We start from the raw sequence: 51075 nt of genomic DNA, 5'->3' as shown, positions 1-51075 counted from the left end.
CAACGGTTCCAGCTTCGGGCCCCGACGGGGAACTGACGCACCAGCAGCAGAAGTCACACACCTACTAACGATCAACTACTGGCGCAGGACACTAGGCCATCGCCGCCCAACGCGGCATTCTCGGCCGTGCGTGGAGTGTCCCGGCCCGGCTCAGACTGGTGCGTTCTTGAGCCAAGCGACCAGGACCGTAGAGCCTCTTGCGGCGCCGACTGAGCCGGAGGATCGGTCAATGGTGAACTCGAAGTCCCGATGGGTCTTGTCGCCGGGAGCCAGCGGCAGCTGGATGCGACCGTCCGCGACCATGCGTCGTACCGCGGTACGGCTGACGCCGAGCCCGAGCGTGAGCAGTCGTTCGACGCGAACCGGAGCGGGCAGTTCGAAGCTGATCAGCACCGTGACCGGGGCCGGCGCGTCGAGTTCGTACTCAGGCCTGCCGGTGTGGAGTTGCCACGTACCGGTCCAGTCGAGGCGGTATCCGTTCTTCGCGGCGAGTGACGCGCTCATCGCCCATTCCCCCACCACGGCAGGGTTGTTGGACTCGTACGCCACCAGGCGAGCGGGCTCCAGCGACGACACGTGGGTGCGTTCGTGGAGGGGCACCTTCGAAGTGCGGTCGCACACGGCGCAGTTCAGGAGCAGCCAGACGTCGAGGAGCTTGCCGCTCGCGTTGACGCGGAACTTGCCCGAGGGGCGGTGACGCGTGCCGGTGCAGTTCAGGCAGGGTTTCACGACGGTGGGCAGGGCGGACTGACGCACGGCCCACTGGGCCTTGCGGGTGGTATTCATGAATGTGGTTGATTTCTGCGCTCAGCAGGAGCCCACGCGGGCCAGGCCGCGGCTCCTGGGATCTGACGGATGCACACGAGGGCGCGGGTGCCGCCTCGGGGCCGGGTCGTCAGGCTCCGAGGTCGATCGCGCGACAGGTCGACCGTGGGTACGTGGCAGCAGTTACAGATCCATGCGGGCGATCCTGATCGAACCCGCGGCCCGCGGGCAACTCCTTTTCCACGGGCTCACCGACGGGCCGCACCTCGACTGCCCCGCCGACCGGGTCCGGCTTGCGGCAACCGCGGCCCCACTTGGCATAGTTGACCCGCCACTTGGGGCCGGCGAGAGACGGGGCAGATGGACGCGAAACACGAACGGTTCCGGGTCGAGTTCGCCAGCGGTACGGCCGCCTCGGTGGCCAGGCGGCGCTCGTTCCGCGACCACGAGCGCAACGACATAGAAGCGGACCTGACGGGCTGGCCCGCTGGACAGCCCTTCGCGGTACGAGGGTTCTTCGGCAAGCTCGGCCGGCACACCCAAACCGTGGTCGGCGGGCTGCTGATGCTGCCGCTGTACGTCATCGCCGGCCTCTTCAACAGCCCCGCGTCACCCGACAGACGCGGAAAACTGGAGGAGCGCGAGAACGAGGTCGACGACTTCCCCGTGATGTGCGCGGCCACGGGCGAGACGGCTCGCACCCTGCCCTGGCAACTCGATCCCTCCCGGCGGTCCTGGCGAACCGTCACCGAGCTCGAACTCGCCGACTCCGACGGGGTCGTACGCATCACGTCCTACGAGGACACGGCGCGCGGCAACCGCTTCGTCGAATGGGGTGGCGGCGGGAAGGTGCCGGGATCGGAGGCCGTCCTCTGGGAGTTGCCGCGGCAGGAGATAGCCGGCGCGGAGGTCAAGCCCTTCAGCATGAACGAGTCCGACGCCAGGATCCGCTTCCGTGACGGGTCATGGGCCCGGCTGACGACCACCGGGTCAGCAGCCGCGCGGAAGCTCGTGGCCCTTCTCAACTAACCGTTCATCGCTGCCCTGGGCCGGCCCACTTGAGACCGCCGGTCTGGGACCAATGCCGGAAAAGGGGGCGCCGCGCCCACGAGCCGGCCGGTTTCGGCGGCGCAGAGCTCAAGGTCGATCAGCCCGACGCCGCCTTCCACCCCTAGGTCGCAGAGGTACGGCGGCTCCCGCCGCGACGGTCGGAGCCGCGGCCCCCACCCTTGACGGTGCCGCTGGTGCTTCCGCCTGCTGCCGGGCGTCGGGCGGACCCACGGCCGGTCTTGCCGGCGGCGCTGCCGGTCGGCGCACCCCCGGTGGACGTGGACTGGCGGTCGGCGCTGCGGCCGCGCGCTTCGGTGGCGCCGTTCTTGGCCCCACCGGACCCTGCCCGGCGGGCAGAGCCGCGTGTACCGGGTGCGGAGGTGCCGCCGGTGGCCGCGCCGGCCGCAGTGCGTCGGCCCGATCCGCGGCTCTCCGTACCGGTGGCGGCGCCGGCCCCGGCCCCGCCGCCTCGGCGACGGCTGGACCGCCTGCTCGCCCCGCTGCCCGTCTTCCGGTCCGGGCGGGACGCCTTCGGTGCCGGCGGCTCGGGGACCTCGATGGTGACGGCCACACCGGAGGGCTCGCGGGCGCCGGTGATGGTGGTCAGTTCGGTGTCGCTCGACGTGATGCGCGCCGTTCGGGGGCGGATGTTCGCGTCCGACATGAGCCGGGTGACGTCCCGCTTCTGTTCGGGCAGGACGAGCGTGACCACGCTGCCGGAACCGCCGGCGCGGGCCGTGCGGCCGCCCCGGTGGACGTAGTCCTTGTGGTCGGTGGGGGGATCGACGTTCACGACGAGGTCGAGGTCGTCGACGTGTATGCCCCGGGCCGCGACGTTCGTCGCCACCAGGGCGGTGACCTGCCCGTTCTTGAACTGCTCCAGGGTGCGGTTGCGCTGCGGCTGGGAGCGGCCTCCATGCAGGGCCGCCGCGCGGACACCGACGGCCAGCAGCCGCTTGGCCAGCCGGTCGGCGGATCTCTTGGTGTCGAGGAAGAGGATGACCCGGCCGTCACGGGCCGCGATGCGCGTGGTGACGGCCTTCTTGTCGGTCTCGTCCTGCACATGGAGCACGTGGTGCTCCATGGTCGTCACCGCTCCCGCGGACGGGTCCACGGAATGCACCACGGGGTCGGTGATGAACTGCTTCACCAGCCGGTCGATGTTGCGGTCCAGGGTGGCCGAGAAGAGCATCCGCTGTCCGTCGGGCCTTACCAGCCGCAGCAGCTTGGTGATCTGCGGCAGGAAGCCGATGTCGGTCATCTGGTCGGCTTCGTCCAGGACGGTGATGCGCACCTGGTCGAGCACGCAGTCTCCGCGTTCCACCAGGTCGTTCAGCCTGCCGGGACTCGCCACGACCACCTCCGCGCCGCGCCGGAGTGCACCGGCCTGCTTGGTGATGGAGAGTCCGCCGACCACGGTGGTCATCCGCAGGTTCACGGCCGTCGCGTACGGGGTCAGCGCGTCCGTCACCTGCTGGGCCAGTTCCCGGGTGGGCACCAGCACGAGGGCGAGGGGGGCCTTGGGCTCCGCACGCATTCCGGCAGTGCGGGCCAGGAGCGCCAGCCCGAACGCGAGCGTCTTGCCGGAGCCGGTGCGTCCACGTCCCAGCAGGTCGCGTCCGGCCAGCGAATTGGGCAGGGTGGCGGCCTGAATGGGGAAGGGGGTGGTCACGCCCTGCGCTGCGAGGGTCTTCAGCAGCGCCGCGGGCATGTCCATACCGGCGAAGTCCTCGACGGCGGGAAGTGCGGGGGTCGTGTTTTCGGGCAGCCGGAATTCCCGCGGCGACTGCGCGGACGGTGCGGATGACGCGGCGCGCCGGTTCGGCTTCTGGTACCTGCGGGACATTCGGTTGTCTGCCTTCCTGGGAACAGCACAAACCGGGGTCCGCACCTCAAAGGTGCGGACCCCGGTGAGCGGATACGCGTCCTGCGATCAGGCGGGGACGATGTTCTCCGCCTGCGGGCCCTTCTGGCCCTGCGTGACGTCGAACGAGACCCGCTGGCCGTCCTGGAGCTCACGGAAGCCCTGGGTCGCGATGTTCGAGTAGTGGGCGAAGACGTCCGGACCGCCGCCGTCCTGCTCGATGAAGCCGAAACCCTTTTCGGCGTTGAACCACTTCACGGTTCCCTGTGCCATGACTTTCTCCTTCTCTAGGCAGAGGGCCCACCCGGAAATCCCGGAAAACAAATAATGCGCCTGAAGGAGAAACATTCCCGTCAGGCGCACATAGGTTCATGGGTACCACAACTGCAACACGGAAACCGTAGCACAAGCCGACGGCCCGTGGCGGATCAACCAGGCGTGTCGGAGCTCTCAGACCCCCTCGGCGCTGCTGGCGCCCGCCTGCCACGGCCCACCCGCAGTCAGCCGGCACCCCCCTATGGACCCGCCCCACTCCAGGAACCGGTCTTCCTCGCTCTCGGCCGGCTCAGGTCCGTCCCGCCGCCCTCGGCACCGCATCCACCGCTGGCGACCAACGGCTCATCCCGGGTCCGGGCTTCTCGCGTGCCGGTGGGGCACCTCCCAGTGGTGTGCCAGTGAGCTGATTCGAAGAAAAGTCCACATCGTTCCGTGGCCACTCATGAAGTAGATCGCCGAGTAGGTTTCCAGCCGCTCGCTTGCCCGGGTATCTGCGAGAAAACCTGCGTGAGTTGGGGTGGGCTCACCATGCCTTGGCTGTGGTGAGTAAGTGGTTGTGGAACCGTGCGATCGACGGGTTGTCGAGGGTTCCCGAGCGTGTGGCCAGATGGAAAGTGGTGATGGGGGGTATCTCGGGATCCATCAGGAGAACCAGGCCGTCGCGGGAAAGCTCTTCAGTGCATAGGAAAGAAGGCAGGACAGCGATCCCGACCGAGGCGACGGCTGCTGATTTCACAGCTCGCATATCGGAGACGACGAGGGCCGGCCGCGCCGGTGGCGGTGCGTCGAACACCGTCTGCCAGTAGTGGCGTGTGATGGGCTCCGATTCGCCGTTCGTCACCACGGGGAGTTTCTCGAGAGCTCGTGCCCCGTCCACCTCGAGGATTCCCGGCGGCAGGTCGTTGGCTATCTCCGGTGCGGCGACCAGTACGAGGTCCTCATCGTTGAGCGGTGTGCTGTTGATTCCGCGGCACCTGGGCTGAATGGAAGAGATGGCCATGTCCACCGTGCTGGCCTTCAGGTCTTCCAGGACGTTGCTCGACGTGTCGAGGCTGATGTCGATGTCCATGCCGGAGGCGGTGAACTGCGCCAGGGAGGGCAGGACTCGTTCTGACATGAGTGCGGCAGGCCCACCCAGTCGGAGTGGCCTGTCGCTGTGGCCGGTGCCGAGCCGCCGTGAGATGGTCCGATTCAAATCGGAAATTGCCTCTTTGGTCTCGCTGGCGAGAATTTGGCCTTCTTCGGTCGGATCTGCCCCCTGCGGAGTGCGTTCGAACAGTGCTTGTCCCAGGGTTTTCTCAAGGCCCCTGATGTGCTGAGTCACAGCGGGCTGAGTTATTCCGAGTTTTTGTGCCGCTTTCGTGAATGATCCGCATTCGTAGACCGCTATGAACGTCTGAAGCCAACCGAGCTGCATATTCTGCCCCCGTGGATCGGTCAAATACGGGGAGAGTACATACCTCTACCAACTACCCCGTAGGCGTAACGTTAGCGAACGAGGTTCCTGGAGTCGAGCGATCTTTGGCCTGCCGGTGCTAAAAGCGGGTCAAAAAACCGGCGATTGGTTCCATCCGCCCAGTCGCACCCGGATGGAACCAACCACCGGTGGTTGTCAGACCAGTTCGGCAATGACCATTTCAGCCACCTTCGCGGCACTGGCTGGATTCTGCCCGGTCACCAGACGGCTGTCGGCCACCGCGAACTCTTGAAAGTTGTCCGTCTTCACGAACTTGGCCCCCTGCTCGATGAGGGCTGACTCAAGTGCGAAAGGAACCACATTCGTGAGTCCGACAGCCTCCTCTTCCTCGTTGGTGAAGGCCGAGACCTGCTTTCCCCGGACCAGGGGAGTCCCGTCGGGCAAGGTGATGTTGACCAGGCCGGCCGGCCCATGGCAGACGCCGGCGACGATGCCGCCCCGCTCATGGATACGGGCCGCGAGCCGGGCGAGCGCGGTTGCCTGGGGGAAGTCCCACATCGTGCCGTGGCCGCCGGCGTAGAAGATCGCGTCGTAGTCCGCCGGGTCGAGGGCGTCGGCGGTGGGGGTGTTGGCGAGCTGGTCCTCGTGGGAGGCAAGGAACGCCTCGGTGATGGTGTCGTCCTTCTTGACGCCGTCGCGCGGTGACTTGCCGCCGGCCACGGAGACGAATGCGATGTCCCATCCGTGTGCGCGGAAGACCGCTGCCGGGTGCGCCACTTCGGGCACGTAGAAGCCGGTGGCCCGGCCGGTGTCGCCGAGCCGGCCGTGGGAGGTGAGGGCGAACAGTACCTTCGGCATGGTGGTTCTCCTTGCGTTGCGGGGCGCTGGTGATCAGGCGCTGAGCTGGGCGAGTTCGGGCAGGTAGATGCGTCGTTGCCTGCGTGTGACGGCGCGCTCGATGTGGTCGGCCGTGTGGTATCCCCACCAGGCCCACAGCGAGTTGGCTCCGGTGTCACGGACGGCGAGCGCATTGGTGACGTGGTCGTCGATGAAGGTCACCGCCGAGGCGGGTAACCCGTCGCCCTCCGCGAGCAGTTGGACCGCGGTGCGCTTGTCGGAGCACTCGCCGATGACCTCGGTGACCGTGGTCTCGAGCTGGTGGTGCGCCAGGATGTCCCAGACACTCGGCTCGTCCTTGGCGGTCACGATGGAGGTGCCGCGCCCCCGGTGACGGTGCAGCAGATCGGCGATGCCCGGGTAGAGGGTGTGCATGCTCAGCCATTCATCGCGCCGCTGTTCGCGCAGTACGGTGCGCACCGCGATGGCACCGTCGACGAGACTGCTGAGCCTTTTCGGCGCGATGCGATCGCGGAGTGCCTCGTAGTCCTCCACGGTGCGGATGGATTCGGCGGCACTGTCGCGGGCGAGCATGAAGTCGTCAAGGACCCGCGCGAAGGTACGTACCCGCCTGAACCGCTCCATGAAGGGTGCCGGCATGGCCTCGGCCAGTTCGGAGATGGGCTTGCCGGCGAGGGTGATCGGATCGTGGTCGGCGTAGTAGGTGACGACGGCACATTCGGTGAAGGCATCCGCGATGACGCCGTCGAAGTCGAGTATCAGCACGAGAAGGCTCTCCGTTGGGGACGCGAGGGGCGGGCATCGAACCGGGGAAGGTGGCCGCCCGCCCCTCGCGTGTCTGGGCAGGCGCGCAGGTCAGACGGTTACGTGCTGCTTCTGGGCGACGGTTTCGAAGACCTGCTGCATGAAGCGGCCGACGTAGGCGTAGTAGGAGCAGGTGATGATGTGGCCGTCCACGATGACGTCGGAGTCCACGACGTCCGCCCCGGCGTTGACGACGTCGTCACGCAGGCCGATGTAGGCGCAGGCGCGGCGCCCCTTGAGGACACCGGCACTGACCATGATCCAGGGACCGTGGCACAGACCCGCCACGACCTTCTGCGCCGCGTCCATGGCCCTGACGAAGTCCAGCACGTGCGCGTCCTGCCGCACGCGGTCCGGCGCCTCGTGCCCACCGGTGAGGATCACCGCGTCGTAGTGGGCGGCATCCAGTTGGTCGAACGGTGTCAGGGGCCGTGCGGTCTTGTCCATGGGCAGCGGTATGCCGTACTTCCCTGTGACGTCGGCACCGTTCCTCGTGGCGATGTCGACGTTCCAACCTTCCTCGATGAGCCGGTAGTAGGCGTAGACGACGTCGTGGTCCTGGAATCCGGGACCGGTGATGATGACGGCGCTGGGCATGCAGATCTCCTTAGTCGAGTGCCAGGGACAGGTAGTACTGGTCCAGTGCGGGGCGGCGGGTGTCGGCCTGCGCGGGCGCGAGGATGTCGAGTTCGCCGGTGACCACACCGGTCAGGCCGAGCGGGATGTGGAAGAGGTCCTGCGGCTGGCGCCGGTAGAAGATGTCGGCGCCGGCGCGGATGGCGAAGGCGAACTCACCGCCGGGAGAACGGTCACGAAGCCGGGCCTGCGGCAGGAACGAGATCGGGCGGGCGGGCAGATCCGGAACCTCGGTGTGCTCCTGCTCGTACCCGGTGCCCTGCCGGTCGTAGTTGTCGCGGAGCCTGATCAGGTCGAACTTGTTGCGCGGGGCTTCCACTTCGACCAGCCACAACGGGCCCGGCCCGATGCTCTTGCTGGAGTGGAAGGCGCCGCCGCCGATCCGCAGAATCGTCCCCGCGCCTACGGGGAACTGGCCCGACAGGGTATCGGTCACGCCCTGGCCGGCCAGGCACAGCAGGTAGGTCAGTTTGCGCGGATGCACATGCATCGAGGTGCATTCACCCTCGTTGATTTTCAGGTTCCACACGTCGATGAAGTCGTCGACGTAAATGCGGTACTCCATTCCCCATGGCTTGGGAATTACTTCGTTGAGGTGATGGTCCGTCTCCGGGTTCTCATTGCCGATACGAGAACCCTTACGGACCGCTTCGCTGAGTGCGGAGAAATCACGTGGGCCGGGGTTGATCCTCACCATCAGATCAGACGCGTTCTGGACGGTTGGCGCCATCTCGGACATGACTGATCCCCCTCTCTTGGCTGGTTGCGGTTCCCCGGTCCCGGCAGGACATTAGACAGGCGGTGCCGCGCTTTCCAAATAGCAGCCGCTATGGCGGTCATAAAGACCCGCCGGGGGCTGTGCGACGTGATGGCCGCCTGCGTTTCTGCTTATTTGATACGCCGATCGTCTGTTGGCAGGGTGCCTTCAGGAACCCATCCGCACCGCACCGGTAGCGACTGGTTCCCCGTTATCGCCCCCCAATTGAGGAGACGTACTGTGAGCACTCCCATGCCGGCTCGAAACCGTCGGAGTCAGGTGGCGGACAGCGTGACGCCGCAGATCAACTCCATCGGCGTGCTGGGCTACGAGGCCTGCTCCGAGCAGGACACCATCACCCCTCTCGAGGTGTTCAAGGGGGCCGGGATGGTCACTGCCGGCCAGATCGCGCCGTGGCAGCGCGAGGCGGCCGACCGGGATCTGGATGTGCGCCTGGTCGCCCTGGAGCCGGGCGTCATCAAGATGCAGATGGGCACCAACGTCGTCGCCGATTCCGTCCTCAACGACGACGAGCTCTTCGACATCCTCTACATCCCTGGCGGCGTCGGCTCCGGGGCGCTGCTGACCAACGATCGACTGCACAAGGTCATCCGCCGGCACCACGAGGCCGGCAAGGTCATCGCGGCGAACTGTTCGGGCGTCGGCGTCCTGGCCCGGTCGGGCATCGTCAACGACGAACCGCTGACCTGCGTCGCCGCCGTGGCGCGGGGACTGCGCGGCGAAGGCTTCAACGTGCCGGAGGCCCGGCGGATGTGGGTCGCCAACACCGCCTCGCGGATCTGGACGTTCACCGGCTCGTACGGCGTCAACGGCGGAGCCGTCGCCCTGGTCGCCCACTACTTCGGCCGTGAGGTCGGCACGATCGTCTCGATGATGTTCGACACGCTCAGCGGCATAGGCGACGTCATCTTCGAGGAGACCGGTCCGGAGTTCTACCAGCACCCCGACCTGGAGGAGTCCTTCCAGAACCTCTTCCAGCCCATGCTCTACCCCCCGCTGGACGAGAACGCGACCGCCTGAGCGCCACGATTCCCCTGGAGCCGTCACATGCCCACGCCCATCCCTTTGCGGGACATCGACTGGATCCGCGGCGCTCTGCAGACCGCAGTGGCGCTGGAACACTCCACGATGCCGCTGTACTGCGCCGCCATGTACTCGCTCGAGGTGCAGAACTACCCCTCCTACAACACCATCCGCAGCGTGCTGATGGAGGAGATGGTCCACATGGCCATCGCCGCCAACATGGTTGCCGCACTCGGTGGCAGCCCGGACATCAACGGTCTTGCACCCTCGTATCCCGGTGCCGGCGGCCTGCCCGGCGGCGTAGCCCCGGACCTGCGGCTGCGCCTGGCCAAGCTGTCGAACGCGAGCCTGGAGGCGTTCATGCGCCTGGAGGCCCCGGAGTTCATGCTCAACGCGCGCCAGCGCGGATCGGCCTACCCGACCATCGGTGCTTTTTACGACGCCGTCCGGGAAGCGATCATCCGCAATGCGGGAGCCGTGGAACGCGCCGTGCGCCAAGGTGGGCCGGCGAACCAGGTAGGCGGGAATCTCGGCTACCTGACCTTCGAGCCGGACGATGTCGATCCGGTCGGCAAGCTGCTCCAGGGAATCGACATCATCACCGAACAAGGGGAGGGCCAGGGCGAGGGAACCGTCGAGACGACCCGGGAGAACTTCCAGAAGGAGGGATCTCACTACGCGCGCTTCGCCGAACTGCGTTACGGCCGGCGCTATCTCGCCCCCGAAGATGCGGTCATCTCCCGGGAAACGGAACGCGACTTCTTCGCCGGGGAGGATATCGCGTGGCCTGTTGTCATCAACACCCTCGCCGTCCCGGACGACGGCTACGCGGCACTTCTCGCGCTCGACCCTCAGGCACCCGAAATCCGCAAGGAACTCGAGGGATTCGACGACGCCTACACCCAGATGATGGTGGCCCTGGACACCGCCTGGAACGGCCCGGTGGAAACGTGGTGGCCTTCGCTGGGCGGCGCGGTGACCCAGATGGACCAGATGCGCGTGCGGTCCTGTTTCAACATCATGCGCAATCAGGTTCCCGAGTCCGCGGTCGCCCGGTTGCGCGATCTCTACCCGCGCGAGTACCGGGCGCTGGAGCGGTACACGGACCTGGACCGCCCCGTGTTCTACGGCCCGCGCTTCGCCAACAACGCCGCCTGACACCGGTGTGGTGGCCCCCCGCCGGCGGGTCACCACACCGGTGCGTACTCGTGATGCCTGTTCGGCAGCGTCTTCGTCGGCCACTGACCGGCACTGGCGGGACAGCATCGGCGGACACGTCGAAGTGGTGGGAAGCGCCCGGCAGTTGTCCCTCTCGCACACCTGGAACCCGGCGGGTTTCGATGCCGCCATCGACGAATCGAGTGCCATGTGAAGCCCGTTAGCCTCATCACCGGCGGCAGCACCGGTATCGGTGCCGCCACTGCGGCCGGCTTGCTCAAGCAGGGACACCGGGTCGCCTTGACCGGCCGCGACGCCGACAAGCTCGCGAAGTTCGCCACCGCGCAGGACGCCGGGGACGACATCATCACGCTGGCGGGAGACACCGCCGACCCCGCGGACGTCCGCGGGGCGGCACGGTGCGTGCTCCAGTGGTGGAAACGGCTCGACAACGTCGTCGTGAACGCGGGGTTCTCGCTGCCCGGAACGCTGATGGACCACACACCCGAGGCCATGCGTGCCATGGTGCTGACCAATGTGCTGGGGCCCGCACTCGTCGTCCGCGAATGTGTCCCCCACCTGAAGGAGAGCCGCGGCCGGCTGGTCCTGGTGGGCGGCGTCGCGGGGGCCGAGCACACTCCCGACGACCTGTATTCGGTCACCAAATGGGCGGTGCACGCGCTGGCCGAGAACACGCGGCTCGCGGTCGCCGCCGACGGGGTCGGCGTGACGCTGGTGGCGCCCGGCACGGTCGACACACCTTTCTGGGACAGCAGGGGAGGCTTGCCGGGCGGCCCCGCGATGGCCGCCCAGGACATCGCGGACTGCATCTTGTTCGCCTTGAACCAGCCCCGCGGCCTGGACCTCAACCACCTCCAGATACGGCCTCTCGGACAGATCGGCTGAAGGTCCGCTCGGTGGACGCTCGGGCCGGCTGCCTGCTACGTCGGCTGCCGTCAGGCGTCCTTGGGGACGTCGTGGCGTGTCGCCTGGCCGAACTCGTCCTCCAGGCGGCCCAGCAGTCGGCCGAGCAGCTGGTTCAACTCCTCGAGATCCACGGGAGAGAGCGCCTCGGCGAACAGCCGGTGTTCCCGGGCGGTCCTCTGCTGGGTGGCGGCACGCCAGCGTTCCTGGCCGAGAGGCGTGAGCTGGACGGGTTTGCCGCGGCCGTCGGCGGAAGCGACGGACTCGATCAGTCCCGCCTGGGAGAGGCGGGCCAGGCGCACGCTCATCGTGCCCGACGTGAGGCCCAACTGCTGGTACAGCGCGGTGGGTGAAGCCTGGTAGGGCGGCCCGGAGCGCTGCAGGGCCGACAGGGTCGCCCAGTCCCCGGCGGTGAGTTCGTTGTCGGCTGCGACCTGTGTGAGGAGGCGGTCAAAAAGCCTGGCCATGCGCCCGATGCGCTGGCGGGCGGCCTCGGTCGGCGCGTCGACGCCCGGCATGTCGGCGGTCCACCGCGACAGTTCGGCCTCCACTGAGTCCTGCGGACCTGGCGGCTGCTCGGATACAGGCACCTTTGACACTCCCTTGAGTCTCAAGATAAATTACCTTGGCACTCAAGATAATCACATCAGGAGGGCTCGTGACAGACATGTCCACCAACGAGGACACACGCTTACCCTGGGCCGGCCTCCTCGCCCTTGCCGTCGCCGGATTCGTCACCGTGCTCACCGAAACGGTTCCCGCAGGCCTGCTGCCCCAGATCAGCGACGGCCTCGACGTCTCCCAGGCCACCGCGGGACAGCTGGTGACGGTCTATGCCGCTGGATCGATGCTCGCCGCGATTCCGCTCACCGCACTCACCCGCCGCTGGCCACGGCGGCCCGTACTGCTCGCCACCGTCCTGTCCGTGGTCGCCGCCAATGCCGTCACGGCCGCCTCACCGTGGTTCGCGCTCACCTTCACCGGCCGCCTGATCGCCGGGCTGGGAGCGGGCCTGCAGTGGGCGATGATCGCCGGATACGCCATGCGCATGGTCCCTGAAGCCAGCAAGGGCAGGGCGTTGGCCGTCTCCATGGGCGGCGTGCCGGTCGCCCTGGCCATCGGTGTCCCGGTGGGCACCGCGCTGGGTACCGGCATCGGCTGGCGTTCCACCTTCGCCGTCATGGCAGCCATCGGCTTCGTCGTCATCGCATGGGCGCGTGCCGCTCTGCCGCCGATCGGTGCGGATGCCGCCCACGAACGTGTGCCGGTCAAGAGCGTCCTCATGCAGCCCGGTATCGCGATGCTCATGCTGATCGCCTTCGCCTTCGAAGTCGGTCACATGAACATGTACACATACATCGCTTCGTTCCTGTCCTCCTCCGGCCTGGAGGATCGCGTCGACGTCGTCCTGTTCGTCTTCGGTATCGCCGCCATCACCGGCCTGTGGCTGACCGGCCTGTTCATCGACCGCCACCTGCGCGCGGTGGTCCTGACCGCCTTCGCCGCCTTCGTCGGCGCCATGACGCTGCTCGCCACCCTCGGCTCCAGCCCGGTGACCACCTTCCTCGCCGTCGCCGTATGGGGAATGGCGTTGGGCGCGGCCCCGACCATGCTGCAGGCGGCATCGGCCCGATCCGCCGGCTCGGCCATGGAGATCGCCCAGTCGATGCTCGTCACGATGCTCAACGCCGGCATGGCCGCAGGCCCCCTGCTCGGCGGTGCCCTCTACGCCGCCCACGGCACCGGCCCACTGCCCTGGGTCAGCCTGGGCGTGTTCGCCGCCGTCCTGGTGCTCGCCGTCGTCAGCGGCCGTTCCGCCTTCCCCGTCGACGCCACCGGCGCGGCGCCCGAGAACACCCCCGCACCACAGGACCAGCACACCGACGCCCTGACCACCCCGAGCCGCGCCTCCGGCTGAGCACCCTCAGCCGAAGACACGCCCATCACCAGATGGCGGGCAGCGGCTCAACCTCAAGTGCATGCCACGTAAGGAGTCATGATGCCGTCACAGCACGCAGACGACACCCCAGCCAAGGTGTGGTTCATCACCGGCACCAGCACCGGCCTCGGCCGTGCGCTGGCCGAGGAGGTCATCGCCGACGGCCACCGCCTCGTCGCGACGGCCCGCGACACCAGCACCCTCGACGACCTGGTCGCCCAAGCACCCGACCGCGTCCGTGCGTTGCCCCTCGACGTGACCGACCCGGCCGCGGTCCGCCTCGCCGTGGACACCGCCGTCAAGGAGTTCGGCGGCATCGACGTACTGGTCAACAACGCCGGCTACGCCCTGCGCGGGGCCCTCGAGGAAGTCTCCGACACCGAACTGCGCCGCCAGTTCGACACCAACGTCTTCGGAGCGCTGGACGTGACACGGGCGGTCCTGCCCACGCTGCGCGCTCAACGCTCGGGCTGCATCGTGCAGATCTCATCGGTCGGAGGCGTCATGGCCACCTTGGGCGGAACCGCCTATGCGGGAACCAAGTTCGCCCTCGAAGGGCTCTCCGAGGGACTGGCCGCCGAAGTCGCCCCCTTCGGCATTCACGTCCTCATCGTGGAACCCGGCCCGTTCCGTACGGACTTCACCGGCAGGTCCGTACGCTGGGCCGACCCGATCGACGACTACCGATCCGCCCTCGACCCCGCCAAGAAGCAGTTCCAGGCCATGCACGGCACCCAGCCGGGCGACCCCGCCCGTGCGGCCCGCGCCGTCATCACTGCCACGCAGATGGAAAAGCCCCCGCTGCGCCTGCCGTTGGGCGCCAACGCCGTGGACCGTATCCGCGAACGGCTCCAACAGCGGCTGCAGGAAGTCGACACCGTCGAATCACTGGGGCGACCGACCGACTTCGACTCCTGAATCCCCGACGCATCAACCCTGAGGCGATGTCACGCTTCTGCGTGCCGTTGCGCCCACAGACGGCGCCCCACCGATCATCCCCCGCATCGGTGGGGCGCCTTGGGCACTCTCCTGAAGAGCGAGGCACGGCCCGCGCCCGTACCGCGGCCACAATTCGGCACGGTGCAGCCGTCACGCCAGTCAGAAGAAGCACGCCTCCGGGTGGCGACTCGACGGCCCGTCCAGCAGCCCGTGATCGCCCCGGCCGCGCAGCCAGCGGTCGAAGAAGGCGGCGACGTAGGCCCGTTCGGCGCTGATGGCGTGGCTCGGTGCGATGGTGCCGATGTTCTTCACGACGGTCTGGCGGGGCAGGTCCAGTTGACGAGCGATCTGCGGGACGAGGGCCACTGCGTCGGTGTACGTGGCGTGTTCCGCGCCGCGCAGGTTCAGGCCTCGGTGCCAGCCGTGGCTGTGCCGCCACACGGCTTTCCAGGACGGTACGGTCCGCAGGTCGTTGCCATCCTTGCCGATCAGCAGGAAGGGGCGGTCGACGCCGTCGGCGGCCACGGTGGAGAGGTGACCGGGCGTGCTGTCCTCCTGCTGGTGTGCCAGGAGGCCGTCCAGGTCGGCGGCGGCCGCGATGCGCGGATCGTCGTGCATCGTCTGCATGGCGGTGAAGCCGCCCGCCGACTGCCCGAACATGCCGAGGCGCCCGAAGTCCAGCATGTCGCGCAGGGCCCGGGGGAGGGCACTCGGCAGTTCGTCCAGCACGAAGCGGGTGTCGGCCACCCGCACGTCGATCGTCTTCTTCAGCAGCGCCCTGATGCGATCTTGGTCGGGTGACGCCTTGGCGTACTCGGCGGGCAGCACGGAGTCCTCGACACGGCCACCGGGAAACTCGACGGCCGAGGCGTCGTAGGTGTGGTCCACCGTCACCACCGCATAGCCGCGCGAGGCGAGGTCGTCGCAGAGGGTCGTGCCCAGGGTGCGGGGGTCGCCGGCCCCCGGCGAGTAGAGGACGACCGGGAACGGGCCGCTGCCGCGCTCGATCGGGGCGCCTTCGTGGGCATGGGTGCGGGTGGCCGACCAGTCGACCTTGTCGGCGGGCACGTCGGAGAAACTGTTCAGGGCGGCGAAGCCGGCTGCCGCGCCGGGCAGCATCTGCGGCGCGCGCCGGTATCCGGCGATCGTGCGGGCCGGGTAGCGGACGTCGACCATGAGTTCCCGGTACGGCTGCGACGCGATCCAGGGATCGGAGCGGGAGCTGTCGACGAGGTGCAGCGAGACCGTCCCCACCGGATACGGGCCGCTGAGACCGGGCAACGTCAGCCGCACCAGGCCGTTCTTGCGCGAAGTGGTGGACGTGGGAAACGCGAGAGACGTGGGCGCGGCGGACGCGGACGCGCCGCGTGCCGAAAGCGCGGACACGGCGAAGGCGGCGGCGGACGACATCAAGACGGCACGGCGGGTCTGCATGGCTGGTCCCCTTGGTCGATACGAGTCGGTCGATACGAGGTGGTCGATACGAGCGCAGCTGCCGGTCGGTGTGCAGCTGCCGGTACGCGATCGGTGATCACGCCGTGTGGAGAGATCACGTCGTGTGGATCGATCACGTACAGCGTCCCGGCTCGGCCGGATCGTCACCATCCGGCGGGCCCGCCGCTGGGCCTGGGGGATTTCCTCCATCCCTGGGTGGAGACGTGTCCATCGACCCGTGGGTGGTGGTGATCGGCTGGCTGCTCGGAGCACCCTTGAGGCATGAGTCCTCTGCACTCGGCACTCGTCGCTCTGATCGGCGTCTGCTTCGTGATCTTCGTCGCGGCCTGGCTCGCAGGCGCCGTCTACTTCGGCGTGAAGAGCCAGGACGGCCTGCACGGCTGGATGCGCGGACTGCGCCGCGAGCTGCCTCGCCGGATACTGCTGGTGGCAGGCGTCTGGATCTTCGCCACGCTGGTCAGACACTCGCAGGGCTTCTGGCACCACCTGCGGTACTGGCAGCCCGAAGTCGCGCTCCTGGGCGGCCTGTTGGCTGTGGCTTCCACCGCTCTGCTGCTGTGGGCCCGTTGGGTCCTCGGCACGATGTGGGCCAGCGTCCCCATGGTCCAGGAGCACCACGAGCTGCGCACCGACGGCCCCTACCGGCTGGTCCGGCACCCGATATACACCGGCCTCCTCGGCCTGGTCGTCGGCGCCATGCTGGCTTGCGGATTCGGCGTGTGGACGGCGTGCGTGGCGGTCGCCGTGCCGTGGCTGCTGCGCCGGGTACGAATAGAGGACGGGCTGATGGCCGATCAGTTCGGCGCCTCCTACGACGCCTACCGCGCCCGCGTCCCGGCGCTGCTGCCACGGCTGCGCCCCGCCCCCGTCGGGCCTCGCCATGTCGGCGGAGAGCAGCACTGACGGGAAGCGGGGCGAGAGACGCCAACCGGAAGCGGGGCGAGCGGCACTGACCAGGATCAGGGCGAGCAGCCGCGGCCCCGATCGATCAGAAGGGGCGGAACCGGGGCCCGTAATTGCCCGGCGCGTCGGGGATCGAGCGCTCCATCAGCTCCACTGCAGGGTGCTCCAGGCCGCGCATCGTGTGGATGGCCGTGTGCAGGGTGCGGTGGCCGCCGCCCGCCCAGGCCGTCTCCAGGTTCTGCAGGACGGCGTGGTAGGTGGCGTCGAAGCCGTCCAGGAGCCGCTGTACGTCGCCCGGCGCGTCGGACCAGCCGTCGGCCGGGACCGTGACCATGGGGCGCGCGTCGGGGAAGGGGACGGGCGCGCCGGAGAACTCCCAGTCGCCGTCGCTCTCGCGCAGCCGCCGGCCGTGGTAGATCTCGCCGAAGGCGTAGTAGTGCGCCGGGTAGTCGTCGTCGAAGGCCGTGGCGGGAGAGCTGGTGGTGCCCTCGCCCTGCTCCTTGATGATCTCGATGGCGCGCATGACGTCGTCCGGAGTCCTCACCGGCTCCAGCACGTCGGAGCCGATGCGCGCGGACAGTTGTCCTCGCTCCTGGAGGTCCGGTGCCACACTGCGGAAGGCCTGCAGGATGTCGCCGTAGAAGTTGCCGATGCTGGGTTCGGTCTTGAGGCTGCGGGCCAGGGGGCGGTCGGGGGCTTCGATGGCCATCATGACGTCGTGCACGAAGGACCGGGTCAGCCCCGACAGATAGACGGTGACTCCGGGGCGCACGCCGCCGGGCAAGGGGCCGGGGTAGGTGGACGCCGCTGCCTTGATCTGTGGCCGACCGCCCACGGAGACCAGGAGGTTGCAGACCACGCCGAGGTGGAACATCTCGTCGCCGACGATGCGCCGGATCAGCCGGGCGGCCTCACTGCCGCGGTCCTTGATGGACCACCAGCCGCACAAGTAGGGGGGAATGGTGGCGAGTTCGAGGGCGACCGCGACCTGGAGGGCGTTGCGGAGCCAGCTCTTTCCGCGGCCGTCCTCGGGTACGGCCAGCAGACGTGCCACGGAGTGGTGGCCGGGCGCGATGTGCGTCGCGCTTGCCCGTTGGGCGGCGGCCTGCGCAGGACCGGTGGCCGCGACCGGGGCGCCGGCCGCCAGCGCGGCCGTCGCCAGGAAACTTCTGCGCTTGAAGGGGGCAACTGCCGGGCTGTCCGAATTTTCTGTCGTACCAGTCAATTTCGCCTCAGCTCATAGCAATGGCCCCGCCTCTGCACGAGATGGACGGGACCCTCCGACAGCTCTGGAAGCTAGCAGCCGGCACCGCGCTTCCCTGGGCGCACGGGCCGGGGCGACGCGTCCACCACCCTGACAGTCCAACGCATCACGGCCCGGGTGTGGACTGCGCCTCCGGGGTCCGGTCGAAGTCCCCGGAGGCGCGCGATCGGATTTACATCGGGACCGGCATGAGGGCGCAGCGCACCGGTTCGGCGTGCGCGGGGTCGAGGGCGTTGAGCACCAGACGGTTGATGTTCGGGTCGTAGATACCGCCCGCGTGACCGGTGAGATCCAGCGGGCACTTGTTCTGCAGAAGGATGTTGTGGACGGTCGCGCCGGTCCCGGCCTTGAGGAACTGGTTGGTGTACGGGGTCACCACCACGTCGGTGCGGGTGACGAGGGTGGTGTACGTGACGCCGGGCTCGGTGTCGCCCTTGGCGTAGAGCTGCTGAAGCACGGGGGAGCCGGTCGTCTGGTCCCTGGCCGCGGGGCTGTCCAGGCCGAGCGGTTTGCCGGCCCGGCCCGCCACGTCCAGCACCGCGTCGAGGACGTTGGCCAGGCCGGATGCGTTGGTGCCGTGGTTGCTGGGGTTGATGCCCACGAGCTGGTGCACCTTTGCGGCCCCGCCGTCGAAGCGCAGATACCACTCGGGCGTCACGCCGCCGCCTTGAGAGTGGCCCACGAGGTCGACCTTCGAAGCGCCGGTGGCGGCCAGGACCTTGTCGACGTATGAGGCCAGTTGCCTGGCCGAGTCGGGTACGTGGGCGGTCGCCTTCATCAGGGCGTGGGGTTTGCTCTCGCCGTAGTTGAGGGCGAAGACGCAGTAGCCGGCGTTCTTCAGCACCGGGGCGAGACCGCTCCAGCTGTCGAAGGCGTTGGCGAAGGTGCCGTGGACCAGCACCACCGGATAGGGGTGGGCGGTCGAGGGCTTGCACCCGAAATCGTTGGTTCCGGCCGGGGAGCGGTCCGGGTCCGGCAGCGAGGCGACCGCGGCCAGGCCGGTGCTGACCGCTCCGAGGTATCCGAATTGGTTGGCGGACACGGTGGACGGGGCCCAGGCGGCAACGGGGCGGGGTCTCGGCGGGGCGGCAGCGGCCGAAGCGGCGGGGGCGGCGGCGGTCAGGCAGACCGCTGCGGCCAGGGCGGTTCCTGCGGCCTTGAGGATGCGGCGCATCAAGGTGCGCACCTCCTGGTGACGGGGCGTCAGTGGGGCTCGGGGCGGCCCCAGCTTCGACACCCCGCCACGCCCTGCCCGGGCACGGCGCGCCACGTGCGCCCGTCTGGCGCACGCGCCTTCAGCCAGACGGTCAGGAAGGGGTGATGAGGTTCAGGGAGGAGGCGATGACGGTGACATCAGGGAGAGGAGGGCGATCGCGTGCCGCACCGCACGCGAACTCGCCCGACCCCGCTCACGTTTGACGGGCGGGGCGTCGACGCACCCCGCCCGTCGTCACGTGCTACGTCGTCGCCGGCAGCACATGGTCGCCGATCTTGTCCGTGCTCAGGCACAGCGAGCAGACCAGCGCGTCATGGGTGGCGCAGGAGGCCAGGTCGGGCCGCTCGTAGGGCTGGTGGCAGACGTGGCAGCCGTACGTCGTCGCACTCGGGTTGCCCTCGGCGTCGAACAGGGGCTCCTCGATGCCGTCGTCGGTGCGGCGCAGGTAGTACCGGCCCTTGGTGACGGCGGCCATCAGCGGGGTGAGGACGAAGGCGATGACGGCCGCGGCGACGGGGGAGTAGGGCTGGAGGGTGTCGCCGAGGAGATGGAAGTACATGGCGATCGACAGTCCTGAGGCGGCGACGAAGGCCACGACGCCGACCGGGTTGACGGCGAAGAGCATGCCGCGGCGGAACTCCGGCCGGAGCGGGGAGAGTTTGAGCAGGTACTTGTTGACGGCGATGTCGGTGGCGACGGTGACCACCCAGGCGATGGCGCAGTTGGAGTAGAAGCCGAGGATGCTGTTGAGGAAGCTGAACATGTCGGCCTCCATCAGGGCCAGCGCGAAGCCCAGGTTGACCAGGACGAACACCATGCGGCCGGGGTAGTGCCTGGTGACGCGGGTGAAGGAGTTGGTCCACGCCAGCGAACCGGAGTACGCGTTCGTCACGTTGATCTTGATCTGGCTGATCACGACGAGAGCCACGGCCAGCGGGACGACCAACCAGGACGGCATCATCGCGTCGAAGGCGCCGCGGAACTGCTGGATCGGCTCGGGCGCCGCCGCCGCTCCGACCTCGGCGAGGATGTAGACGGCGAGGAAGACGCCGATTGCCTGCTTCAGCGCGCCGAGTACCACCCAGCCGGGGCCCGCCATGACCACGGCCGTCCACCAAGCGCGCTTGTTGGTCTCGGTCTTGGGCGGCATGAAGCGCAGGTAGTCGATCTGCTCACCGATCTGCGCGATGAGGGACAGACAGACGCCTGCGCCGAGCAGGACGGGCGCGATGCCGACGCCGCCGTCGCCGTCCGTGCCCGCGTAGGAGAGGAAGCGGTCCACCGTGCCCGGGTCGGTGGCGATCAGGTAGATCAGCGGGCCGACCATCAGCAGCAGCCAGATCGGAGTGGTCCACACCTGGAGCTTGCTGAGCGCCTTCATGCCGTAGATGACCAGGGGGATCACCATGAGGGTGGAGACGGCGTAGCCCAGCCACAGCGGCAGGCCGAGGCCGAGCTTGAGGCCCTGGGCCATGATCGAGCCCTCGAGGGCGAAGAAGATGAAGGTGAAGCTGGCGAAGATGACGCTGGTGAGGACGGAGCCGTAGTAGCCGAAGCCGGAGCCGCGGGTGATCAGGTCCAGGTCGATGTTGTAGCGGGCGCCGTAGTAGGCGAGCGGGAAGCCCGTGACGAAGATGACGACCGCGGCGACGGCGATCGCGACGAGCGCGTTGCCCGTGCCGTGCGCGAGGCCGATGCCGGCGCCTATCGAGAAATCGGCCATGTAGGCGATGCCGCCGAGCGCGGTCGTCGCCACGACCATGGGGGTCCAGCGGCGATAACTGCGCGGCGCGAAGCGGAGGGTGTAGTCCTCCAGGGTCTCCTTGGCCGCCTGGCCGGGTGGGGATTCCGGTGCCGTGGCCGTCTGCGGGGACTGGGTTGCACTCATGGTCGGCCCTTCGGGGTGGACTGGTGCTCCGGTGGGGGGCGGGGCGTTGAGCGGTGGGTCGTCCCGGGGTGGCGTCGTCGGCAGCCGGGGAGTTGAGAAAGGGGAAGCCCCTTGATGGGGGAACCCCTTGATGAGGGGAAGTGTTCTGATTTCAGGGCCGGTTGACGCGAGGCCGCATCGCGGGGCGGACGCGCTCGGTCACCACCGCAGTCGAGCCGACGGCGTGGGCGGGCAGGGCCCGGTGATGCTCGGGACATCGACGAGTGGCCGGGCCGTATACGACTCTGAATCCATGGGCGGACACGTTAGAAACCGCTTGTTTCCCGCAGGTTGATCGCGTCGTGAACGGGCCGTTTCCGGGATCTCACCGACCGGCGCGGAGCAGGGAACCCGTCGTCGGCGCCGTCCGGCTCACTCCGGCCTTTGCATCTCCAGCGAGTTGGCGGCCGAGAGCACGGCGTCCAGGACGGTGAGGACTTCCTTGCGGGGCTCGGAACGGGTCGTGCGGTGGGGTGCGATGAGCCGCCGGGTACCGAGCCCGGGCAGCGAGACGGCTGTGAGGCCCTCGGGTTGCGAGCCCAGCACCGCCAGACAGGGCACGACGGCGATTCCCAGGCCGCCCGCGACCATGGACAGTGCGAAATTGTAGTCGGAGTAGCTGTGCGCGGCCGTCTGAGCGGCGGAAAGGCTGTTGCGTACCTGGGAGTTGGCGTTGTGGGCCGCTTCCGCGCGCCGCGCGCACTTGGATCGCAGACCGTATGTCGAGGCGTCGCACGGCCGATCACATGGTGGACGGCCACGCCCATGTCGTTCAGAACGAGGGCTTTTAGAACTACTGGCTCTCACGCCGGCGCGGTGCTGCCGCCCGGAGGCCGGCGGAGCAGGTGCAGACAGACGATCGAGGCGATGACGGTCCGCCGTTCGGGGGCGTCCAGACGAGGGCCCATGTCGACGACGTACTGCTGCAACCCGATCCACGAGTCGATGGTGCTCACCGTGGCCCGGCCAAGAATCTCCGGCGCCGGGTCCCTTTCCGGATCGGTCTCCGTGAGATGCCATTCGGTGTTCAGGAGACCCGGCCGGGTGAGGAGGAGTTGGCGTCCTTGCTCCGTCTGGAGTGTGAGCTGCCGGGTCTTGACGAGTCCGCGGGCGTCGGCGGCCCCGATCTCCTGGTCCACGGCGTTGGTGAAGCGGAACTCCGCCGGCCCGAACTGCTCGATAAGAACGAGGAGTTCGCCGTACGAATCGGTGAGGACGGAGTGGGTGTCGTCGGTGTACGCGACACAGGCGAGCGGGGTCCCCTTCGCGGTGGACAGGGCCAGCGCGGGTCCCACGTATCTGCGCCATCGTGAACGCTTCGGCTGTCCGACTACTACCGTTTCCAGCTCGAACAGACCAGGTTCCGTCATCGGCATTCCTTCCCCCGCCACTGCTGCCCCTCGAGCGATCACCGTCACTGTGACCGAGAACGTGCTCGGTTCCCATCCCGCGGGCGAATCTAGGTGCCACGCGATGTCGTGGCGGCATGCGCCACCGCGTCCGAACCGGTGCGCGACGAACTCGTAGACGGGCTACAGGGATTCGAGCTTCGGCGGTGGCGTGCGAGCAGAGCCGTCGCCCTCCGAGCAACCTCCGCGCGCCGTGCGTAACTCCGGCGAATGAAGCCTTCCGCTTCCGTCACTCCAATGGCCGCACGCGGCTCGGCGTCCGTTTGCGGTGCGCCGTGTCTTCTCCCTTCACTGGCGTGCATTGCCACGCCCGAACCGGCCCGCGCCCGTAGCGCCCGTATCCCGGCAGGAGTACGACACCGCATCCATGACAGAGCCCCGCTACAGTACGATCCGCCGGGTCGCCGTCCATGTGCCCCCGGACCGCCAGACCGGTGCGGAGATCGAGGACGAGGTCCGCTCCCGAAGCTCCGAACTCCGCTTGTTGCCAGGCCTGTTGAGGCAGATGTACGGCTTCGAGGAGCGTCGCGTCGCACCGGCCGGCGCCTTGCCCTCCGACCTGGCGGCGGCAGCCGCGAGAAGTCTCCTCGACGAAGGCGGTCTCGGCCCCGAGGCCGTGGATCTCCTGATCTTCGCCTCCGCGAGCGAGGACCTGGAGGAACCCGCCACCGCGCACGTCGTCGCCGCCCAACTCGGTCTCGCAGCACCGGTGTTCGATGTACAGAACGCCTGCAACGGCGTCCTGAACGCCCTGGAGATCGCCGACGCCCTGATCCAGGCGAGGCGTTACCGCCGCGTGCTCATCGTCACCGGCGAGCGGGGCAGCAGGCTCTCCCAGCTCCCGGCGCGCGACCGCGACGAACTCGCCCTGCTCCTGCCCGCCCTCACCCTCGGTGACATGGGAGCCGCGCTGCTGCTGGAAGCGAGCGAGCGTCCCGGGCTGCTGGGCATCCACTGGAGCACCAACTCCTCAGGCTGGCGTGCGGCCACGGTCACCAACCCGTACTTCTCACCGGGCACGCCGAGGACCTCCGTCCGCTTCGACTCCCAGGCGCTGGCCGCGTCCTTCGCGGGGATGGAGAAGGACGTGACGGGCGCGCTGCGCGCGTGGGGCCGTAAACCTGACGACCTCGACCTCGTCTGCGTACACCAGGCATCCGTCCCCTTCACCCGCACCATCCTCGAGTCCGCCGGCCTCGCACCCGACAAGGCGGTGCCCACCTTCGCGCGCTACGGCAACGTCGCCACCGCGAGCCTTCCTCTCCAACTCGTCGAAGCCGCACGGGAGAACCGGCTGTGTCCCGGCGCCCTCGTGGCCTTCCTCGGTCTCGCCAGCGGCGCCTCCGCCGGAGTGCTTCTCATGGAGTGGCATCCCGACCCCGCCTGACGGCCCAGTCCCCGCACCGCACCACGACCTGGCAAGGAACGCGCATGAACGACGCCACCGACAGCTACGACCACGTCCGCGCCACGCTCATCTCCACCTTCCGCATCCCCGAGGATCAGCTGTCGCCGGACGTGACCCTGGAGCAGCTCGAACTGGACTCCCTCGCGCTGGCCGAGTTCGTCCTCGTTCTCGAAGAGCGCCTGCGGGTGCAGGCCGACAGCGGTCGCGCCACGCGGTCGACCACGCTGGCCGAGGTGGCGGCTCACCTCGACGAGCTGCGCGCGGCCGGGGCGACGGCCTGATGTGCGCGTCGAAGGCGCCGATCGCCGTCACCGGGCTCGGGCTGATCACGCCGGGCGGCCAGGGGACGGAGGCGACGTGGGAGGCGGTCTGCGCGGGGCGTTCCCTCGCGACCCGCGACCCCGCGCTGGGCGGGCTGCCCGTCGACTTCACCTGCCGACTGCCGTTCCCCGAGGAGGACTTCGACCGCGCCATCGGCCGTAAGTCCTGGCGTATGGGCCGGTTCACCAAGCTCGGCGTCCTCGCCGCGCGGGAGGCGGTACGTGACGCGGGACTGGATCCGGCGGCCTGGCAGGGGGCGCGCGTGGCCACGGTGATCGGCTGCGGCATGGGTGGCACCGACAAGTGGGAGGAGCAGTACCAGCGCCTCGAACGGCGAGGCCCCGCCCGGGTCTCGCCCCTCGCCATCCCCATGATCGTGCCGAACCTGGCCGCCGGTGAGGTCACCATCGACCTGCATGCCCGTGGCATCAGCATCGCGCCGGCCACGGCCTGCGCCTCCGGAGCCACCGCGATCGCCCTGGCCCGCGACCTGCTCGCCGCCGATCTGTGCGACGTGGTGGTCGCGGGCGGCACCGAGGCCGCCATCAGCCGCCTGAGCGTGACGTCGTTCTGGCGCATGGGTGCCCTGTCCGTGCGCACCGGCGCCGTCGCCGAGGCGTCGCGCCCGTTCGCGCCCGACCGCGACGGTTTCGTCATGGCCGAGGGGGCGGGCGTGCTCGTGCTGGAGCGCGTCGCGGACGCCGTCGCCCGAGGTGCCCGGCCCCACGCCCTGCTCGCCGGGTGCGGCAGCACCTCCGACGCCCACCATCCCACCGCTCCGCCGGAGTTGGCCGACGGAGCGGAGGCGGCGCTGCGAACTGCCCTCGAAGAAGCGGGCGTTGACCCGGACGACGTCAACCATGTCAACGCCCACGGCACGTCCACCCCGCTCAACGACGCCACCGAGGCCGCGCTGATCGCCCGTGCCCTGCCGCACGGTCCCAGCGTCACCGCCGCCAAGGGCGTACTCGGCCACACCCTCGGCGCCGCCGGTGCCATCGAGGCCGCTCTCACCATCCTCGCCATCCAGCACCACCGCGTGCCGCCGATCGCCAACCTCCAGGCCCCCGCACCGGAGTTCGACATCGACTGCGTCACCAAAGAGCCCCGCCGGCAGCAGATCCGCACAGCGGTCAGCCACTCCTTCGGCTTCGGCGGGCACAACGTGGTGCTGGCCTTCACAGCCGCGTGATCGCCGCTCGCGCCACAGTTCTCGCTACAGCCGCGTGATCGCCGCCCCGCCCGACTGCTTCTGCATGAGCCGCGGGGCGGCGGTCAGTCCGTTCGCCCTGCCGCCGCCTTGATCAGCCGTCGGATGTCGTCCAGGTCGGCCTCGAACTCTGCCGTGAGGTCGACAGGCAGGTCGAGCCACGGTGTGAGCGTGCTGTGTCCGGGGAGTTCACTGTCCGGGAGCCGGCCGCGTCGGCTGCGCGGGTCGAGGCTGCCGGGGGCGAAGCGGCCCGACGCCTCGGAGGCGGCGAACCCGATCACGAAGGTGCTGATCATGCGCTCCAGCCGGGGCACTTGGGGCTCGGGGACCCCGGCCTCGATGAGCGCGAGGAAGATGATGTCCACCGCGCGTACGGCGTCCGCCGTGATCGCCGGCCGCGAGAACAGCAGGTGCGCCGCCCAGGGGTGACGCTGCGTCACTTCGCGGAATGCGTGCGCGAGTGCGTTGAGCCGTTCTTCCCAGGTCTGCTCCGTGGACGGCTCCGTGGGCAGTACGGCGGCCAGCAGGCGTCCGACCATGCCGTCCAGCAGCGCCGCCTTGTCCTTGACGTGCCGGTACAGCGCCATCGGTGTGACGCCGACGCGGTCGGCGAGCGCTCGCATCGACACCGCGTCGAGCCCTTGCTCGTCGGCGATGTCCAGCGCCGCGTCCAGAATCTCTTCCCGTCTGCCGCTCATGGGTCTACAGTGTAGACGTATACGGTGTAGACGTCATGGAGGCGGGGATGCTCGACGCCCAGGAACTGGTCAAGCGCTACGGCCGGCATCGTGCCCTCGACGGCTTCGATCTCACGGTCGCGCCCGGCGAGATCGTCGGCCTCATCGGCCACAACGGCGCGGGCAAGACCACGTTCGTCGAGATCGTCACCGGTCTGGTACGGCCGGACGCGGGCCGGATCCGCATCGGCCCGCATGACGCCCTGCGCGACGGGCGGGCCGCCCGAGGACTGCTGGGTGTGGCTCCCCAGGAACTGGCCCTCTACGGCAGCGCCACCGCACGGGAGAACCTGAAGCTGCTCGCCGGACTGGCCGGGCTGCGCGGCCGGCGCCGCGACGCCGAGATCGACCGCGTCCTGGACGAACTGCGTCTGACCGCCGTCGCGGACCGTCCCACCGGCATCCTGTCCGGGGGCCAGCGCCGCCGAGTCCAGGCAGCGACCGCCATGGTCGGCTGCCCGTCCCTCCTGCTGCTGGACGAGCCGACCGCCGGGGCCGACCCCGAGACCCGCGCCGCGCTGCTCGCCGCCGTCAAGGCACGGGCCGCGGCCGGTGCGGCCGTCCTCTACACGACGCACTATCTGCCCGAACTCGTCGATCTCGACGCCACGTTGGCACTCGCCCGCGCCGGGCGCGTCATCGCCCGCGGCACCCAGGACGAGCTCACCCGCGACCTGCCCGGCGAACTCCACGTCACCTTCGCCGACCCGGCCGTACCAGAAATGCGTCTGCCCACCACCGACCCCGGAGCCGATCTGGCCGCCCTGCTCACCTCCGGCCGTACGCCCGCGTCCGTCGACGTCCGCCGTCCCGGCCTGGACGATCTCTACCGATCCCTGGAGGCCACCGTGCCGGAGTCCGATCATGCCGCCGCGTGAATCCGCCACCCGCCTGGTCGCCCTCGTCCGTCACAACGCGATGCTGATGCTGCGCGAACCCGGCCCGCTGCTGAGCCGGATGATCCTGCCGCTCGCCTTCATGACGCTGCTGCGACCGCTCTACCTGGCCGCGCAGGGCCGCACCGCCGGCACGCAACAGGCCGTCGTGGGCACGCTGGTCACGTTCTCCCTGCTGGCGCTCAGCATCGCCGGCAGCGCGATCCTCGCCGAACGCATCGGCCGCACCTGGGACCGTCTGCGTTCCACGCCGCTGCACCCGGTGGAGATGCTGGTCGGCAAGGCCGTTCCGGTCCTCGCGGCCCTGCTGGCCCAGCAACTGCTGATCATCGGCTTCGGCGTCTGCGCCTTCGGGCTGAGCGTCCCGCATCCGTTCCTGCTCCTTGCCGTCCTGCTCAGCTGGAGCGGCACCCTGCTCGGGCTCGGCGCGCTCCTCGGTGTGCTGGTGCGCAGTATGGGCGAGCTCTCGGCCGCCTACGACATCGGCGGCATGCTGCTCAGCAGCGTCGGCGGCGCGCTCGTACCGCTCAGCGTGCTGCCCGTCTGGGTCGCCCGGGTGGCCCCGGCCTCGCCCGGCTACTGGGCCGCGCGCGGCCTGCGCGCCGCACTCGACGGCGACGCCCCCACCGCCGCCACGGCCTGCGGCACGCTTCTCGGGGTGGCGCTCCTGTGCGGCGCCCTCGCCTCGGTCCGCCTGCGCGGCCACAGTAGTCGCCTGGTCGCCCTCTGATGCCGGGCGAGGAGACGCAGGTCATAGCCCGGCATGTCACAGGCGGTCGGGCCACCCCGTCCCAGGGGGTGTAGCCAGTGACGACCACAGGGGAGCACACCATGGAAGCGCGAGTGAACTACTTCACCAGCCCGACCGCCGGCAAGGCCGTCAAGCACCTGATGCCGGCGGGCCGGGCACTGAAGGAGGCGCCGTTGCCGGCCGCGACGCAGGAACTGGTGGCGCTCCGCGTGAGCCAGATCAACGGCTGCGCCGTCTGCATCGACATGCACGCCAAGGACGCCGCCGCGGCCGGCGAGACCTCGGTTCGGCTGAACCTGGTCGCGGCCTGGCGGGAGGCCACGGTCTTCACCGAGGCCGAGCGCGCCGCTCTGGAGCTGGCGGAGGCGGGCACCCGGGTCGCGGACGGCGCGGGCGGGGTCAGCGACGAGGTGTGGGCCTCTGCCGCCAAGCACTACGACGAGGAGCAACTCACCGCCCTGGTGGTTCTGGTCTCCTTCATGAACATGGTGAACCGGCTCAACGTCATCAGCCGGCAGCCGGCCGGAGACTACGAGCCCGGACAGTTCCACTGATCGGTGCGCTCGTGACGGATCCCGAGGGGTCTCAACGGGTCTCAACGGTCTCAACGGATCGCAACAGGTCGTAACGGGAAGATGTGCAGGGGGAGTTGAGTGGACGTGAGCAAGGTCGAGGAGTTCGAGGAGCTGCGGCCGCTGCTGTTCTCGATCGCCTACCGGATCCTGGGCAGCGTGGGCGAGGCCGAGGACGCGGTGCAGGAGGCATGGCTGCGCTTCGACGGCACCGCGACTCGCCCCACCTCGACCAAGGCCTACCTCTCGACCACGGTGACGCGGATCGCCATCGACGTGCTGCGCTCCGCGCGGGTACGGCGGGAGCAGTACGTCGGCCCGTGGTTCCCCGAGCCGCTGCTGAACGACCCGTACGAGGACCCGGCGCGGGCGATGGAGCTGGCCGACTCGGTGTCGATGGCCGCCCTACTGTTGCTGGAGCGGCTCAGCCCGCTGGAACGCGCGGTGTTCGTGCTGCGCGAGGTGTTCGGCTTCGGCTTCGACGAGGTCGCCGCCGCGGTGGGGCGGACGGAGGCGGCGTGCCGGCAGTTGCTGGTACGGGCGCGGCGGCACATGCAGGACGGACGGCCGCGCTTCGAAGCGGTCCGCACCGAGCGGGAGGAGCTGGCGTCGCGGTTCTTCGACGCCCTGCGCGAAGGCGACGTGGCTTCGCTGCAGGACCTCCTCGCCGCGGACGTGTCGATGGCCGGCGACGGCGGCGGCAAGGCCCCGCAGCTGGCCAGAGCCGTCGTCGGCGCCGACAACGTGGCCCGGCTGCTGGCCTCCGTCTTCCCCTGGATGGCCCGGATCGACGTGACCATCGAGCCGCACGAGATCAACGGCCAGCCCGGCGCGGTCTTCCGCGACCGGGAGGGCGGGGTCGTCAACGTCATGGTGCTCGACGTGCTGGACGGGCGGATCCGCACGATCCGCTCGGTGATCAACCCCGACAAGCTCGGCCACGTCGGACCGGTCGCCGACGCCTGGGCCCTCGACCGCGAGCTGAGACGAGTACGCCGGCAGCCGAACTGACGCCCGGCCGCCACCCGCCGGCCGCGAGCCGAGGCGGATACGTGGGCAGCTGAACTGACGGTCGCCGGCCTCCCGCTCGCCGCGAGGTGAGGTGCGTACGCCAGGAGCCGAGCTGACGGTCGGTGGCCCCCGCCGGCAGCGGGCAGCGGGCTGCGGCGCGTAGGCCAGGAGCCGAACTGGCGGTCGCCCGCTCGCCGTTGGGCGCGAGCTGAGCCGACGGCCGACCGGCCTGACCACTGGCCGCGCGCCGAACCAACCACCGGCCGTCAACCGATCCGACCGCCGGCGGGTCGAGCCGTAAGCCGGCCGAACCGACCGCCGGCCGTGAGGCGATCCAACCGCTGACCGCTGACCGCCGGCCGTCAACCGAACCGGCCGTCAACCGAACCGGCCGTCAACCGAACCGGCCGTCAACCGAACCGGCCGTCAACCGAACCGGCCGGCAACCGAACCGAGTGCCAGCCAACGGGCCGAGCCGCCGCCCGGCCGATCCGACCGCCGGCGCGGGCCGAACCGTAAGCCAGCCGAACCGACCGCCGGCTGCGAGGTGAACCAACAACCGGCCGCGAGCCGAACTACCCCCGGCCCCCCGCGTTCCCACAGTCAGCCGCCCCCACAACCGGCCCACCCCACCCCCGCCGCTCAGGAGCCCTGGAAGTAGTGCCCCTTGTCGAGGTCCTCCAACAGGCCGGGCTGGGTCGGTTCCCAGGCCAGCAGGCCTCGCGTGAGCGTGTTCGACGCCGGGGCGTCGAGGCCGAGGAAGGCGCTCAGCCAGGTGAAGTGCCCGGGCGCGTCCTCGGGCGTCACGGAGGTCACCGGCACGTCGAGGTGCCGGCCGATCACCTCCGCCACGTCGCGGATCGCGACGCCCTCCTCCGCGACGCCGTGCAGCACCGACCCCGCCGGGGCCTCCTCGACCGCGAGCCGGAACAGCCGGGCCGCGTCGAGGCGGTGGACGGCCGGCCAGCGGTTGGCGCCGTCGCCGATGTAGCCGGAGACGCCCTTGTCCCGGGCGACGGCGACCAGGGACGCCATGAACCCGTGGTCCCCGTCGCCGTGGCAGGTCGGGGAGAGCCGCACGATCGACGAGCGCACGCCGCGCTCGGCGAGGGCGAGCACCGCGAGCGACGTGGACGCGCGGATGGACAGCGCCGAGCCGTCGACCGTGGGCATGTCCCGCTCGCTCGCCACCTGCCCGGGCTTCAGACCGGCAAGGCCGGAGGCCAGGACGAACGGGCGGTCGGTGCCGGCCAGCGGCTCGGCCAGGGCGTCGACGGCGCGGCGGTCGGCCTCGGCGGCACCCTGGAAGTCGCCGCTGAAGGCGATGTCGTGCTTGAAGGCGAGGTGAACCACCCCGTCCGCCTCGGCTGCGGCGCCGGCCATCACGTCGAGGTCGTCGACGCTGCCGCGCACCACGTCCGCTCCCGCGGCGGTGAGGGCGGCGGCGGAGGAGTCGGAGCGGGCGAGGCCGGTGACCTCGTGGCCCGCTTCGAGGAGCTCGGGAACGAGCGCGGATCCGATCCAGCCGGACGCGCCGGTCACGAAGATGCGCATGGGAAAGCCCCAAACTGTCGATGTCAGTGACTGACGTCAACGCTAGCACCTGATGTCAGTGACTGCCATCGCGTAGGATCTGGGCCATGGTGAGATGGGAGCCGAACGCACGCGAACGCCTGGCCAAAGCGGCGTTGGAGCTGTACAGCGAGCGCGGCTACGAACGCACGACGGTGGCGGAGATCGCCAAACAGGCCGGGCTGACCGAGCGGACCTTCTTCCGGCACTACGCCGACAAGCGCGAGGTGCTCTTCGACGGCGCGGGCGCGTTGCAGGAGCTGTTCGTGAAGTCCGTCGCCGAGGCGCCGGAGTCGGCGGCACCGATCGACATGGTGGCGGCCGCGCTCGAGGCGGTCTCCGCGGTCTTCGTCGACCGCCGCCCCTTCGCCCGTAAGCGCCAGGCCGTGATCATGGCGAACGCGGAACTCCAGGAGCGCGAGCTGATCAAGCTCGCCGCGCTGTCGGCCGCGCTGTCCGGCGCGCTGCGCCACCGCGGCGTGGACGAACCGGCCGCGAGCCTGACCGCCGAGGCGGGCCTCGCCGTCTTCAAGATCGGCTTCGAGCGCTGGGTCGCGGAGGGTGAGGAACGCCCGATGGGCGAGCTGATGCAGGAGTCCCTCGACCAGCTCAAGGCTGTGACCGCGGGGAGCTGACGCGCGTCGGCCGATCCGGCAACAGCCTTCCCCCCGCGGTCGAGTTGGTTTACGTCAGGAGCTGGTGAGGACGACCAGTCGCTGGGTCGCGCGGGTCATCGCCACATAGCGGTCGACCGCCCCCTCGACGCCCTCGCCGAAGGACTCCGGGTCGACGAGGACGACCAGGTCGAACTCGAGGCCCTTCGACAGTTCCGGTGGCAGTGAGCGGACGCGGGGCGTCGCCCCGAACGCGGGATCGCCGATGACGCAGGCGATCCCTTCGTCGTGCGCGGTGAGCCAGGCGTCGAGGACCGAGTCCAGTTCCGCGACGGAACCGTGGACGACCGGGATGCCGCTGTTGCGGATGGAGGTCGGCACGTTGGCGTCCGGGAGCACGGTCCGGATGACCGGCTCGGCCTCCGTCATCACCTCTTCCGGTGTGCGGTAGTTGATGCTCAAGGACGCCACCTCGATGCGGTCGAGGCCGATCCGTTCGAGCCGTTCCTGCCACGACTCGGTGAAGCCGTGCCGGGCCTGGGCGCGGTCGCCGACGATGGTGAAGCTCCGGGACGGACAGCGCAGCAGCAGCATCTGCCACTCCGCGTCGGTCAGTTCCTGGGCCTCGTCCACGACGATGTGCGCGAACGGGCCAGCCAGCAAGTCCGGTTCGGCGGTGGGCAGTTCGGACTCGTCGACCAGGCTGACCTTGGCGTCCTGGCCGCGCAGCATCATCACCAGGCCCTCGCCGTCGTCGGTGTCGGCGCCGGAGGAGGCCGCGGCCTCGATCAGGTTGTCGACGACCTGGGTCATCCGCTCGCGCTGGGCGGCGAGGACGGCCGCGTGCCGCAGCCGCTGCCGGGCCGCTTCCGGGTCCCCGAGCCGCTGCCGGGCCGCGTCCAGAAGCGGCAGGTCGGACACGGTCCAGGCCTGGGCGTCGGGGCGCCGGAGCTTCTTCACCGCGTCGCGGTCGAGCCAGGGCGCGCACATCCGCAGGTAGGCGGGCACGGACCACAGGTCGCCCACGAGGTCGGTCGCTTCGAGCAGCGGCCAGGCGCTGCTGAGGGCGCCGACCAGCTCCTTGTCCTGCCGCAGCGCCCTGAGGAACTGCTCGGGCGGGACGTCGTCGCCGGCGTGTTTGTCCAGCAGGATCGAGGCGAGTTTCTCCCAGATCTGCTCGCGCGCCTCGTTGTGCGGGGTGCCCGGCTCCGGGGCCTCGAACGCCTCGGTCCAGTCGTCGGCGGTCAGCGGGATCTCGGTCCAGCCGACCGTGACCGTCATCGCCTCGGCGGGCGGCTCCTCGTAGAACCGGACGGCCTTCTCGATCGCGTTCACCATGTCCGCGGACGCCTTCAGGGCGGCCACGTCCGGGTCGGTCTCGGCCACCGCCGATGCTCCCTCGGTGACGAGGTCGCGGACGGTGCAGGTCTGCACGCCCTCCTCGCCGAGGCTGGGCAGGACGTCGGCGACGTAGGCCAGGTAGGGCTGGTGCGGGCCGACGAACAGGACGCCGCCGCGCCGGTGCCCGAGACGCGGGTCCGAGTACAGCAGGTGGGCGGTGCGGTGCAGGGCGACGACGGTCTTGCCCGTGCCGGGACCGCCGTCGACGACCAGGGCGCCGCGGGACCCCGCCCGGATGATCGCGTCCTGGTCGGCCTGGATGGTGGCCAGCACGTCACGCATCCGGTCCGACCGGTTGCCGCCCAGGCTGGCGATGAACGCGGACTGGTCGTCCAGCGCGGCGTGCCCCTCCAGCCCGTCGGCGGTGAACACCTCGTCCCAGTAGTCGCTGATCAGGCCGCGGGTCCAGCGGTACCGGCGACGGCTCGCCAGGCCCATCGGGTTGGCGTGGGTGGCGGCGAAGAACGGCTCGGCCGCGGGGGAGCGCCAGTCGACCAGCAGCCGGCGGCCCTCGCTGTCGGTGAGGCCGAGACGGCCGATGTACAGGGGCTCGGAGCCGTCCGCGGCGACGATATGGCCGAGACACAGGTCCAGGCCGAAGCGGCGCAGCGTGCGCAGACGGCTGTTCAGCCGGTGGACCTCGACGTCCCGGTCCATCGCCTGCCGGCCCAGGCCGCCCGGCGCCCTGAGCTCAACGGCGAGCTGCTCGGACAGTTCGGCGATCGTCTGCTCCAGGCACTGCGCGATGGCGGCGAAATGCCGCTCGTCGCGGGCGATCAGCGCCGGGTCGGCCTTTGAGGAGAGGCGATCGGGCAGATCGAATGCTGACAAAGACGTGCGCACTTCGGGAATCCCCCATTTCCGCAGGTTCTGGCTTCGGCCTGCGATTGTGCGGCACGACCCCGGCCTTGCCGCAAGCCCCCCAGTGCGCTATAAGTTGAGAGTGGCAAGGAGTGGCTGACCTCCTTGCCTTTTGTCTTTCACCGAGGCCGGCGCAGTCCCGCGATGAGGAGTGCGACCAGTCGGCGGGCGTCGTAGCGGGGATCGCTGTCCGCGCCGGCACAGAGGTTCCCGACGCCGCGCATCAGCTCGTAGGCCTCCGGGGCGGAGGGGACCTCGCCCGACTCGGCCGCCGCGTCCAGGAGTTGGGTGCATACGGGCACGAGGCGTTCGAGGAAGTAGGCGTGCAGCGTGTCGAATCCGGCGCTGTCGGAGTGCAGCACGCCGGCCAGGCCGTGCTTGGTGACGAGGAAGTCGACGAACAGGCTGATCCAATCCCGTAGCGCGGCATAGGGAGTTGGGCTGCTCGCCAGCAGGGCCGGTCCGGCCTCGGCACACGCTTCGACCTGGTGCCGGTAGACGGCGACGATGAGATCCGCCCGCGTCGGGAAGTGCCGGTAGATGGTGCCCACGCCGACGCCGGCCTTGGCCGCGACGTCGCGCACCGGCGCCTCAACGCCCGACGCCACGAAGACCTCGGCGGCCGCGTTGAGCAGCGTCTCCTTGTTGCGCCGGGCGTCCGCCCGCTTGGAGCGGGCCGCCTGTCCCTTGCCCTCGTCACTGTCGTTCACCCTGCCACTCCCGCGCTCTCTCTTGCCAAAACGGAACTGTGTTCCGTATCGTCGTTTCCGGAACGAGGTTCCGTTTGCTCATGATGTCAGAGCCGGAGCCCGGCCACCAAGCCATGCCTCGATGGAGGAATACGCTCATGCAGTACCGCACCTTGGGCCGCACCGGCGTGCAGGTCAGCTCCCTCGCACTCGGCGCGATGAATTTCGGCAGGATCGGGCGCACCACCCAGGACGAGGCCACCGCCATCGTCGACGCCGCCCTCGAAGCCGGCGTCAACGTCATCGACACCGCCGACATGTACGGCGACGGCGAGTCGGAGGAGATGGTCGGCAAGGCCATCGCCGGCCGGCGCGAGGACATCGTGCTCGCCACGAAGGCCGGTATGCCGATGGGTGGCGAGCGCAACCACCAGGGCAGTTCACGCCGCTGGCTGGTCACCGAGCTGGACGACAGCCTGCGCCGGCTCGGCGTCGACCACGTCGATCTCTACCAGATCCACCGGTGGGACCCGCGGACCGGCGACGAGGAGACGCTGTCGGCCCTGACCGACCTCCAACGCGCGGGAAAGATCCGCTACTTCGGCTCCTCGACCTTCCCCGCCCACCGCATCGTGCAGGCCCAGTGGGCCGCCCGCGAACACCGTCTGAGCCGCTACGTCACCGAGCAGCCCAGCTACTCCATCCTGCAACGCGGGATCGAGACCCACGTCCTGCCCGTGACCGAGGAGTACGGGCTCGGCGTGCTGGTGTGGAGCCCACTGGCCTCGGGCTGGCTGTCGGGGGCGATCCGCGAGGGCCGCGAGATCACCGGGAACCGCGCCGCCTTCATGCCGCAGCGCTTCGACATCGCCGTCCCGGCCAACCGGGCGAGGCTCGACGCCGTGGAGCGGCTGGCCGCCGTCGCCGACGAGGCCGGCCTGACGATGATCCAGCTCGCACTCGGCTTCGTCACCGCGCACCCCGCCGTCACCAGCGCGCTCATCGGCCCCCGCACCCTGGACCACCTGCACTCCCACCTCGCGGCCGCGGACACCGTGCTCTCCGCCGACGTACTCGATGCCGTGGACGCGATCGTCGCCCCCGGCACCGACCTCGCCGCGGACGAGAAGCACGACACCCCGCCCGCGCTGCTCGACCCGTCACTCCGGCGTCGCTGAGGAATGAGATCTTCATGCCGCACACCACCCGACCCAGCTTCGGCATCATGACCGCCCCGCAACAGGTCGACTACGACGACCTGTTGCGGGTCTGGCGCGAAGCGGACGCGATCCCGCAGATCGAGCACGCGTGGCTGTTCGACCACCTCATGCCGATCGGCGGTGACCCCGCCGGGCCGGCGTTCGAGGGCTGGACGCTCCTCTCGGCGCTGGCCGCGCAGACCAGGCGGCTGCGGCTCGGCGTGATGGTGACCAGCAACCGGTTCCGGCCGCCCGCGCTGCTCGCCAAGATCGCCACCACGGTCGACGTCGTCTCCGGCGGACGGCTGGACCTCGGCATCGGCGTCGGCTCCCGGCCCGGCCATCCGCCGGCCCGGCGCGAGTACGCCGCTCACGGGCTGCCCTTCCACGACACCGCCCACGCCGTGGGCAGTCTCGCCGAAGCCTGTACGGTGATACGGCGGTTGTGGACCGAGGCCGAACCGTTCGACTTCCACGGCGACTACGTCCAGCTCACCGGAGCGTTCGGGAACCCGAAACCCGTCCAGCGCCCCCACCCGCCGATCCTGATCGGCGGCCGCTCGTCCGCGACGCTGCGCGTGGTCGCCGAGCACGCCGACCTGTGGAACATCCCGGGCGGCGACATCGACGACGTCGTCCGCCGCAGCGCACTCCTCGACCGCTACTGCGCCGAGATCGGCCGCGACCCCGCCACGATCACCCGTTCCCTCCACCTTCCCGTCGACTACGAGCGGCCCGGTCCCACCCGGGACGCGATCGACGAAGCGGTCGACGCCGGCTTCCGGCACATCGTCCTCGGGCTGCCGTCGCCCTATCCGGCCGGCGTCGCACCATGGGTCGCCGACGAACTCATCGGCGTCCGGGCACACGGCGCGGCGGACGCGGCGATGTCGGCACCGCCAGGCTCCCGGCCCGGTGGACGATGACGTTGAAGGAGCCGTGCTCGCGCTCGACATGACCGTCGAGCAGGACCGCCGGGGCTTCGAGCAGGACGCGGCGGCAGCGCTCCCAGACGGGCGGGGAGAACACCAGGTTGACCATGCCGGTCTCGTCCTCCAGGGCGCCGAAGGCCACGCCGTTGGCCGTGGGCGGGCGTTGCAGGTACTTGGCGAGCCCGCCGAGCCGTACGCGGGTCTGGTCGGCCATGGCGCGGACGGCCGCGGCGGTCTGCGCGCCCCGGCGGTCGAGGAGTGGCCGTACGTGGTGCACCGGGTGGCCGGTGGTGCTGGCGCCGGTGGCGGTCAGGTCGGCCACCGTCTCCTCCGCCCGGCTCATGACCGGCAGGTCGGGGGCGGGGGCGAGGGTGCCCAGGCCGGGCAGGTAGGGCTGGACGCTGCGGGGGAAGGCGCCGGCCGTCCACAGGGCGCTGCGGCGGTGGTCGTCGAAGGCGGCGAACGCGCCGGCGGTGGCGAGCTGTTCCATCAGCCGGGCGGGCAGCCGAGTGCGGCGGGCGAAGTCCTCCAGATCGCCGAACGGCCGCACCTCGCGGGCGGCGACGATGCTGCGGGCGGTGTCCTCGCTGAGCCCGTTGACACTGGTCAGGCCCCGGCGGATGGCGAACTGCCCCTCCGCGCGGACGCGTTCGAGGGTGGCGTGCACCCGGGAGGTCCGCACGTCGACGTTGCGCACCTCGATGCCGTGGCGCTCGGCGTCCTGGATGAGGGTCTGGACGTCGTAGAAGCCCATGGGCAGGTTGGCCATGATCCCCGCGGTGAGGGCGGCCGGGTAGTAGTGCCTGATCCAGGCGCTGGCGTAGATGATGTGGGCCATCGACTGGGCGTGGCTCTCGGGGAAGCCGTAGTCGCTGAACGCCTCGATCATGGACGTGATCCGGGCGGCGGCCGCGGGCGGGATGCCGCTCGCGGCCATGCCCGCGAGGAGCCGGTCGCGCAGGGCGGCGACCTTCTCCGGCGCGTGCTTGGCGGCCATCGCCTTGCGCAGGTAATCCGCCTCGCCGGGGCTGAACCCCGCGCAGTCGATGGCCAGTTGCATGGCCTGTTCCTGGTAGAGGGCGACGCCGAGGGTCTTCTCCAGGGCGCGGCGGGCGAGCGGATGGGGGTAGGTGACCGGCTCCTCGCCGCGGCGGCGGCGCAGGAAGGGGTGCTTGGAACCGGCCTGGATCGGCCCCGGGCGGATGATCGAGGCGGCGATGGCGAGGTCGTTGAACGTCTTCGGGCGCAGCTGGGGCAGTGTGCTGATCTGCGCGCGGGACTCGACCTGGAAGACGCCGATGGTGTCGGCGCGGGCGATCATGCCGTACACCTTGGGATCGTCGGGCGGGATCGAGGTCAGGTCGAGGCGTACGCCGTGGTGCTCGGCGATCAGGTCGCAGGCGGTGTGCAGGGCGCTGAGTGTGCCCAGGCCCAGCAGGTCGATCTTGATCAGGCCGGCGGCGGCCACGTCGTCCTTGTCGCCCTGCAGGACCGAACGGCCCTCCGCGGTGGCCCACTCCAGCGGCATCACCTCGCCGAGCGGCTGCCGGGTGAGGACCATGCCGCCGACATGGATGCCCATGTGCCGTGGCAGGGTGTGGAGTTGGGCGGCGAGCCCGCGTACGTCCGCGGGCAGGTCGAGGTCCGGGCCGGGCGGGCCGTGGTCGATGTGCCGGGTCATCTCGCGTATGTGCGCGGCCGGATGGCCCAGAACCCTGGCGGCGTCCTGCACCGACAGCCGGGGCTGGTAGGTGATCACGTTGGCGACCTGGGCGGCATGGTCGCGGCCGTAGCGGCTGTAGACGTACTGGATGACCTCTTCCCTGCGGCCGGCTTCGAAGTCGATGTCGATGTCCGGCGGTCCGGCCTTCTCCACGGACAGGAAGCGCTCGAACAGCAGGCCGTTCTTGAGCGCGTCGACCGCGGTGATGGCGAGGACGTAGCAGACCACGCTGCTGGCCGCGGAGCCGCGGCCCTGGCACCAGATGCCGCGGCCGATCGCGAACTGGACGATGTCGTGGACGATGAGGAAGTAGCCCGCCATGTCCAACTCGCCGATCACATGGAGCTCGTGGTCGAGCTGCTTCCAGGCCGCGGCCACCTCGGGGGAGGGGTCGTCGCGGTCGCCGTAGCGGGCGGCGCAGGCCCGTTCGGCGAGATAGCGCAGCCAGGTGTTCTCGGTGAAGCCGGGCGGGGTGGGGAAGCCGGGCAGCTGCGGACGCAGGCCGCCGAGGTCGATCACGCAGGAGCGGCCGAGCTCGACCGTGGTCTCCAGCACGCCCGGGTGCCGGGCGAGTCCACGGCGCATTTCCGCGTACGAGCGCAGGTGCGCCGTCGGGGCCGGCATCAGGTGGCCGGCGGCGCGGTCCAGGGTCTCGCGGCGGCGCAGCGCGGCCAGCGCCTGGGCGAGTCGGGCCTGGCGCGGGGCGGCGTAGTGGACCGCGCCGGTCGCCACCACCGGCAGGCCGAGGCGGCGCGCGGCCACGACGGTGACATCGGCGGCGACGGAGTCCTGCGGCAGATGGTGGTCGACGATCTCGGCGTAGACGCTGCCGGTGCCGAAGACGTCGGTCAGCCGCTCCAGACGGTGGGCGACCGCGGCGACGTCGCAGCGCTCCGCGTCGGGGGCCGGGCAGCCGGGCAGTACCGCCCAGTGTCCGCTGCCCGCGGCCGCGGACAGCGCGTGCAGGTCGTGGACGGGGGCGTTCTTGGCACCCGCCAGCTGGCCGGCACTGATCGCCGACGACAGGAGCCGGAAGCCCTCCAACGTGCGGGCGAGGACCACGGGCGTGCCCAACTCCGGTTCTTCGAGAGTGAGTTCGGCGCCGTAGACGGTGCCGATGCCGGCCGGTCCGGCCGCCTCGGCCAGGCGGCGCGCGGCGTACAGGCCGTCCCGGTCGGTGACCGCGAGGACCTTGATGCCGAGCCGGACCGCCTCGGCGACGAGCTCGTCCGGCTGGGCGGCTCCCTGGAGGAAGGAGAAGGCGGAGTGGACGTGCAGCTCGGCCCAGCCCGGCCCGTCGTCCTCGCCGGGCGGCACGGGGAAGCCGATGACCTGCGCCTCAGCTGTCCTTTCACCCGTCCCTGGCGCACCCATGGCTCAATATTCGAATAAATGTGCGAACGATGCAAGCGTGGCCTGCCTCCGCCCGAACTGAACGAATGTCCAGCGCCAGTCTTGTACGATCGTTCAGTCCGCTCCTAGACTCCGCGCATGGTTTCCATCACAGCCTCCGATGTGCGGGAGATCGAGACCGGGTTCGACGCGGACCCGGCCCGCTCGATGTCCCTTCGAGCCGATGCGTACACCGAGCCCAAGTGGGCGCAGGCAGACCTCCAGGGGATCTTCGCCCGGACCTGGCAGTGGATCTGTCATGTGGAGAAACTGACCGCCCCGGGCAGCTACGTCTCCGCGACCGTGGCGGGCATGCCGATCGCGGTCGTCCGCGACCGGTCCGGCGCCCTGCGCGCCTTCTACAACGTCTGCAAGCACCGCGCCCACGAACTCCTCCAGGGTTCGGGCACCACCCGGAACATCGTGTGCCCGTACCACGCCTGGACGTACGGCCTGGACGGCTCGCTCAGGGCCGCACGCCGCGCCGACCGCATGCCGACCTTCGACAAGTCCGAGATCTGCCTCGACCAGGTGCTGGTGGAGGAGTTCGGCGGAATGGTCTACGTCAACCTCGACGCCGCGGCCGCGCGCCTGTCCGAGCAGGCCGGTGATCTGGCCGCGGACATCGCGCGATGGGCTCCCGACGTGGCCGACCTGACACACGCCAAGCGCCTCACCTACGACGTGCGCAGCAACTGGAAGAACGTGATCGACAACTTCCTCGAGTGCTACCACTGCCACATCGCGCACCGGGAGTTCGTCGATCTCGTGGACATGGACACCTACGAGGTGAGGGCCCACGGGATCTGGTCGAGCCACTTCGCCAAGGCCGGCCTGCACGAGAACGCCGCCTACGACGTGTCCGGGGCAACCGTCAACGAGCATGCCGTGTGGTGGCTCTGGCCCAACACCTGCCTGCTCCGCTACCCGGGCCGGGGCAACTTCATGGTCTTCCAGGTCGTCCCGGCGGGCCCGGACCGCACCCTGGAGACCTGGGACTTCTTCCTCGAGACCCCCGAACTCACCGAAGCGGAAACGCAGTCGGTCAGCTACATCGACGACGTGCTGCAGGTGCAGGACATCACCTTGGTCGAGAGCGTCCAACGCGGCATGGGCACACCCGCGTTCGACCAGGGCCGGATCGTCTACGACGCGGGGGGTTCGGGACTGTCCGAACACGGTGTCCACCACTTCCACGGCCTGGTGCTGGACGCCTACAGGTCGCTGGCCGGCCCGTCCGGAAAGAAGGACGCGCCATGCCGAAGCCAGTGATCACCACCTGCGCCCCCGCCGGCGGAATTCACACGCCCACGAGCGTGCCGGAACGGCTGGACGTGAAGCACGGGCTGTACCGGCTCATCGAGCCCGTACTCGGCGAGCGTGCCGTCGTGGGGCTGAGACCACACGTGCCGGCATCAAGTCATCCGGAATGGCCGGGATTTCCCAGCGGAACCGACCCGATCGTCAGACCTGCGACGGAGGAGTCCTCCAGGCTGACGCCCGTGATCCCCGCTCGTTCGGCGGTGCGGACGCGCAGGGCTCCACCGGGCCAGGTGAAGGCGAGTTCGTCGTCGTGCTCGGTGACCTCGGCCTTGAGGACGGAGGCGAAGAGATCCTTGGTGAACTCAGGGTCGGTGGTGCTCAGGTGGGTCGGTCCGAGAATGACGGCGGGCCCGGGAGGAGTGCTCCACACGGAGGTCCACCAGTCCGAGTCCGTCGCCCCGCCGGTGCTCGGGAGGGTCGAGACGTCGCGCTCGCGCGTGGCGAGCAGCTCTTCGGTGGACGGGTACGGGCGGTCCGTCTGGGCGAGCTGGATGACGACGCGATGCCTGGCGTCGGGGAGGAGGAAGGCCTCGCGCCAGGCGGGGTGCTCGTAGTCCTCACCGACGACCGTCGCGCCGATGGACCGCGCCTGCTCCACGGCCTCGCGAAGGTCCGGAACCGTGAACGTCACGTGATGCGCGCCCTCGCCGTGCTTGTCGAGGAATCGACCGAGAAAGCCGGGACCGTTCGGTTCGAGCAGCTCGATGCGGGCGCCCGCGTGGGTGGTTCCGACGTAGAACAGCAGGTACCGAAACTCCTCGAGGGTCTCCCCGATGACGGGCGTGGCACCGAGTTCCCTCCGCAGCCGCCTCGCCCAGCTCATCGCGTCCCGCACGGCGAACGAGGTGTGGTCGAAGTCGACGGCTACGGCTGATGCGGCGGAGTGATCGTGTGAAGTCATCGGTCCTCAATCTACGACTTGAACGAGCGTTCAGGCAATCACCGGCCAGCGGCCGCGCTGTGAGGCCGTCTCGGCAACGGGTATTTGGATGGCGGACCGGCATCCTGGCTGCGAGGCTTCGGCCATGAGCGCCCCAGCCGACAGCCTGTCCGGTCCCGTCCGGCTCGGCGAGCCGATCGACGCCCGCCCGCTGTTCGCGTCGGAGCTGACGTCCCTGCTCGACCTGCTGCGCGCGCTGCGGCCCTCCGAGTGGAACAACACTGCGGTGCCGGGCTGGACGGTGCACGATCTCGCCGCTCATGTCCTCGGCGACTTTCACGGGCGTCTCGGCTGGAGAACACCCGGACATGAGCGCATCATCGCGCCGGGCGAGACACTGGAAGCCTTCATCCACCGCATCAACCAGGAATGGGTCGAACTCCACGCCCATCAAAGCCACGCAGCGATCGTCGAGGGCCTGGAACTGGCCGGCTCCCAGGTCGGCCGCCGCTTCGAGAGCGCCGACCTGCACGCCGCGGGCATGGCGGTGTCCTGGGCCGGAGCGGACCCGGCGCCGGCCTGGCTCGACATCGCCCGGGAGTTCACCGAGTACTGGACCCACCGCCAGCAGATCCGCCATGCCACCGGCCGCAGCACCGACTCGGGAGCCCGGGCCCTGTCCAAGGTCCTGGACACCTTCATGCGCGCCCTGCCCCACACCCTGCGCGACACGCAGGCGCCCGCCGGCACGCAGCTCCACGTCGTCATCGACGGGCCGGGCGGCGGCACCTGGGCCGTGACCGCGACTCCGGACCGCTGGTCGCCGGCCGAAGCGCCCGGCAGCCGGCCGACCACGACGGTCTCGCTGGACTGGGAGACCGCATGGCGGCTGTGCACGCGCGGCATCGACCCAAGCACCGCTCTCGCCCGCGTCCGCGTCAGCGGCGAACGCCAACTGGCCGTCGCCGCCTGTCAGATCGTCTCCATCGTCCACTGAATCGCGAAGACGAGTTCAGTGGTCGGCGAACGCGATCTCCTCGCAGCGCTTGACGCATCTGCGGATCGACGCCTGGTCGAGACCGAGGAGGGCTGTCAGCCACAGGCCGTTCTGGAGTACGTCGATGTCCGCCGCGCGGCGGTTGGACTCGCCTCGGGTGATCGTCGGTCGCGCTGCCCGGATCAGTGCTGCGAGGTCGGATCTGTACTTCTTCTGGGCCGTCGTGTTGATGTCGGCGAAGTCCTCGTGAGCCTGGGCGAGGGCCCACAGCTGGAGCCGTAGTGACAGGTACTCCTGGGTGAGGAACTGCGGTTCCGCGATGCGGCGCAGGACGAGACGGACCTGCTTCTCCGGGGAGAGGGACGCGTCCACGGCGAGCAGGGCCACGTCCTGTTCCTCGATCCGGTGGAGCACCGCACGGATCAGGCTGGTCTTGTCGGCGTAGTGGTAGTTCACGAGGCCCAGCGCGACCTCGGCCTCGCGGGCCACGGCACGGACGCTCACGCCGGAAATCCCGTGACGCGCCAGCAGCTTCAGCGTGGCGTCGAGGATGCGGGCCTGTCTGTCCACCGGCTGAGCAGCGCGTTCGGCATGAGCGTCCATGCGACAACATTAATCAGCCGTGGCGGGCGGCCGGACGTCACCTCAGGACGAATCCGGTACCGAGGGTGTCGTCGGGATCGAGCTCGAAGCGGTGCTCGCCGGTGCGGTACGCCATCCCCGTGACCTCCGGGACGACGGCCGCGTGGCCGCCGGCGGTCAGCTCCTCGACGATCCGGGCGTGGAAGCGGGTTCCGACGATCGAGTCGTGCACCAGGGTCCGGCCGGGAGCGAGGCGACCCGTCGCCGCCAGGACCGCGACGCGCGAGCAGGTGCCGGAGCCGCAGGGGGAGCGGTCGACCTGGCCGTCCGCGAAGACGGTGACATCGCGCTGGTGCGGGTCACCGTTCTCGTCGGTGCCGAGGTCGTCGTAGACGATGGTGCCGTAGATGCCGCTGAGGCGGTCGTCGACGGGGTGGCGGGCGAACGGGGTGTCGTTCAGTGCCCACTTCACCTCGCGCCCGATCGCGATGAGGTCGGAGTAGAGCTCTGGGGTGACGGACAGCCCGACCTGCGCCGCGTCGAGGTGGGCGTAGAGCGCGCCGCCGTAGCCGATGTCGACGGTGACGTTCCCGCGGGTGGTCATGACGGGGACGTGCCCGGCGAGGCGGTAGCTGGGGACGTTGACGAAGTCGACGGCGGTGACGCGTTCGCCGGTCGTGTGCACGCGCAGTGTGACCCGGCCCGACGGGACGTCGATCACGACCGGGGAGCTGCCGGAGGGGTCGCGGGCGACGCGGCGGGTCTGCACGGCCCAGACCGCTAGTGCGATTAGTGCGATGGAGCCGTGGCCGCAGGCGGTCGAGAAGCCGTCCTTGTGCCAGAACAGCACGCCGAAGTGGGCGCCCTCGTCGTCGGGCGGGGTGATGAACCCGCCGTACATGTCGGCGTGTCCGCGGGGTTCGCGGCAGAGCAGCTTGCGCAGCCCGTCCGCGTCGGGGTCGTCGATGGCGAACATGCGGCGCTCGGCCACGGTGGCTCCCGGGAAGGCGGCCGGCGGGTCGGGCACGATCCGGAACGGTTCGCCGCCGGTGTGGTGGTCGACGGTCCTGATCACTGCGTACGCGCCTGCCACGGGTGCTCCTCGTGTCGTCGCGGTTCCTGACGACCGGGATGCCGGTCATCGCCGTAGCGGCATATCGGCATATCGGCATGTTGCCTGGAGGGCTCCCGCGTCCTAAGGCCCTTGATGTCAGTGTCAGCCATAGTGGGCCTCCGCCCACCAGCGGCCGTGCTCGACGACCAGGAGCCAGGCGCGGCCGTCGGCGGCGGTGATCTGCATGCGGGCGATGCGGCGGGAGCGGTTGTGGTCCCACCACCACTCCAGTACGGGCCAGGGGCCCGCCCAGCCCTCGACCGTGGCGTCGCCGTAGCCCTCCACGGCGAGGCGGTCCGGGGCGGCGGACAGGGCCATGCGGCCGGAGACCGCCACCTGCCGCCCGCCCGCGTCGGTGAGCTCGGCGGGCAGCCAGTGCGGGAAGACCGTGGCCGGGTGGGGAGTCGGCAGCCGGCCCGGCCACGGGCCGTCCGGCGGACGCGGGCCGGTGTCCAGGTCGCCGAACGGGACCAGGCGGACCTGGTCCGCCGGGCCACGGCCGCCGCCCAACTCCACGCGCACCACGGCACGGTGGCCGAGCATGGCCTGCACCCGGGCGGCGGCCCGCTCGATCTCCTCGGGGGTGTGGCGCTCGCCGAACAGCGCGCTCTGGCGGCCGGTGGCCGTGGTCAGCTGCTCGGGACGCAGCGCGAGGCGGACGATGCCCTGCTCGCCTCCGGCGTCGAGCAGCCCGGCGTCCGCCCATGCCTGAAGGACACCGCGTACCCGCTCGGCGACCGCGAGCGCGGACAGCCGGCCCTCGTGGCGGAAGATCCGCGACAAGGTGCGGCCGTCGGCGAGTTCCACGGCGGCCTCCAGCCGGGCGCACACCACCCCGGCCGCGGCCAGGCGCTCATGGAGCTGTTCGGCGCTCGCCTTCGCTGCGAACACGACGGGTTCGAGGAGGCCGGCGGCAGGCTCGAAGGAGTACGCCACGGTGTGCGCCTCCGTGTCCGCCCTTACGGCGAGCGGGCGCTCGTGGCGGCCGTGGGCAATGCGGTGGGCGGTGCCGCCCTCGGCGCCGAAACGGGCCAGCACCTTGGCCTCGGGCAGTGCCGCATACGCGCCGACCGTGCGGATGCCAAGACGCTGCAGCAGCTCCGCCAGTCTGGGCACGCCGAGGACGCCCACCGGATACGGGGCGAGCCACGCGGCCTCGCCGCCGTGCGGCACGACGGCCCCGGTGCGGGCGGCGAGGGCGGCGGCGAAGACCGAGTCGGCGATGCCCGCGCGGGCCGGCAGGTCCATCTCGGCCAGGGCGCCCACCAGACGGTCGGCCAGCTGCGGCTCACCGCCCCAGTAGCGGGAGGGGCCGTGGGCGGGCGCGGCGATCAGGCCGGGGCGGACGACCTCCAGGCGCGGCATGACCGTGCCCTCGACATGGCGGACGGCCGGCTCGAACACCCGTATCTCGGCGGCGAGATCCCGCTCCACCACCCGCAGGTGCGCACAACGGGACTGCGCGGCCCGCACGCGCATCCGCCGCCGTACGCCTGCCGCCCGCGCGGCCGTTGAGCAGGCCACCACCTCGTCGCGGTGGACGACCGCTACGGGTTCGGCGCCCTGGAGGCCGGCCGCGACGACCGGGAAGTCGGGGACCCAGCCGACGATGATCCTGCTGCTCCGCCCGTCGCTCATGAACCGATATTCGAATGTGCGTGCGATTAAATCAAGTCACCTGTCTCAGGTCATGTACCTGTTCGCACGGTGTGTGTGTCGAGCCGGCACGCGACGAGCCCGCCGCGCGGGCCACACGGAGACACGGGGGCCACGGGAAGATCCGGCCGCACGAGGCCACGCAAGCTCACGCCGCGAAACGCCACGCGGCGGGAAGGCGGCTCCCCGGGGCGAGCGGCCCCGGAGAACCCGAGGGGCTGTTTTCCCAACCCCTCGTTGCTTCGGGTAGCCCCTTCGCGGGCGCCTCACACACCCGACGGCAGATGCCTGACCCGTTCGGCCCTTGAGCATCAGTCGCGGTGCGGGGCGTGCGAGTGCATGTACTCCAGTGCTTCGAGGACGACGGTGCGCCCGGGAAACCACTCGGGCGAGGGCGCGCTCGGCGGCGGAGGGGTCACGACGGCCGAGGCGAGGACCCGCATCGGCACGTTGTGACGCTGGGACGCCTGCTTCGGCAGGCCGAAGGCCGCGTCCGCGTCGGCCACGGCGTAGCGCTCGAGCAGCACCCCCTGGGCCATGCCGATCAGCGGGCCGGCGCGGACCTCGGCGTGCAGGCCGAACACCTCGGCCTGCAGGTCCTCGCCCCCGATCGGCGCTTCCGCCCGCCTCCGGGGGCACCGCGGCCAGAGCCGCACCGAGTCTGGGGTACACGCGCAGGGCCGGCGACGGCGAGAACAGCGCCTGCACATGCGGTGCCGCCGCGATCACCAGGACGGGGTTCTCCGCGAGATGGCGTGTGCGGGTGTCGAGGACCCGGACGGCCGCCGCGCTGACGAGCCGGAGGCCGGTGAGATCCAGTACGAGGCGCTGTTCCGCGCGGGACGCCATTTGGGCGTGGTGGGCCAGATCCCGGGTCAGCGGGGCGGCACCGTCGGCATCGAGGACACCCGACAGGCACAGGATTTCCACCTGGCCGTCCGTCGCCTGCACGGTGAGGGCCGCACCGTGCGTCGTGCCGCCACCGGGCAGCGGGGCCGCTCGCTCCTGTGTCATGCGGCCGATCCTTCCGCCGGGCTGCGGCCCCTTCCCGACCGTCTGCTCCAGACTCGCTCCACCCTGTGCGTGGTGGCGACCAGTAACGCCCACCCCTTCCGGCGAGGGCTCACCCCACCACGCGAAGGACCGGCCGTTCCCGGCGTGAGGCCGTGTCCAGGGGCACGGCCTGACGGGCGCCCGGTTCCGCCGCGCCGCGTACAGGCGCGACGTGGCCGTCGGACCCGGGCAGCCACATCTCCGCATACCGCGGCACGGCCGCCGCGCCGCGTCCGGCGGCCGCCACCCGCACCCGCCGCCCGCGCAGCAGACCGTGCCCACCGCCGATGCCCTCCCAGGCCGCGGACACCACGCTCATCCGCACCTCGGCGCCCTGCCAGGAGTCGGCGGCCAGCAGCACCGATCCGCTGCGCCTCAGTACGGCGGCCAGCCGGCGGGCGATCCGGTCGGGCACCGGTTCGAGCCGCCCCACCAGGACCACCGGCACGGCCTCGGCGACGGTGGCGAGAACGTGTGCCCACTGACGGCCTGGATCATCGATCCGCATCCCGCTCGCCAGTTCCAGCCCGGCGGCCTGCGCCGCCAGTGCTCCCATCTGCGGCAGGCCCACCGCCGCCCAGCCGACCGCGCCGCCGGCCGCCTCGGCGGCGAGCGCCAGCAGCAGCGGCATGTCGCCACCGGCGCTGACCGCCGTTCCGGGGCGGATGCGTCCCTCCGGGAGCAAGGCTCCGAGCGGCGACGCGGGCGCCCACTCGTGCGCCGACCCGGCAGCACCGCCACTTGCTTCCACGCTCGCCACCGGTCTTGCAGACATGCCTAAATATTCGAGCATTTGTTCGAGCGAATCAAGTCGGTGAGGACGCGTGTCGTGCGGGGGTGTGACTGTGCCGGGGCGCGCTCCCGCGACTTGCCGAATCGGCAAACGTGCTCCTCCTCCGCCCCGGGCCTTCCGCATGATCGAGGTACATCGGCAGCGGAAACAGTCCTGATCGGTCCTGGAGGAGAGCCCGCATGACGCAGCAAGTCCCGGAGATCACACACCGATTGATCCCGTCACCGGCAGGCCGCATCCACCTCGCGGAACAGGGGGCCGGGCCACTGGTGCTGCTCGTCCACGGTTTCCCGGAATCCTGGTACTCCTGGCGCCACCAGCTGCCCGCCCTCGCCGCGGCGGGATTCCGCGCGGTCGCCGTCGACGTCCGCGGCTACGGCCGCTCCTCCCGGCCGGCCGCGGCAATGGCGTACCGCATGCTCGAACTGATCGAGGACAACGTCTCGGTCGTGCACGCCCTGGGCGAGGAGTCGGCGGTGATCGTCGGCCACGACTGGGGCGCGACCATCGCCGCGAACTCCGCCCTGCTCAGGCCGGAGATCTTCCGCGCGGTGGGACTGCTGAGCGTCCCCTACACCCCGCGCGGCGGACCCCGCCCCAGCGAGATCTTCGCCGGCATGGGCGGGGACGAGGAGTTCTACGTCTCCTACTTCCAGGAACCGGGTCGCGCCGAGGCCGAGATCGAACCCGACGTCCGCGGCTGGCTCGCGGGCTTCTACGCCGCCCTGTCCGCCGACACCATGCCCGCACCCGGCGCCCCCGACCCGCACTTCGTCGCCAAGGCCGGAACGCTGCGCGACCGGTTCCCCGCCGGCCGGCTGCCCGCATGGCTCGGCGAGGCGGAACTCGACCTCTACGCCGGGGAGTTCGAGCGCACCGGCCTCACCGGTGCCCTCAACCGCTACCGGAACATGGACCGCGACTGGGAGGACCTCGCCGCCTACGACGGCGCCCCCGTCACCCAGCCGTCGCTGTTCGCCGGCGGCACCCTGGACGCCTCCACGACCTGGCTGTCCGACGCGATCGAGGCGTACCCCGTCACGCTGCCCGGCCTGGTCTCCTCCCACCTCCTGGAGGGCTGCGGCCACTGGATCCAGCAGGAACGTCCCGACGAGGTCAACCGCCTCCTCCTCGACTGGCTGGCCGCCCTTCCGGCCACCCGCTGACACAACTCGCTTGAGACGCCACCCGTCGATGGGAAAGGCTGCGTGGTCATGGAGTACTTCTGCTACCACCGGGACCGGGTCGGATCACTGGCGCTGCGCGACGAGTTGCTGGAGGAGCACTGGTCCTACATGGACGGGTACGCGGCCGAGATGATCGCCCGCGGCCCGACCTTCGCCGACGACGGTGACACCCCCAGCGGCAGCGTGCACATCCTCGACCTGCCCGGTCCCGCCGCCGCCCGCGCCTTCGCCTTCGACGAGCCCAACTACCAGGCCGGCGTCTACCGTGACGTGCTGCTGCGCCGGTGGCGCAACCTGCTGGGGCGCACCATGTGGGACTTCCCCGGCGGCCGGGAGGGCGGCAACCGCTACCTCGTGCTCGGGCTCGGCTCGGGAGAGGGCGCCGACCTCGCCGTACCGCACGACACGGACGAACTCATCGCGTACGGGCCCCTGTTGTCTGACGACGGAGCCACCTGGCTCGGCACGGGCGTGCTGCTGCGGGCCCCGGACGCGAAGGCGGCGCGAGCCGTTCTGACGGCGGACCGGTATGCCGACATCGAGGTCCACGACTGGCAGTTCGGCGGACGGTCCCAGTGAACGCGGGCGCATATCCTCACAGATCATGAGCGCAGCCGCGGACACGTCCGCCGTCACGAACCTGATCGCCACGTACGCGGAACTGGTCGACACCGGTGACTTCGCCGGTGTCGGCGCGTTGTTCGCCGACGCCGTGTTCCTCGGCAGCGGGGCACCACTCGAAGGAGGCGAGGCCGTCGAGCGGATGCTCCGGGACACAGTGATCCTCTACGAGGACGGCACACCGCGCACCCACCACGTCACGACGAACATCGCCGTCGAGGTCGACGAGGCCACGGGCACGGCCGCCGCGCGTTCCTACGTCACCATCTTCCAGGCCCTGCCCGATCTGCCGCTGCAGTCCATCGCCGCGGGACGCTACAACGACCGATTCGTGCGCCGCGACGGGCAGTGGCGGTTCGCGGAACGCCGGGTCCGTATCCACCTGGCGGGCGATCTCAGCCGCCACCTGCGGAGTTAGCGGCCGCGGCCGGACTCAGTCGTAGAGAGCCACCCTCGGCTGCACCGTGCCCTCGGCCGACGGCTCGACGACGGTGAGGCCGTAGATCTCGGTGAGCCGCTCGCCCGGGTGCAGGGTGCGCCGGGCGCCGGGGAGGTCGGTGAAGAGGGTGCCGGTGCGGGACCCGACCCGGACCGGCTCCCAGGAGCCGTCCGCCGTGAGGCGCTCCAGCAGGACGTCCGACGGCGCCAGGTACGGGCCCCCGTCCGGCGACACCACCAGAAGCTGCGGTGCGACCGTGCGATCCTGCGCCGTGTCGTTGCGGTACGTGACCGTGAACTCGTGCTGCTCGCCGTCGGCCTGGAGGGAGCCGGCCGGCTCGTCCAGGTAGTGGCCGGGCGCGGCGGGCGTCCGCACCTGCGGCGAGGCGGCGGCTCCCGGCGCCGCCTGCCGCGCGGCCGCCATGGCGGGTCCCGCCGTGCCGGAGACCGCCACGACAAGAGCCACGGAAGCAAGCATGAGACGACTGTTCTTGGACGGCACGTTCGCTGATCCTTCGGGTTCGCTCGGATTCGCTC

Annotated in this window: 49 protein-coding genes; 22 read left to right on the top strand and 27 right to left on the bottom strand. The window is 70.2% G+C overall.

Annotated elements, in window-relative coordinates:
- Positions 1 to 150 precede the first annotated feature (150 nt).
- Positions 151 to 786 (bottom strand): DUF1062 domain-containing protein, encoded by a 636-nt coding sequence (locus tag ACGFYN_RS39050; protein ID WP_393870730.1) that lies wholly within the window; start codon positions 784 to 786, stop codon positions 151 to 153.
- 339 nt (positions 787 to 1125) lie between these two features.
- Between ACGFYN_RS39050 and ACGFYN_RS39045 the strand changes: the two genes are divergently transcribed.
- A complete protein-coding gene (locus ACGFYN_RS39045) occupies positions 1126 to 1794 on the top strand; it encodes a hypothetical protein (RefSeq protein ID WP_393870729.1) in 669 nt (222 codons plus the stop codon).
- Between the two features lie 142 nt (positions 1795 to 1936).
- On the opposite strand, the gene ACGFYN_RS39040 is transcribed toward ACGFYN_RS39045, so the two are convergent.
- The 7 genes from ACGFYN_RS39040 to ACGFYN_RS39010 form a co-directional block, all read right to left on the bottom strand.
- Positions 1937 to 3661, bottom strand: coding sequence for a DEAD/DEAH box helicase (locus ACGFYN_RS39040; protein WP_393870728.1), 1725 nt, complete (start codon positions 3659 to 3661; stop codon positions 1937 to 1939).
- Positions 3662 to 3748: 87 nt separating this feature from the next.
- Positions 3749 to 3952, bottom strand: a complete 204-nt coding sequence (locus tag ACGFYN_RS39035) for a cold-shock protein (protein WP_240111487.1) — start codon at positions 3950 to 3952, stop codon at positions 3749 to 3751.
- A 526-nt stretch (positions 3953 to 4478) separates the two neighbouring features.
- Positions 4479 to 5372 carry a LysR family transcriptional regulator gene (locus ACGFYN_RS39030; protein WP_393870735.1) on the bottom strand — a complete coding sequence of 298 codons (894 nt, stop codon included), beginning with the start codon at positions 5370 to 5372 and terminating at the stop codon, positions 4479 to 4481.
- 195 nt (positions 5373 to 5567) lie between these two features.
- Positions 5568 to 6230: a type 1 glutamine amidotransferase domain-containing protein gene (locus ACGFYN_RS39025; RefSeq protein WP_393870727.1), complete on the bottom strand. Its 663-nt coding sequence runs from the start codon at positions 6228 to 6230 to the stop codon at positions 5568 to 5570.
- 33 nt (positions 6231 to 6263) lie between these two features.
- Positions 6264 to 6995 carry an HAD family hydrolase gene (locus tag ACGFYN_RS39020; protein WP_393870726.1) on the bottom strand — a complete coding sequence of 244 codons (732 nt, stop codon included), beginning with the start codon at positions 6993 to 6995 and terminating at the stop codon, positions 6264 to 6266.
- Between the two features lie 90 nt (positions 6996 to 7085).
- Positions 7086 to 7631: a DJ-1/PfpI family protein gene (locus ACGFYN_RS39015; RefSeq protein ID WP_393870725.1), complete on the bottom strand. Its 546-nt coding sequence runs from the start codon at positions 7629 to 7631 to the stop codon at positions 7086 to 7088.
- A gap of 10 nt (positions 7632 to 7641) precedes the next feature.
- Positions 7642 to 8409, bottom strand: coding sequence for a cupin domain-containing protein (locus ACGFYN_RS39010; protein WP_393870724.1), 768 nt, complete (start codon positions 8407 to 8409; stop codon positions 7642 to 7644).
- 309 nt (positions 8410 to 8718) lie between these two features.
- Here ACGFYN_RS39010 and ACGFYN_RS39005 point away from each other — a divergent pair, with 309 nt between their 5' ends.
- From ACGFYN_RS39005 to ACGFYN_RS38995, 3 genes are all read left to right on the top strand, one after another.
- Entirely contained in the window at positions 8719 to 9468 is a 750-nt protein-coding gene (locus ACGFYN_RS39005) for a DJ-1/PfpI family protein (RefSeq protein ID WP_393870723.1), read from the top strand.
- A 27-nt stretch (positions 9469 to 9495) separates the two neighbouring features.
- Positions 9496 to 10629, top strand: a complete 1134-nt coding sequence (locus ACGFYN_RS39000; protein ID WP_393870722.1) for a ferritin-like protein — start codon at positions 9496 to 9498, stop codon at positions 10627 to 10629.
- Positions 10630 to 10839: 210 nt separating this feature from the next.
- The gene (locus tag ACGFYN_RS38995) at positions 10840 to 11535 is read left to right on the top strand and encodes an SDR family oxidoreductase (protein WP_393870721.1); all 696 of its coding nucleotides are present in this window, start codon (positions 10840 to 10842) and stop codon (positions 11533 to 11535) included.
- A gap of 50 nt (positions 11536 to 11585) precedes the next feature.
- Here the strand turns inward: ACGFYN_RS38995 and ACGFYN_RS38990 are convergent, their stop codons facing one another.
- A complete protein-coding gene (locus tag ACGFYN_RS38990; RefSeq protein ID WP_393870720.1) occupies positions 11586 to 12143 on the bottom strand; it encodes a MarR family winged helix-turn-helix transcriptional regulator in 558 nt (185 codons plus the stop codon).
- A 77-nt stretch (positions 12144 to 12220) separates the two neighbouring features.
- On the opposite strand from ACGFYN_RS38990, the gene ACGFYN_RS38985 reads away from it, so the two are divergent.
- Both ACGFYN_RS38985 and ACGFYN_RS38980 read left to right on the top strand, forming a co-directional pair.
- Positions 12221 to 13471, top strand: coding sequence for an MFS transporter (locus tag ACGFYN_RS38985; protein WP_393870734.1), 1251 nt, complete (start codon positions 12221 to 12223; stop codon positions 13469 to 13471).
- 78 nt (positions 13472 to 13549) lie between these two features.
- Entirely contained in the window at positions 13550 to 14410 is an 861-nt protein-coding gene (locus tag ACGFYN_RS38980) for an oxidoreductase (RefSeq protein WP_393870719.1), read from the top strand.
- A 180-nt stretch (positions 14411 to 14590) separates the two neighbouring features.
- Here the strand turns inward: ACGFYN_RS38980 and ACGFYN_RS38975 are convergent, their stop codons facing one another.
- Complete coding sequence (locus ACGFYN_RS38975; protein WP_393870718.1) at positions 14591 to 15865, bottom strand: alpha/beta hydrolase family protein; 1275 nt, start codon at positions 15863 to 15865, stop codon at positions 14591 to 14593.
- A gap of 282 nt (positions 15866 to 16147) precedes the next feature.
- Here ACGFYN_RS38975 and ACGFYN_RS38970 point away from each other — a divergent pair, with 282 nt between their 5' ends.
- On the top strand, positions 16148 to 16789 hold the full coding sequence (locus ACGFYN_RS38970; protein ID WP_393870717.1) for a methyltransferase family protein: 642 nt from the start codon (positions 16148 to 16150) through the stop codon (positions 16787 to 16789).
- Positions 16790 to 16874: 85 nt separating this feature from the next.
- Here ACGFYN_RS38970 and ACGFYN_RS38965 read toward each other — a convergent pair whose 3' ends face one another.
- From ACGFYN_RS38965 to ACGFYN_RS38945, 5 genes are all read right to left on the bottom strand, one after another.
- Positions 16875 to 18014, bottom strand: coding sequence for a ferritin-like protein (locus ACGFYN_RS38965; RefSeq protein ID WP_393870716.1), 1140 nt, complete (start codon positions 18012 to 18014; stop codon positions 16875 to 16877).
- Positions 18015 to 18225: 211 nt separating this feature from the next.
- Positions 18226 to 19227, bottom strand: coding sequence for an esterase/lipase family protein (locus tag ACGFYN_RS38960; protein ID WP_393870715.1), 1002 nt, complete (start codon positions 19225 to 19227; stop codon positions 18226 to 18228).
- 283 nt (positions 19228 to 19510) lie between these two features.
- Positions 19511 to 21157, bottom strand: a complete 1647-nt coding sequence (locus tag ACGFYN_RS38955) for a purine-cytosine permease family protein (RefSeq protein ID WP_393870714.1) — start codon at positions 21155 to 21157, stop codon at positions 19511 to 19513.
- Positions 21158 to 21568: 411 nt separating this feature from the next.
- Positions 21569 to 21787 carry a hypothetical protein gene (locus ACGFYN_RS38950; protein WP_393870713.1) on the bottom strand — a complete coding sequence of 73 codons (219 nt, stop codon included), beginning with the start codon at positions 21785 to 21787 and terminating at the stop codon, positions 21569 to 21571.
- A 212-nt stretch (positions 21788 to 21999) separates the two neighbouring features.
- A complete protein-coding gene (locus ACGFYN_RS38945) occupies positions 22000 to 22566 on the bottom strand; it encodes a hypothetical protein (RefSeq protein ID WP_393870712.1) in 567 nt (188 codons plus the stop codon).
- Between the two features lie 406 nt (positions 22567 to 22972).
- Between ACGFYN_RS38945 and ACGFYN_RS38940 the strand changes: the two genes are divergently transcribed.
- The 3 genes from ACGFYN_RS38940 to ACGFYN_RS38930 are packed head-to-tail and all read left to right on the top strand — an operon-like array spanning position 22973 to position 25526.
- Positions 22973 to 23992, top strand: a complete 1020-nt coding sequence (locus ACGFYN_RS38940; protein WP_393870711.1) for a 3-oxoacyl-ACP synthase III family protein — start codon at positions 22973 to 22975, stop codon at positions 23990 to 23992.
- 44 nt (positions 23993 to 24036) lie between these two features.
- Positions 24037 to 24294 (top strand): acyl carrier protein, encoded by a 258-nt coding sequence (locus ACGFYN_RS38935; protein ID WP_393870710.1) that lies wholly within the window; start codon positions 24037 to 24039, stop codon positions 24292 to 24294.
- Positions 24294 to 25526, top strand: a complete 1233-nt coding sequence (locus ACGFYN_RS38930; protein WP_393870709.1) for a beta-ketoacyl-[acyl-carrier-protein] synthase family protein — start codon at positions 24294 to 24296, stop codon at positions 25524 to 25526. The genes ACGFYN_RS38935 and ACGFYN_RS38930 overlap by 1 nt, the downstream gene beginning before the upstream one ends.
- Positions 25527 to 25609: 83 nt before the next feature.
- On the opposite strand, the gene ACGFYN_RS38925 is transcribed toward ACGFYN_RS38930, so the two are convergent.
- The gene (locus ACGFYN_RS38925) at positions 25610 to 26242 is read right to left on the bottom strand and encodes a TetR/AcrR family transcriptional regulator (protein ID WP_393870708.1); all 633 of its coding nucleotides are present in this window, start codon (positions 26240 to 26242) and stop codon (positions 25610 to 25612) included.
- Between the two features lie 47 nt (positions 26243 to 26289).
- Between ACGFYN_RS38925 and ACGFYN_RS38920 the strand changes: the two genes are divergently transcribed.
- From ACGFYN_RS38920 to ACGFYN_RS38905, 4 genes are all read left to right on the top strand, one after another.
- On the top strand, positions 26290 to 27159 hold the full coding sequence (locus ACGFYN_RS38920) for an ABC transporter ATP-binding protein (protein ID WP_393870707.1): 870 nt from the start codon (positions 26290 to 26292) through the stop codon (positions 27157 to 27159).
- Positions 27146 to 27907 (top strand): ABC transporter permease, encoded by a 762-nt coding sequence (locus ACGFYN_RS38915; RefSeq protein ID WP_393870706.1) that lies wholly within the window; start codon positions 27146 to 27148, stop codon positions 27905 to 27907. Before ACGFYN_RS38920 ends, ACGFYN_RS38915 begins: the two co-directional genes overlap by 14 nt.
- A gap of 101 nt (positions 27908 to 28008) precedes the next feature.
- Entirely contained in the window at positions 28009 to 28482 is a 474-nt protein-coding gene (locus ACGFYN_RS38910; protein WP_393870705.1) for a carboxymuconolactone decarboxylase family protein, read from the top strand.
- A 105-nt stretch (positions 28483 to 28587) separates the two neighbouring features.
- A complete protein-coding gene (locus tag ACGFYN_RS38905) occupies positions 28588 to 29511 on the top strand; it encodes an RNA polymerase sigma-70 factor (protein WP_393870704.1) in 924 nt (307 codons plus the stop codon).
- A gap of 642 nt (positions 29512 to 30153) precedes the next feature.
- On the opposite strand, the gene ACGFYN_RS38900 is transcribed toward ACGFYN_RS38905, so the two are convergent.
- Positions 30154 to 31065: an SDR family oxidoreductase gene (locus ACGFYN_RS38900; protein ID WP_393870703.1), complete on the bottom strand. Its 912-nt coding sequence runs from the start codon at positions 31063 to 31065 to the stop codon at positions 30154 to 30156.
- Between the two features lie 86 nt (positions 31066 to 31151).
- Between ACGFYN_RS38900 and ACGFYN_RS38895 the strand changes: the two genes are divergently transcribed.
- Positions 31152 to 31718 (top strand): TetR/AcrR family transcriptional regulator, encoded by a 567-nt coding sequence (locus ACGFYN_RS38895; RefSeq protein ID WP_393870702.1) that lies wholly within the window; start codon positions 31152 to 31154, stop codon positions 31716 to 31718.
- Positions 31719 to 31772: 54 nt separating this feature from the next.
- On the opposite strand, the gene helR is transcribed toward ACGFYN_RS38895, so the two are convergent.
- On the bottom strand, positions 31773 to 33929 hold the full coding sequence (gene helR / locus ACGFYN_RS38890; RefSeq protein WP_393870701.1) for an RNA polymerase recycling motor ATPase HelR: 2157 nt from the start codon (positions 33927 to 33929) through the stop codon (positions 31773 to 31775).
- Between the two features lie 149 nt (positions 33930 to 34078).
- The gene (locus tag ACGFYN_RS38885; RefSeq protein ID WP_393870700.1) at positions 34079 to 34669 is read right to left on the bottom strand and encodes a TetR/AcrR family transcriptional regulator; all 591 of its coding nucleotides are present in this window, start codon (positions 34667 to 34669) and stop codon (positions 34079 to 34081) included.
- Between the two features lie 137 nt (positions 34670 to 34806).
- Between ACGFYN_RS38885 and ACGFYN_RS38880 the strand changes: the two genes are divergently transcribed.
- Complete coding sequence (locus ACGFYN_RS38880; RefSeq protein ID WP_393870699.1) at positions 34807 to 35826, top strand: aldo/keto reductase; 1020 nt, start codon at positions 34807 to 34809, stop codon at positions 35824 to 35826.
- Between the two features lie 14 nt (positions 35827 to 35840).
- Positions 35841 to 36773: an LLM class flavin-dependent oxidoreductase gene (locus ACGFYN_RS38875; RefSeq protein ID WP_393870698.1), complete on the top strand. Its 933-nt coding sequence runs from the start codon at positions 35841 to 35843 to the stop codon at positions 36771 to 36773.
- On the opposite strand, the gene ACGFYN_RS38870 is transcribed toward ACGFYN_RS38875, so the two are convergent.
- Positions 36697 to 39876, bottom strand: coding sequence for an error-prone DNA polymerase (locus ACGFYN_RS38870; RefSeq protein WP_393870697.1), 3180 nt, complete (start codon positions 39874 to 39876; stop codon positions 36697 to 36699). The two genes, ACGFYN_RS38875 and ACGFYN_RS38870, sit on opposite strands and share 77 nt — an antisense overlap.
- A gap of 117 nt (positions 39877 to 39993) precedes the next feature.
- Here ACGFYN_RS38870 and ACGFYN_RS38865 point away from each other — a divergent pair, with 117 nt between their 5' ends.
- Positions 39994 to 41166, top strand: a complete 1173-nt coding sequence (locus tag ACGFYN_RS38865; protein WP_393870696.1) for an SRPBCC family protein — start codon at positions 39994 to 39996, stop codon at positions 41164 to 41166.
- A 148-nt stretch (positions 41167 to 41314) separates the two neighbouring features.
- On the opposite strand, the gene ACGFYN_RS38860 is transcribed toward ACGFYN_RS38865, so the two are convergent.
- Positions 41315 to 42118, bottom strand: a complete 804-nt coding sequence (locus ACGFYN_RS38860; protein ID WP_393870695.1) for a VOC family protein — start codon at positions 42116 to 42118, stop codon at positions 41315 to 41317.
- A 124-nt stretch (positions 42119 to 42242) separates the two neighbouring features.
- Here ACGFYN_RS38860 and ACGFYN_RS38855 point away from each other — a divergent pair, with 124 nt between their 5' ends.
- Entirely contained in the window at positions 42243 to 43094 is an 852-nt protein-coding gene (locus ACGFYN_RS38855) for a maleylpyruvate isomerase family mycothiol-dependent enzyme (RefSeq protein WP_393870694.1), read from the top strand.
- A gap of 15 nt (positions 43095 to 43109) precedes the next feature.
- Here ACGFYN_RS38855 and ACGFYN_RS38850 read toward each other — a convergent pair whose 3' ends face one another.
- The 5 genes from ACGFYN_RS38850 to ACGFYN_RS38830 all read right to left on the bottom strand — a co-directional run bounded on the left by ACGFYN_RS38850 (position 43110) and on the right by ACGFYN_RS38830 (position 48274).
- Positions 43110 to 43697, bottom strand: a complete 588-nt coding sequence (locus tag ACGFYN_RS38850; RefSeq protein WP_393870693.1) for a TetR/AcrR family transcriptional regulator — start codon at positions 43695 to 43697, stop codon at positions 43110 to 43112.
- A gap of 37 nt (positions 43698 to 43734) precedes the next feature.
- Positions 43735 to 44769 carry a proline racemase family protein gene (locus tag ACGFYN_RS38845; RefSeq protein ID WP_393870692.1) on the bottom strand — a complete coding sequence of 345 codons (1035 nt, stop codon included), beginning with the start codon at positions 44767 to 44769 and terminating at the stop codon, positions 43735 to 43737.
- A gap of 123 nt (positions 44770 to 44892) precedes the next feature.
- The gene (locus ACGFYN_RS38840; RefSeq protein WP_393870691.1) at positions 44893 to 46428 is read right to left on the bottom strand and encodes a DNA polymerase Y family protein; all 1536 of its coding nucleotides are present in this window, start codon (positions 46426 to 46428) and stop codon (positions 44893 to 44895) included.
- A gap of 329 nt (positions 46429 to 46757) precedes the next feature.
- Positions 46758 to 47102 (bottom strand): ANTAR domain-containing protein, encoded by a 345-nt coding sequence (locus ACGFYN_RS38835; RefSeq protein WP_393870690.1) that lies wholly within the window; start codon positions 47100 to 47102, stop codon positions 46758 to 46760.
- 467 nt (positions 47103 to 47569) lie between these two features.
- Positions 47570 to 48274, bottom strand: coding sequence for a hypothetical protein (locus ACGFYN_RS38830; RefSeq protein ID WP_393870689.1), 705 nt, complete (start codon positions 48272 to 48274; stop codon positions 47570 to 47572).
- A 197-nt stretch (positions 48275 to 48471) separates the two neighbouring features.
- On the opposite strand from ACGFYN_RS38830, the gene ACGFYN_RS38825 reads away from it, so the two are divergent.
- The 3 genes from ACGFYN_RS38825 to ACGFYN_RS38815 are packed head-to-tail and all read left to right on the top strand — an operon-like array spanning position 48472 to position 50518.
- Positions 48472 to 49458: an alpha/beta fold hydrolase gene (locus tag ACGFYN_RS38825; protein WP_393870688.1), complete on the top strand. Its 987-nt coding sequence runs from the start codon at positions 48472 to 48474 to the stop codon at positions 49456 to 49458.
- A 48-nt stretch (positions 49459 to 49506) separates the two neighbouring features.
- Complete coding sequence (locus ACGFYN_RS38820) at positions 49507 to 50058, top strand: YciI family protein (RefSeq protein WP_393870687.1); 552 nt, start codon at positions 49507 to 49509, stop codon at positions 50056 to 50058.
- Between the two features lie 25 nt (positions 50059 to 50083).
- The gene (locus tag ACGFYN_RS38815; protein ID WP_393870686.1) at positions 50084 to 50518 is read left to right on the top strand and encodes a nuclear transport factor 2 family protein; all 435 of its coding nucleotides are present in this window, start codon (positions 50084 to 50086) and stop codon (positions 50516 to 50518) included.
- Between the two features lie 15 nt (positions 50519 to 50533).
- Here the strand turns inward: ACGFYN_RS38815 and ACGFYN_RS38810 are convergent, their stop codons facing one another.
- Positions 50534 to 51004: a signal peptide protein gene (locus ACGFYN_RS38810; protein ID WP_393870685.1), complete on the bottom strand. Its 471-nt coding sequence runs from the start codon at positions 51002 to 51004 to the stop codon at positions 50534 to 50536.
- Positions 51005 to 51075: the final 71 nt, after the last annotated feature.

It is taken from the genome of Streptomyces sp. NPDC048419 (genome assembly GCF_043200415.1).
Classification (GTDB): domain Bacteria; phylum Actinomycetota; class Actinomycetes; order Streptomycetales; family Streptomycetaceae; genus Streptomyces.
This window is presented reverse-complemented; position numbering and strand designations above follow the sequence as displayed.

Coding starts and splice junctions, on each gene's coding strand:
- ACGFYN_RS39050 (WP_393870730.1), bottom strand. CDS start 786: ATGAATACCACCCGCAAGGCCCAGTGGGCCGTGCGTCAGTCCGCCCTG.
- ACGFYN_RS39045 (WP_393870729.1), top strand. CDS start 1,126: ATGGACGCGAAACACGAACGGTTCCGGGTCGAGTTCGCCAGCGGTACG.
- ACGFYN_RS39040 (WP_393870728.1), bottom strand. CDS start 3,661: ATGTCCCGCAGGTACCAGAAGCCGAACCGGCGCGCCGCGTCATCCGCA.
- ACGFYN_RS39035 (WP_240111487.1), bottom strand. CDS start 3,952: ATGGCACAGGGAACCGTGAAGTGGTTCAACGCCGAAAAGGGTTTCGGC.
- ACGFYN_RS39030 (WP_393870735.1), bottom strand. CDS start 5,372: ATGCAGCTCGGTTGGCTTCAGACGTTCATAGCGGTCTACGAATGCGGA.
- ACGFYN_RS39025 (WP_393870727.1), bottom strand. CDS start 6,230: ATGCCGAAGGTACTGTTCGCCCTCACCTCCCACGGCCGGCTCGGCGAC.
- ACGFYN_RS39015 (WP_393870725.1), bottom strand. CDS start 7,631: ATGCCCAGCGCCGTCATCATCACCGGTCCCGGATTCCAGGACCACGAC.
- ACGFYN_RS39010 (WP_393870724.1), bottom strand. CDS start 8,409: ATGTCCGAGATGGCGCCAACCGTCCAGAACGCGTCTGATCTGATGGTG.
- ACGFYN_RS39000 (WP_393870722.1), top strand. CDS start 9,496: ATGCCCACGCCCATCCCTTTGCGGGACATCGACTGGATCCGCGGCGCT.
- ACGFYN_RS38985 (WP_393870734.1), top strand. CDS start 12,221: ATGTCCACCAACGAGGACACACGCTTACCCTGGGCCGGCCTCCTCGCC.
- ACGFYN_RS38980 (WP_393870719.1), top strand. CDS start 13,550: ATGATGCCGTCACAGCACGCAGACGACACCCCAGCCAAGGTGTGGTTC.
- ACGFYN_RS38975 (WP_393870718.1), bottom strand. CDS start 15,865: ATGCAGACCCGCCGTGCCGTCTTGATGTCGTCCGCCGCCGCCTTCGCC.
- ACGFYN_RS38970 (WP_393870717.1), top strand. CDS start 16,148: ATGAGTCCTCTGCACTCGGCACTCGTCGCTCTGATCGGCGTCTGCTTC.
- ACGFYN_RS38960 (WP_393870715.1), bottom strand. CDS start 19,227: ATGCGCCGCATCCTCAAGGCCGCAGGAACCGCCCTGGCCGCAGCGGTC.
- ACGFYN_RS38955 (WP_393870714.1), bottom strand. CDS start 21,157: ATGAGTGCAACCCAGTCCCCGCAGACGGCCACGGCACCGGAATCCCCA.
- ACGFYN_RS38950 (WP_393870713.1), bottom strand. CDS start 21,787: ATGGTCGCGGGCGGCCTGGGAATCGCCGTCGTGCCCTGTCTGGCGGTG.
- ACGFYN_RS38945 (WP_393870712.1), bottom strand. CDS start 22,566: ATGACGGAACCTGGTCTGTTCGAGCTGGAAACGGTAGTAGTCGGACAG.
- ACGFYN_RS38940 (WP_393870711.1), top strand. CDS start 22,973: ATGACAGAGCCCCGCTACAGTACGATCCGCCGGGTCGCCGTCCATGTG.
- ACGFYN_RS38935 (WP_393870710.1), top strand. CDS start 24,037: ATGAACGACGCCACCGACAGCTACGACCACGTCCGCGCCACGCTCATC.
- ACGFYN_RS38930 (WP_393870709.1), top strand. CDS start 24,294: ATGTGCGCGTCGAAGGCGCCGATCGCCGTCACCGGGCTCGGGCTGATC.
- ACGFYN_RS38925 (WP_393870708.1), bottom strand. CDS start 26,242: ATGAGCGGCAGACGGGAAGAGATTCTGGACGCGGCGCTGGACATCGCC.
- ACGFYN_RS38920 (WP_393870707.1), top strand. CDS start 26,290: ATGCTCGACGCCCAGGAACTGGTCAAGCGCTACGGCCGGCATCGTGCC.
- ACGFYN_RS38915 (WP_393870706.1), top strand. CDS start 27,146: ATGCCGCCGCGTGAATCCGCCACCCGCCTGGTCGCCCTCGTCCGTCAC.
- ACGFYN_RS38910 (WP_393870705.1), top strand. CDS start 28,009: ATGGAAGCGCGAGTGAACTACTTCACCAGCCCGACCGCCGGCAAGGCC.
- ACGFYN_RS38900 (WP_393870703.1), bottom strand. CDS start 31,065: ATGCGCATCTTCGTGACCGGCGCGTCCGGCTGGATCGGATCCGCGCTC.
- ACGFYN_RS38895 (WP_393870702.1), top strand. CDS start 31,152: ATGGTGAGATGGGAGCCGAACGCACGCGAACGCCTGGCCAAAGCGGCG.
- ACGFYN_RS38880 (WP_393870699.1), top strand. CDS start 34,807: ATGCAGTACCGCACCTTGGGCCGCACCGGCGTGCAGGTCAGCTCCCTC.
- ACGFYN_RS38875 (WP_393870698.1), top strand. CDS start 35,841: ATGCCGCACACCACCCGACCCAGCTTCGGCATCATGACCGCCCCGCAA.
- ACGFYN_RS38870 (WP_393870697.1), bottom strand. CDS start 39,876: ATGGGTGCGCCAGGGACGGGTGAAAGGACAGCTGAGGCGCAGGTCATC.
- ACGFYN_RS38865 (WP_393870696.1), top strand. CDS start 39,994: ATGGTTTCCATCACAGCCTCCGATGTGCGGGAGATCGAGACCGGGTTC.
- ACGFYN_RS38860 (WP_393870695.1), bottom strand. CDS start 42,118: ATGACTTCACACGATCACTCCGCCGCATCAGCCGTAGCCGTCGACTTC.
- ACGFYN_RS38855 (WP_393870694.1), top strand. CDS start 42,243: ATGAGCGCCCCAGCCGACAGCCTGTCCGGTCCCGTCCGGCTCGGCGAG.
- ACGFYN_RS38850 (WP_393870693.1), bottom strand. CDS start 43,697: ATGGACGCTCATGCCGAACGCGCTGCTCAGCCGGTGGACAGACAGGCC.
- ACGFYN_RS38840 (WP_393870691.1), bottom strand. CDS start 46,428: ATGAGCGACGGGCGGAGCAGCAGGATCATCGTCGGCTGGGTCCCCGAC.
- ACGFYN_RS38830 (WP_393870689.1), bottom strand. CDS start 48,274: ATGTCTGCAAGACCGGTGGCGAGCGTGGAAGCAAGTGGCGGTGCTGCC.
- ACGFYN_RS38825 (WP_393870688.1), top strand. CDS start 48,472: ATGACGCAGCAAGTCCCGGAGATCACACACCGATTGATCCCGTCACCG.
- ACGFYN_RS38820 (WP_393870687.1), top strand. CDS start 49,507: ATGGAGTACTTCTGCTACCACCGGGACCGGGTCGGATCACTGGCGCTG.
- ACGFYN_RS38815 (WP_393870686.1), top strand. CDS start 50,084: ATGAGCGCAGCCGCGGACACGTCCGCCGTCACGAACCTGATCGCCACG.